At 62.5% G+C, this 56,489-nt stretch carries 50 protein-coding genes and 6 pseudogenes (1 of these 56 running past the window's edge); 28 read left to right on the forward strand and 28 right to left on the reverse strand.

From position 1 onward, the window contains the following. Positions 1–662: 662 nt before the first annotated feature. Positions 663–1,694, reverse strand: a complete 1,032-nt coding sequence (locus FOZ70_RS34285; protein WP_258025811.1) for a substrate-binding domain-containing protein — start codon at positions 1,692–1,694, stop codon at positions 663–665. A 288-nt stretch (positions 1,695–1,982) separates the two neighbouring features. Here FOZ70_RS34285 and FOZ70_RS34290 point away from each other — a divergent pair, with 288 nt between their 5' ends. The 4 genes from FOZ70_RS34290 to FOZ70_RS34305 are packed head-to-tail and all read left to right on the forward strand — an operon-like array spanning position 1,983 to position 6,523. Then, the gene (locus FOZ70_RS34290) at positions 1,983–2,999 is read left to right on the forward strand and encodes a sugar ABC transporter substrate-binding protein (protein ID WP_059489418.1); all 1,017 of its coding nucleotides are present in this window, start codon (positions 1,983–1,985) and stop codon (positions 2,997–2,999) included. Continuing rightward, positions 2,996–4,546, forward strand: a complete 1,551-nt coding sequence (locus tag FOZ70_RS34295; RefSeq protein WP_219707678.1) for a sugar ABC transporter ATP-binding protein — start codon at positions 2,996–2,998, stop codon at positions 4,544–4,546. Before FOZ70_RS34290 ends, FOZ70_RS34295 begins: the two co-directional genes overlap by 4 nt. Further along, positions 4,543–5,571 (forward strand): ABC transporter permease, encoded by a 1,029-nt coding sequence (locus FOZ70_RS34300; RefSeq protein WP_219707679.1) that lies wholly within the window; start codon positions 4,543–4,545, stop codon positions 5,569–5,571. The genes FOZ70_RS34295 and FOZ70_RS34300 overlap by 4 nt, the downstream gene beginning before the upstream one ends. Beyond that, on the forward strand, positions 5,564–6,523 hold the full coding sequence (locus FOZ70_RS34305; protein ID WP_124627875.1) for an ABC transporter permease: 960 nt from the start codon (positions 5,564–5,566) through the stop codon (positions 6,521–6,523). Before FOZ70_RS34300 ends, FOZ70_RS34305 begins: the two co-directional genes overlap by 8 nt. Before the next feature lie 37 nt (positions 6,524–6,560). On the opposite strand, the gene FOZ70_RS34310 is transcribed toward FOZ70_RS34305, so the two are convergent. Both FOZ70_RS34310 and FOZ70_RS34315 read right to left on the reverse strand, forming a co-directional pair. Further along, positions 6,561–7,619 carry an ABC transporter permease gene (locus tag FOZ70_RS34310; RefSeq protein WP_021160262.1) on the reverse strand — a complete coding sequence of 353 codons (1,059 nt, stop codon included), beginning with the start codon at positions 7,617–7,619 and terminating at the stop codon, positions 6,561–6,563. Positions 7,620–7,628: 9 nt separating this feature from the next. Then, the gene (locus FOZ70_RS34315) at positions 7,629–9,152 is read right to left on the reverse strand and encodes a sugar ABC transporter ATP-binding protein (protein WP_219707680.1); all 1,524 of its coding nucleotides are present in this window, start codon (positions 9,150–9,152) and stop codon (positions 7,629–7,631) included. A gap of 673 nt (positions 9,153–9,825) precedes the next feature. On the opposite strand from FOZ70_RS34315, the gene FOZ70_RS34320 reads away from it, so the two are divergent. Further along, complete coding sequence (locus FOZ70_RS34320) at positions 9,826–11,133, forward strand: MFS transporter (protein WP_219707681.1); 1,308 nt, start codon at positions 9,826–9,828, stop codon at positions 11,131–11,133. A gap of 555 nt (positions 11,134–11,688) precedes the next feature. On the opposite strand, the gene FOZ70_RS34330 is transcribed toward FOZ70_RS34320, so the two are convergent. From FOZ70_RS34330 to FOZ70_RS34340, 3 genes and pseudogenes are all read right to left on the reverse strand, one after another. Beyond that, on the reverse strand, positions 11,689–12,069 hold the full coding sequence (locus FOZ70_RS34330) for a GNAT family N-acetyltransferase (RefSeq protein ID WP_124469054.1): 381 nt from the start codon (positions 12,067–12,069) through the stop codon (positions 11,689–11,691). 33 nt (positions 12,070–12,102) lie between these two features. Then, positions 12,103–13,214, reverse strand: a protein-coding gene (locus tag FOZ70_RS34335) for an IS3 family transposase (RefSeq protein ID WP_124469057.1) whose coding sequence is annotated in 2 segments (ribosomal slippage) — positions 12,103–12,965 and positions 12,965–13,214 — 1,113 coding nt in all. Because the reading frame shifts where the segments join, the coding sequence is not laid out codon by codon here. Positions 13,215–13,312: 98 nt separating this feature from the next. After that, a pseudogene (locus FOZ70_RS34340) lies at positions 13,313–13,507 on the reverse strand (hypothetical protein); the annotation flags it as partial. A gap of 94 nt (positions 13,508–13,601) precedes the next feature. Here FOZ70_RS34340 and FOZ70_RS34345 point away from each other — a divergent pair. The 5 genes and pseudogenes from FOZ70_RS34345 to FOZ70_RS34365 all read left to right on the forward strand — a co-directional run. Continuing rightward, positions 13,602–13,787 (forward strand): annotated as a pseudogene (locus FOZ70_RS34345) (integrase core domain-containing protein); the annotation flags it as partial. Positions 13,788–14,247: 460 nt separating this feature from the next. Further along, a complete protein-coding gene (locus FOZ70_RS34350) occupies positions 14,248–16,551 on the forward strand; it encodes a PEP/pyruvate-binding domain-containing protein (RefSeq protein ID WP_219707682.1) in 2,304 nt (767 codons plus the stop codon). Between the two features lie 55 nt (positions 16,552–16,606). Continuing rightward, positions 16,607–17,875 carry an ATP-grasp domain-containing protein gene (locus tag FOZ70_RS34355; RefSeq protein WP_219707683.1) on the forward strand — a complete coding sequence of 423 codons (1,269 nt, stop codon included), beginning with the start codon at positions 16,607–16,609 and terminating at the stop codon, positions 17,873–17,875. Further along, complete coding sequence (locus FOZ70_RS34360; RefSeq protein WP_048027589.1) at positions 17,860–18,870, forward strand: dipeptide epimerase; 1,011 nt, start codon at positions 17,860–17,862, stop codon at positions 18,868–18,870. Before FOZ70_RS34355 ends, FOZ70_RS34360 begins: the two co-directional genes overlap by 16 nt. Positions 18,871–18,966: 96 nt before the next feature. Further along, positions 18,967–20,130, forward strand: a complete 1,164-nt coding sequence (locus FOZ70_RS34365; RefSeq protein ID WP_175904132.1) for an MFS transporter — start codon at positions 18,967–18,969, stop codon at positions 20,128–20,130. A gap of 521 nt (positions 20,131–20,651) precedes the next feature. Here FOZ70_RS34365 and FOZ70_RS34370 read toward each other — a convergent pair. Continuing rightward, positions 20,652–20,876 (reverse strand): annotated as a pseudogene (locus FOZ70_RS34370) (PAAR domain-containing protein); the annotation flags it as partial. A gap of 163 nt (positions 20,877–21,039) precedes the next feature. After that, positions 21,040–21,187: pseudogene (locus FOZ70_RS34375) on the reverse strand (IS3 family transposase); the annotation flags it as partial. Positions 21,188–21,362: 175 nt separating this feature from the next. Between FOZ70_RS34375 and FOZ70_RS34380 the strand changes: the two are divergent. From FOZ70_RS34380 to FOZ70_RS34390, 3 genes are all read left to right on the forward strand, one after another. Continuing rightward, on the forward strand, positions 21,363–21,983 hold the full coding sequence (locus tag FOZ70_RS34380; protein ID WP_048027592.1) for an HAD family hydrolase: 621 nt from the start codon (positions 21,363–21,365) through the stop codon (positions 21,981–21,983). A gap of 255 nt (positions 21,984–22,238) precedes the next feature. Continuing rightward, a complete protein-coding gene (locus FOZ70_RS34385) occupies positions 22,239–22,571 on the forward strand; it encodes a hypothetical protein (RefSeq protein WP_059652134.1) in 333 nt (110 codons plus the stop codon). Between the two features lie 93 nt (positions 22,572–22,664). Next, positions 22,665–22,955 carry a hypothetical protein gene (locus FOZ70_RS34390; protein ID WP_081083989.1) on the forward strand — a complete coding sequence of 97 codons (291 nt, stop codon included), beginning with the start codon at positions 22,665–22,667 and terminating at the stop codon, positions 22,953–22,955. Positions 22,956–23,148: 193 nt separating this feature from the next. On the opposite strand, the gene FOZ70_RS34395 is transcribed toward FOZ70_RS34390, so the two are convergent. Continuing rightward, positions 23,149–23,550 (reverse strand): hypothetical protein, encoded by a 402-nt coding sequence (locus FOZ70_RS34395; RefSeq protein WP_111999324.1) that lies wholly within the window; start codon positions 23,548–23,550, stop codon positions 23,149–23,151. Between FOZ70_RS34395 and FOZ70_RS34400 the strand changes: the two genes are divergently transcribed. Continuing rightward, complete coding sequence (locus FOZ70_RS34400) at positions 23,533–24,774, forward strand: hypothetical protein (RefSeq protein WP_219707684.1); 1,242 nt, start codon at positions 23,533–23,535, stop codon at positions 24,772–24,774. The two genes, FOZ70_RS34395 and FOZ70_RS34400, sit on opposite strands and share 18 nt — an antisense overlap. Before the next feature lie 20 nt (positions 24,775–24,794). Here FOZ70_RS34400 and FOZ70_RS34405 read toward each other — a convergent pair whose 3' ends face one another. Next, positions 24,795–27,308: an EAL domain-containing protein gene (locus FOZ70_RS34405; protein WP_219707685.1), complete on the reverse strand. Its 2,514-nt coding sequence runs from the start codon at positions 27,306–27,308 to the stop codon at positions 24,795–24,797. Between the two features lie 275 nt (positions 27,309–27,583). On the opposite strand from FOZ70_RS34405, the gene FOZ70_RS34410 reads away from it, so the two are divergent. After that, complete coding sequence (locus tag FOZ70_RS34410) at positions 27,584–28,027, forward strand: hypothetical protein (RefSeq protein ID WP_219707686.1); 444 nt, start codon at positions 27,584–27,586, stop codon at positions 28,025–28,027. On the opposite strand, the gene FOZ70_RS34415 is transcribed toward FOZ70_RS34410, so the two are convergent. Then, complete coding sequence (locus FOZ70_RS34415; protein WP_042975541.1) at positions 27,994–29,160, reverse strand: porin; 1,167 nt, start codon at positions 29,158–29,160, stop codon at positions 27,994–27,996. The genes FOZ70_RS34410 and FOZ70_RS34415 overlap by 34 nt on opposite strands. Before the next feature lie 1,732 nt (positions 29,161–30,892). On the opposite strand from FOZ70_RS34415, the gene FOZ70_RS34420 reads away from it, so the two are divergent. Both FOZ70_RS34420 and FOZ70_RS34425 read left to right on the forward strand, forming a co-directional pair. Continuing rightward, entirely contained in the window at positions 30,893–31,108 is a 216-nt protein-coding gene (locus FOZ70_RS34420) for a hypothetical protein (protein ID WP_042975539.1), read from the forward strand. 145 nt (positions 31,109–31,253) lie between these two features. After that, positions 31,254–32,324 (forward strand): hypothetical protein, encoded by a 1,071-nt coding sequence (locus FOZ70_RS34425; protein WP_081072468.1) that lies wholly within the window; start codon positions 31,254–31,256, stop codon positions 32,322–32,324. A gap of 248 nt (positions 32,325–32,572) precedes the next feature. Here FOZ70_RS34425 and FOZ70_RS34430 read toward each other — a convergent pair whose 3' ends face one another. Both FOZ70_RS34430 and FOZ70_RS34435 read right to left on the reverse strand, forming a co-directional pair. Then, positions 32,573–32,995, reverse strand: a complete 423-nt coding sequence (locus FOZ70_RS34430; RefSeq protein WP_042975538.1) for a hypothetical protein — start codon at positions 32,993–32,995, stop codon at positions 32,573–32,575. A gap of 118 nt (positions 32,996–33,113) precedes the next feature. Next, positions 33,114–33,467, reverse strand: a complete 354-nt coding sequence (locus FOZ70_RS34435; protein ID WP_059585989.1) for a helix-turn-helix domain-containing protein — start codon at positions 33,465–33,467, stop codon at positions 33,114–33,116. A gap of 143 nt (positions 33,468–33,610) precedes the next feature. Between FOZ70_RS34435 and FOZ70_RS34440 the strand changes: the two genes are divergently transcribed. Further along, positions 33,611–34,639: an NADPH:quinone reductase gene (locus FOZ70_RS34440; RefSeq protein WP_219707687.1), complete on the forward strand. Its 1,029-nt coding sequence runs from the start codon at positions 33,611–33,613 to the stop codon at positions 34,637–34,639. A 141-nt stretch (positions 34,640–34,780) separates the two neighbouring features. Here FOZ70_RS34440 and FOZ70_RS34445 read toward each other — a convergent pair whose 3' ends face one another. The 3 genes from FOZ70_RS34445 to FOZ70_RS34455 all read right to left on the reverse strand — a co-directional run bounded on the left by FOZ70_RS34445 (position 34,781) and on the right by FOZ70_RS34455 (position 36,894). Then, positions 34,781–35,071, reverse strand: a complete 291-nt coding sequence (locus tag FOZ70_RS34445; RefSeq protein ID WP_219707688.1) for a DUF1330 domain-containing protein — start codon at positions 35,069–35,071, stop codon at positions 34,781–34,783. Between the two features lie 94 nt (positions 35,072–35,165). Further along, entirely contained in the window at positions 35,166–36,221 is a 1,056-nt protein-coding gene (locus FOZ70_RS34450; RefSeq protein WP_219707689.1) for an aldo/keto reductase, read from the reverse strand. A gap of 82 nt (positions 36,222–36,303) precedes the next feature. Continuing rightward, the gene (locus tag FOZ70_RS34455; RefSeq protein WP_219707690.1) at positions 36,304–36,894 is read right to left on the reverse strand and encodes a flavodoxin family protein; all 591 of its coding nucleotides are present in this window, start codon (positions 36,892–36,894) and stop codon (positions 36,304–36,306) included. Between the two features lie 118 nt (positions 36,895–37,012). Between FOZ70_RS34455 and FOZ70_RS34460 the strand changes: the two genes are divergently transcribed. Continuing rightward, positions 37,013–37,918, forward strand: coding sequence for a LysR family transcriptional regulator (locus FOZ70_RS34460; protein ID WP_219707691.1), 906 nt, complete (start codon positions 37,013–37,015; stop codon positions 37,916–37,918). A 741-nt stretch (positions 37,919–38,659) separates the two neighbouring features. On the opposite strand, the gene FOZ70_RS34465 is transcribed toward FOZ70_RS34460, so the two are convergent. Further along, positions 38,660–38,911 (reverse strand): hypothetical protein, encoded by a 252-nt coding sequence (locus FOZ70_RS34465; RefSeq protein ID WP_059492452.1) that lies wholly within the window; start codon positions 38,909–38,911, stop codon positions 38,660–38,662. A 934-nt stretch (positions 38,912–39,845) separates the two neighbouring features. On the opposite strand from FOZ70_RS34465, the gene FOZ70_RS38310 reads away from it, so the two are divergent. Both FOZ70_RS38310 and FOZ70_RS34470 read left to right on the forward strand, forming a co-directional pair. Further along, complete coding sequence (locus tag FOZ70_RS38310) at positions 39,846–39,968, forward strand: hypothetical protein (protein ID WP_258025817.1); 123 nt, start codon at positions 39,846–39,848, stop codon at positions 39,966–39,968. Continuing rightward, positions 39,955–40,077 (forward strand): annotated as a pseudogene (locus tag FOZ70_RS34470) (IS3 family transposase); the annotation flags it as partial. The gene FOZ70_RS38310 and the pseudogene FOZ70_RS34470, both read left to right, overlap by 14 nt. Before the next feature lie 267 nt (positions 40,078–40,344). Here the strand turns inward: FOZ70_RS34470 and FOZ70_RS34475 are convergent. Further along, positions 40,345–40,725: a helix-turn-helix domain-containing protein gene (locus FOZ70_RS34475; RefSeq protein ID WP_048027610.1), complete on the reverse strand. Its 381-nt coding sequence runs from the start codon at positions 40,723–40,725 to the stop codon at positions 40,345–40,347. Positions 40,726–40,806: 81 nt separating this feature from the next. Here FOZ70_RS34475 and FOZ70_RS34480 point away from each other — a divergent pair, with 81 nt between their 5' ends. Further along, positions 40,807–41,433 (forward strand): NAD(P)-binding domain-containing protein, encoded by a 627-nt coding sequence (locus FOZ70_RS34480; protein WP_219707692.1) that lies wholly within the window; start codon positions 40,807–40,809, stop codon positions 41,431–41,433. 224 nt (positions 41,434–41,657) lie between these two features. On the opposite strand, the gene FOZ70_RS34485 is transcribed toward FOZ70_RS34480, so the two are convergent. Next, complete coding sequence (locus FOZ70_RS34485; protein ID WP_219707693.1) at positions 41,658–42,542, reverse strand: LysR family transcriptional regulator; 885 nt, start codon at positions 42,540–42,542, stop codon at positions 41,658–41,660. Positions 42,543–42,648: 106 nt separating this feature from the next. Between FOZ70_RS34485 and FOZ70_RS34490 the strand changes: the two genes are divergently transcribed. After that, complete coding sequence (locus FOZ70_RS34490) at positions 42,649–43,257, forward strand: short chain dehydrogenase (protein ID WP_219707694.1); 609 nt, start codon at positions 42,649–42,651, stop codon at positions 43,255–43,257. A gap of 364 nt (positions 43,258–43,621) precedes the next feature. On the opposite strand, the gene FOZ70_RS34495 is transcribed toward FOZ70_RS34490, so the two are convergent. Next, entirely contained in the window at positions 43,622–44,545 is a 924-nt protein-coding gene (locus FOZ70_RS34495; protein WP_111998464.1) for a LysR family transcriptional regulator, read from the reverse strand. Positions 44,546–44,612: 67 nt separating this feature from the next. On the opposite strand from FOZ70_RS34495, the gene FOZ70_RS34500 reads away from it, so the two are divergent. Next, a complete protein-coding gene (locus FOZ70_RS34500; protein WP_059555102.1) occupies positions 44,613–45,230 on the forward strand; it encodes a LysE family transporter in 618 nt (205 codons plus the stop codon). A gap of 85 nt (positions 45,231–45,315) precedes the next feature. On the opposite strand, the gene FOZ70_RS34505 is transcribed toward FOZ70_RS34500, so the two are convergent. Beyond that, positions 45,316–45,948: an NAD(P)H-dependent oxidoreductase gene (locus tag FOZ70_RS34505; RefSeq protein WP_219707695.1), complete on the reverse strand. Its 633-nt coding sequence runs from the start codon at positions 45,946–45,948 to the stop codon at positions 45,316–45,318. A 132-nt stretch (positions 45,949–46,080) separates the two neighbouring features. On the opposite strand from FOZ70_RS34505, the gene FOZ70_RS34510 reads away from it, so the two are divergent. Next, the gene (locus FOZ70_RS34510; protein ID WP_219707696.1) at positions 46,081–46,959 is read left to right on the forward strand and encodes a LysR substrate-binding domain-containing protein; all 879 of its coding nucleotides are present in this window, start codon (positions 46,081–46,083) and stop codon (positions 46,957–46,959) included. A gap of 20 nt (positions 46,960–46,979) precedes the next feature. On the opposite strand, the gene FOZ70_RS34515 is transcribed toward FOZ70_RS34510, so the two are convergent. Next, entirely contained in the window at positions 46,980–48,455 is a 1,476-nt protein-coding gene (locus tag FOZ70_RS34515) for a coniferyl aldehyde dehydrogenase (RefSeq protein WP_060228512.1), read from the reverse strand. Positions 48,456–48,500: 45 nt separating this feature from the next. Between FOZ70_RS34515 and FOZ70_RS34520 the strand changes: the two genes are divergently transcribed. Then, positions 48,501–49,232 (forward strand): TetR/AcrR family transcriptional regulator, encoded by a 732-nt coding sequence (locus tag FOZ70_RS34520; protein WP_258025809.1) that lies wholly within the window; start codon positions 48,501–48,503, stop codon positions 49,230–49,232. Between the two features lie 3 nt (positions 49,233–49,235). On the opposite strand, the gene FOZ70_RS34525 is transcribed toward FOZ70_RS34520, so the two are convergent. The 3 genes from FOZ70_RS34525 to FOZ70_RS34535 form a co-directional block, all read right to left on the reverse strand. Then, the gene (locus tag FOZ70_RS34525) at positions 49,236–49,745 is read right to left on the reverse strand and encodes a MerR family transcriptional regulator (protein ID WP_219707697.1); all 510 of its coding nucleotides are present in this window, start codon (positions 49,743–49,745) and stop codon (positions 49,236–49,238) included. Between the two features lie 135 nt (positions 49,746–49,880). Continuing rightward, positions 49,881–51,125 carry a saccharopine dehydrogenase NADP-binding domain-containing protein gene (locus tag FOZ70_RS34530; protein WP_219707698.1) on the reverse strand — a complete coding sequence of 415 codons (1,245 nt, stop codon included), beginning with the start codon at positions 51,123–51,125 and terminating at the stop codon, positions 49,881–49,883. A 57-nt stretch (positions 51,126–51,182) separates the two neighbouring features. Further along, positions 51,183–52,100 carry an acetoacetate decarboxylase family protein gene (locus FOZ70_RS34535; RefSeq protein ID WP_219707699.1) on the reverse strand — a complete coding sequence of 306 codons (918 nt, stop codon included), beginning with the start codon at positions 52,098–52,100 and terminating at the stop codon, positions 51,183–51,185. A 151-nt stretch (positions 52,101–52,251) separates the two neighbouring features. On the opposite strand from FOZ70_RS34535, the pseudogene FOZ70_RS34540 reads away from it, so the two are divergent. Next, positions 52,252–52,575 (forward strand): annotated as a pseudogene (locus FOZ70_RS34540) (alpha/beta hydrolase); the annotation flags it as partial. 24 nt (positions 52,576–52,599) lie between these two features. Here FOZ70_RS34540 and FOZ70_RS34545 read toward each other — a convergent pair. Beyond that, positions 52,600–53,319, reverse strand: a complete 720-nt coding sequence (locus FOZ70_RS34545) for a glutathione S-transferase family protein (protein WP_060228520.1) — start codon at positions 53,317–53,319, stop codon at positions 52,600–52,602. Positions 53,320–53,491: 172 nt separating this feature from the next. Here FOZ70_RS34545 and FOZ70_RS34550 point away from each other — a divergent pair, with 172 nt between their 5' ends. Beyond that, entirely contained in the window at positions 53,492–54,472 is a 981-nt protein-coding gene (locus tag FOZ70_RS34550; protein ID WP_059710095.1) for a WYL domain-containing protein, read from the forward strand. A 186-nt stretch (positions 54,473–54,658) separates the two neighbouring features. Here the strand turns inward: FOZ70_RS34550 and FOZ70_RS34555 are convergent, their stop codons facing one another. Together FOZ70_RS34555 and FOZ70_RS34560 are read right to left on the reverse strand one after the other, a co-directional pair. Beyond that, a complete protein-coding gene (locus FOZ70_RS34555) occupies positions 54,659–55,303 on the reverse strand; it encodes an HD domain-containing protein (RefSeq protein WP_059555115.1) in 645 nt (214 codons plus the stop codon). Between the two features lie 199 nt (positions 55,304–55,502). Next, positions 55,503–56,489 carry the 3' portion of an SfnB family sulfur acquisition oxidoreductase gene (locus FOZ70_RS34560; RefSeq protein ID WP_219707700.1) on the reverse strand. It continues 252 nt past the right edge of the window, so 987 of the gene's 1,239 nt are visible here — the last part of the coding sequence; its start codon lies off the right edge, out of view; the stop codon is at positions 55,503–55,505.

Below are 56,489 nucleotides of genomic sequence, written 5' to 3' on the forward strand. Positions count from 1 at the left end.
CTCGCGCCGTCGTGGACGATCATGCAGACGTCTGCAATCTGACGGATATCCCGCATCCGATGCGAGCCGAACAGCACGGCAAGTCCAGTTTCGGCGATCAGCCTGCTAATGGCTGCGTTTATCAAAACCTGACTCGCGTGACCGACCCAATGGCTTGAACGACCGGCTAAACCCGACACGAAGCGGACGTTCGCCGAATCGGTGCCACGCTTAACGTGCAGTTCCTTGGCACAAGCAAACCACGTTAAGCGTGGCACCGATTCGGCGAACGTCCGCTTCGTGTCGGGTTTAGCCGGTCGTTCAAGCCATTGGGTCGGTCACGCGAGTCAGGTTTTGATAAACGCAGCCATTAGCAGGCTGATCGCCGAAACTGGACTTGCCGTGCTGTTCGGCTCGCATCGGATGCGGGATATCCGTCAGATTGCAGACGTCTGCATGATCGTCCACGACGGCGCGAGTGATCGGCCTCCCCGTCGATCGCGTTCATTCGCCCGCGTATCTGCCGTCCGGGCTGCCGGCTTCGTTCGCGGAGATCGTCAGCATCACCTGCATCAGCCATGCAAAAGCAACGGCGGGTCTGCGTCTGCCCGGAAAGGCGCCCGGGCATCGAAGCCCGCCAGTGCTACGTACGGTCACGTACCGTAGGCAAAAGCGACCGCGCGTTAATCCGTCGCCGGAATCCACGAGGCCGTCGCCGCTTCGCTTGCGCGGAACGCGGGAAACTTCGCGCCGAGCTCCGCGATCGTGCGGATGTCGTTCTTCACGAGATCATCGCGCGTGATCAGCGTCGGCTTCACGACGATCCGCCGGCCCGGATCCTGCCCCGCGACGAGCAGCGCGGCGGCCCGCACCGATACCGCGCCGACGACTGCGGGATTCGTGGCGGCCGTCGCGACCCATGCACTGCCGGGCGCGCGGATCGCCTCGATATCGGCAGTCGAAATGTCGGCGCTATAGATGCGCAACTTCGACGCCAGCTTCGCCTCGTCGGCCGCGAGCTTCGCCCCGCGCGCGAATTCGTCGTAAGGCGCGAACACCACGCGGATGTCGGGATGCGCGCGATAGGCGGCCGCGGCCTGGTTCGCGACCGATTGCGCGATCGGATTGTCGACGGTGCCCCAGCGCGCCTGCTCGCGCACCTTCGGATGCGCGCGCTTGAAGTCCCGCCACGCGGCGTCGCGCCGGTCGAGCGGCGCGAACCCGGCGACATACACGTAGCCGGCCGAGAACGCATCGCCGTTGTCCTTCACCGCCTGGTCGAGCAGCAGGTTCGCGAGGTCGCGATCGCTCTGCTCGATCTGCGGCACCTTCGGGTTAGCGAGGTCGACATCGAACGCGACGACCTTGATGCCCTTGTCCAGCGCGCGCTGCACGACGTCCTTCAGCGATTCGGGAAGCCCGTGGTTGACGATGATCGCCGACACGCCGACGCTGATCGCCTGCTGGATCTGCTCGCGCTGCTCGGTTGCGTCCTGGCGACCTTCGTAGATGCGCAGGTCGATACCGAGCGCCTTCGCCTGCTTCTGCGCGCCGGCCTCGTATGCCTGGAAGAAATCGCCGGTCGACAGGTAGTTGACGAGCGCGACCTTCACTCCGCCCTTGTCGAACGGCGCGGGTGCGCCTTTGAGCGGGCCGGCATGCGATACGGGCACGGTCAACGCGGCAACGGACAGGAGCGCGAGCGCGCGGATCATCCGGACGGGGCGGGACGAACGGCGAAACGGGAATCGCATGCGGATCTTCCTTGGCTGGTGTCGGTATCCGGAAAATCTATCAGCGCGGCGAACCGGTTCAAACCGAGCGATTCGGCAATCGATATTCCTTCGGATGGCAAATCGTTGAAGCCGACCGCGCCGCACCCGGCACAAGCATTCGAGCGCGCGCGTGATATGCGTAGCAGGAATCGATGGTTAGCGTGCGGGCGCGTTGTCATTAGAGTCGCAAAGTTCAGCCTCCTCTTTTTTTCAGCGCCCATCGACGCCATGACCCGTCCCGCCCGAACCCGTCGCACCGTTGCCGCCGCCCTGCTGACGCTCGCCGCCGTCGCCGCGCTCTCCCCTGCCCGCGCGCAAGGCGATGCGGCGACAGGTAACGCCGCCGTGCCGTCGCTGAAAGGCAAGCGCATCGGCATCACGGCGATCGGCACCGATCATTACTGGGACCTGAAGGCATACCAGGGTGCGATCGACGAAGTGAAGCGGCTCGGCGGGACGCCGATCGCACTCGACGCCGGTCGCAACGACAACCGCCAGATCGCGCAGATCCAGACGCTGATCGCGCAGAAGCCCGATGCGATCATCGAGCAGCTCGGCACGGCGAGCGTGCTCGAACCATGGCTGCAAAAGATCCGGCAGGCCGGCATTCCGCTGTTCACGATCGACACGGCCTCGCCGTCGAGCCTCAACGTCACGACCTCGGACAACTTCTTCATCGGCGAACAACTCGCGCTGAAGCTCGTCAACGACATCCACGGCGAAGGCAACATTCTCGTGTTCAACGGCTTCTACGGCGTGCCGGTGTGCGCGATCCGCTATGACCAGTTGAAGGCGGTGCTCAAGTACTACCCGAAGGTGAAGATCCTGCAGCCCGAGTTGCGCGACGTGATTCCGAACACCGTGCAGAGCGCGTACGCGCAGGTCAGCCAGCTGCTCGCGAAATACCCGAAGGGGCAGATCGCCGCGATCTGGGCCGCGTGGGACGTGCCGCAAGTCGGCGCGACGCAGGCCGTCGACGCCGCGCGCCGCAGCGAGATCAGGACCTACGCGGTGGACGGCAGCCCCGATGTCGTCGCGCTCGTGAAAGACCCGAAATCGAGCGCGGCGGCCGTGGTCGCGCAACAACCCGCGCTGATCGGCAAGACCGCGGTCGACAACGTCGCGCGCTACCTGGCCGGCGAGCGCACGCTGCCGCCCTATACGTATGTCCCGTCGCTGCTCGTCACGAAGGACAACGCCGGCTCGGCCCAGCAGACGCTCGGGCAGGCCGCCGCCCCGAAATGAGCGCCGACACGCGCCCGCCCGCGCTGGCGCTGCGCGGGATCGTCAAACATTTCGACGGCGTGCCGGCGCTGCGCGGCGCGTCGCTCGACGTCGCGCGCGGCACCGTGCACGGGCTGATCGGGCAGAACGGCGCCGGCAAGTCGACGCTGATCCGGATTCTCGCCGGCATCGACACGGCCGATGCCGGTACGATCGCGATCGACGGTGCGGCACAGGCACTCGCACACCGCGCGCCGCCGGAGGGCATCGCGTTCATTCACCAGGAGCGTCTGCTGCCGGCGACGTTCACGGTCGCCGAGGCGCTGCAGTTCGGCAACGAACCGGCCTATGGCGCGGGGCCGCTCGGGCTGCTGGCGGCACGCCGGATGCGACGCGATGCCAGCGACGCGCTGCACGCGCATTTCGGCCTCGACCTGCCGCCGAACCGCCTGATTGCCGAGTTGAGCGTCGCCGAGCGGCAGATCGTGCAGATCACGCGCGCGCTGATGCGCGACCCGCGCATCCTCGTGCTCGACGAACCGACCGCCGCGCTCGTCAGCAGCGAGGTCGACCGCCTGCTGCAGACACTCGACCGGCTGCGGCGCCGCGGGCTGACGATCCTCTACGTGTCGCACTACCTGAACGAGATCGCGTCGATCTGCGATCGCGTCACCGTGCTGCGCGACGGCACCGACGTCGCGCACGTCGACGCACGGACCACGCCGACCGAGGCGCTCGTCGCGGCGATGATCGGCACCGGGATCGCCGCACGATCGCAAGCGCCGGTGCGCGTGCCCGGCCCGTCCGCGCTGCGGGTCGCCGGCCTCGCGGCGCCCGGCCGGTTCGACGACGTGTCGTTCGAGGTCCGGCGCAGCGAAATCGTCGGTGTCACGGGGCTGCTCGGTTCCGGCGGAAAGCAGGTCGTGCGCAGCCTGTTCGGTCTCGAACGCGGCGTGCGCGGCACGGTCACGCTCGACGGCCGCGTGACACGGCTGCGCAGCCCGCGCGACGCGGTGCGTCGCGGCATCGCGTTCGTACCGGAAGACCGCCGCTCGCACGGCATCGCACCGAGCCTGTCCGTGCGCGAGAACATCACGCTCGCGAGCCTTGCGCGCTTCACCCGATTCGGTCTGGTCGCGCGGCGCCGCGAGGACGACGCGGTGCAACGGCTGATCGCCGCGCTCGACGTGCGGGCGCCCGGCCCGGACGCGCCGGTGCGCCAGCTGTCCGGCGGCAACCAGCAGAAAGTCGCGCTCGCGAAATGGCTGAGCCGTGGCGCAGATCGCACGTCGCCGGTGTATCTGTTCGACGAGCCGACGGTGGGCGTCGATATCGGCGCCAAAGCGGAAATCTACCGGCTGCTCGATCGCCTCGCACGCGACGGCGCGGCGATCCTGTTGTTCTCGAGCGACCTGATCGAGCTGCTGGACGTCACCGATCGCGTGCTCGTGATGGCACGCGGCCGGATCGTGCGCGACGTCGCGACCCGCGACGCCACGCGCCACGATCTGCTCGCGTGGGCGACCGGCGCACGCGGCCACACGCCGCGGCAGGAGGTCGCCGCATGAACCGGATCCTCGATCGCGCGCTGCCCGGAGCAGCGTTCGCGCGGCTGCCGGGCACGTTCGGCGCGCAATTCTGGCTGCGCTGGGGCGCGGCACTGGCGTTCGCCGTCGTGTGTGCGGTGTTTGCCGCGAGTTCGCCGCTCTTTCTGACCGTCGCAAACCTCGCGAACGTGCTGCAGCAGTCGGCCGTGGTCGGCATCCTCGGGTTCGGGTTGACGGCCGTACTGATCGGCGGCGGCCCCGATCCGATCCGCGGCGGTCTCGACCTGTCGGTCGCGGCGAACATGGGTCTCTGCGCAGCCGTTCAGGCCGTCGCGCTGCGCGACGGGGCGCCGGACGGCGCGGCGCTTGCGCTGATGCTGGCCACCGGCGCGGCGGTCGGCGCGCTCAACGCGTTCGCGGTGATCGCGCTGCGCATCGTCCCGCTGCTGGCCACGCTGACGACGATGAATCTGTGCGCCGGCTTCGAACTGGTGCTGACGCAGAACACGTCGGTCGCGGCGGCGAGCCCGGTGCTCGCCTTTCTGATCGACAGCGGCCCGTTCGACGTACCGCATCTCGCGCCCGCGTTGCTGATCGTCGCGTTGCTGTCTGGCGTGCTGCTGCACCGAACCCGCTTCGGCCTGCGGCTCGCCGCGACCGGTGCGCATCGCGATGCCGCCCGCGCGGCCGGGCTGCGCGTGAACGCGTATGTCGCGGCCAGCTACGTGCTGAGCGGCGTCTCCGCCGCGCTGGCCGCGCTGGCGTCGAGTGCCTTGCTGAGCGGCAGCTCGCCCGGCGCCGGCGAAAACCTGCTGGCCGTCGTCGCGGTCGCGCTGCTCGGCGTCGTGTTCTCGCGGCGGCTCGTGCCGACGATACCGGGCACGCTGCTCGCCGCGCTGTTCGTCGGCACCGTCGGCAACGGCTTCCAGCTCGACAACGTGTCGAGCTACTGGGTCAACGGCGTCGAAGGCGCGCTGATCCTGTTCGTCGTCGCGACGACCGCGCTGATTCGGCGCCGCCATACGGAACACCATGCCCATGATTGAACGGATCGGCCGCCTGCAGCGGTTCTCGCTCGTGGCGGCACTGCTCGCGGTGATCGCCTTCTTCGCCGTGTTCGCACCGGGGTTCATGCGGCCCGCCAATCTCGCCGACGTGCTGGTGAACAACTTCGCGCTGCTTGCGATCGCCGCGCTCGGGATGACGCTCGCGCTGTCGATCGGCGCGGTCGACCTGTCGCTGGGCACCGCGATCGACGTCGCGAGCCTTGTTTTCGTGCAGCTGGTCGCGCACCAGGTGGGCGTGCTGCCGGCCCTGCTCGGCGGCCTCGGTGCGGCGGTGCTGGTCGGCACGTTCAACGGCGCGCTGGTCGCCGGGCTCGGGATCGCACCGTTTCTCGCGACGCTCGGCACGCTGTTCATCGGCCAGACCGTCCAGCAGCTCGCCACCGGCGGCGGCCAGCCCGTCTACCTGCTGAACGTGGCGCTGCCGCCGTTGTTCGGCGCGCTCGCGCACGGTACGCTCGCGGGCGTGCCGGTGCCGCTGTGGTGCGTCGTCGTGCTCGCCGCGGCCGTGCATGTCGTGCTCGCGCATTCGACGTTCGGGCGCTACAGCGCCGCGCTCGGCGCGCAACCGGGCGTCGCGCGCCATTCGGGGCTGCCGGTCGCGGCGACCGTCGTGGCGACGTTCGTCGCGAGCGCGCTCGTCTACGGCGTGGTCGGCCTGCTGCTGTCGTCGACGGTCAAGGCCTATGTGCCGCAGGCCGGCAACGGCTTCCTGCTGAACGCGATCGGCGCGACCTTCATCGGCACGACGCTGTCGCCGACACGCCGTCCCGGCGTCGCCGGCACCCTGCTCGGCGTGCTGCTGATCAGCCTCGTCGCCAACGGGCTGTTGCTGATCGGCTGGAACTTCTACTGGCAGCAGGTCGCCACCGGCGCGCTGATCCTCGCGGTGCTCGCGCTGAGTTTCATGGGGCGGCGTGTGCGCGCCGCGTGAGCCGCCCCACGCCGTGCCCCCGCCCCCTACGCCGCGCTCAGGCGCGGGCGTCCGCGCGCCGGCCGATGCCGAACGTGAACGCCAGCGCGAGCACCAGCAGCGCCCCTTTCACGAAATCCTGCAGGTAATACGGCGCATTCAGCATCGTCAGGCCGTTGAGCAGCACCCCGACGAACACGGCCCCGACCACGGTGCCGAACACGTTCGGCCGTTTCGCGCCCCACACCGCGTACCCGACCAGCGCGGCGGCCACCGCGTCGAGCAGCAGCGAGTGCCCGGCGCTGACGTCGCCGCGCCCGACGCGGGCAGAGATCAGCACGCCCCCCAATGCCGCGATTGCGCCCGATACGACATACGCCGCGACCCGGTAGCGCGCCGCCGGCGCACCGGCCAGCCGCGCGGCCGTCTCGTTGCCGCCGATCGCATAGATCACGCGGCCCCAGCGTGTCGCTTCCATCGCGACGCAAGCCAGCACCGTCACCGCCGCCAGTATCAGAACCGGCAACGGCACCACGTCGAACACGCGCAGGCGCCCGAGCGCGAGAAACGCGTCGGGAAACATGCCGCTCGCTTCCGTGCCGTCGGGCAGCACCGAACCGGTCGCGAGCGAACGCCCGCCGGTCGGAATCAACTGCAGGCCCGCGAGCAGGAACAGCGTGCCGAGCGTCGCAAGCTGGTCCGGCACGCGCAAGCGCGTGATCAGCACACCGTTGAACAGGCCGGCTGCCACACCGAGCGCCACGCAGGCCGCCACCGCCGCGAGCGCGCTGCCGTGCCAGACCACCAGCACGTAGCTCGCCGCCATCTGCGCGGATGCGGCGATGCTGCCCACCGACAAGTCGAAGCCGCCCGCCGCGAGCGTGATCGTCACACCGATCCCGAGCAGCGCGACGATCGACACCGCCTGCAGGATGCTGAACAGGTTGTCCACGTTCAGGAACGCGGGCTCGTTGACGGTAAAGACGACCACCAGCGCGGCGAGCACGAGCAGGATGCCGGTGCGTTCGAGGCCGGCGCGCAGGCGGGCCGACGCGGACAGCGCCGGCCTGGTGGACGGCGCATCGGGTGCAACGGCGGGCGTGGCGGATTTCAGCATCGTTATGGGTCAGTCCGACGGATGGGAGGATGAATGATCGAGCGTCGCGCGATCGAACCGGACGACTCGATCGGCGACTTCGACCGCTTCCTCGAGATCGCTGACGAACACGAGCGTCGCGCGTTCGTGCGCATGGCGCCGCAACATGTCGACGATATCGGCGCGCGCACCGGCGTCGATGCCCTGGAACGGTTCGTCGAGCAGCAGCAGCCGCGCGGGTTCCGCGTGCCAGCGGGCGAGCACGACCTTCTGCTGGTTGCCACCGGACAGCCGCACGAGACGGTCGTCGGGCCCCGTGCAGCGAATCCCGAAGCGCGCGATCGCGGCGGCGGCCGCCGTGCGCTCGCGCGCGGCGCGCACCGCGCCGCCGCCGAACCAGCGCGACAGGAACGGGAAGCTGATGGTGCCCGCGATCGACGCAAACGGTACGCTGTCGGGAAACAGCGACGTGCGCCAGCGGTCCTCGCCGGCGAGGAACACGCCGGCGCGAATCGCGTCGGCAGGTGAACGCGGGTGCCACGGCCTGCCGTCGAGCGTCATCGCGCCCTGCGCCGCGCGCACGGCGCCGAAGATCGTGTTTGCGAGGCGCGACTTGCCGCCGCCGACGGGCCCCGCGATCGCGACGATCTCGCCGCGCCGCACGTCGAGATCGAACGGCGCGCTGGCCTGCGTCAGGCGCAACCCGCGCACGCTCAGGCCGCCGTCGCCGGGCCGCGCGATCGGCGCCGGGCCCAGCGCACGCGCCTTCGGCAACGGCCGCCCGACCATCGTTTCGACCGCCGCGTCGAAATCGACCGGAGCGGCGAGATCGGCGACGATCCGTCCGTCGCGCACGATCGCGACGCGATCGGCGATACGGCGCAGGTCGCCGAGCCGGTGCGACACCAGCAGGACCGCGACGCCTTCGTCACGCAATGTAACGAGCAGCGCGAACAGGCGCTCGGCCTCCGGCGCCGACAGGCTCGCGGTCGGTTCGTCGAGGATCAGCAGGCCCGGCTGCCCGGCAAGTGCTCGCGCGAGCGTCACGCGCTGCTGGTCCGCCAGCGAAAGCGACGCGAGCGGCGCCGCCAGGTCGGCGTCGAGCCCGACGCGTTCGGCGAGCGGCCGTGCGGCATCGCGCCGGGCGGCCGGCGGCACGCGCCACGGCGATGCCGGATCGCACAGCCGGTCGAGCAGCAGGTTGTCGGCGATCGACAGCGCCGGCACCACTGCGTCGGCAACCGACTGATGCACGGTCGCGATGCCGAGTTGCTTCGCCGCGTGCGGCGAAGCGGGCCGGTAAGGCGTGCCGCGCAGCGTCAGCGTGCCGCCGTCGTGACGGATCACGCCGCTCAGGATCTTGACGAACGTCGATTTGCCCGCGCCGTTGGCCCCCATCAGCGCGACGACCTCGCCGGCGCCGATCGACAGGTCGAGCGATGCGAGCGCGGTCGTCGCGCCGAAGCGCTTCGACACGCCGATGGCCGTCAGGACGGGCTGCCGCGCGACGCGATGCCGTCGATCAATTCGGGAATTTGATGAAGTCGTCGTCAATGGCGTGTCGAAAAGATGTGCCTCTCGGCGAGCGGCGCCATGTGCGCAACGCCACCCGGTCACCGGAAACGTGCGACGGGACGCTTTGCGCAGGGCAATCCCGCTTGGGCGGGGACAGCGTGCCGCGGCTTATCGGCTTCGGCTTCCACGTCGATCCACGTTGAGCATGACTGCGCCGCGCAGGCATCGACGCCGATTCGGCCAATCTAGCGTGCCGCACGACGTACCCGCAAACAACGATTTCTGTCATCGATATGACGTGGGCGAGAATCCCGAATTCGCACCTTGTCACGCCCCTTGCGCTGCCGGGGATGTGCGAACCGCTGCGTGACGCGCACCAATATTTTTTTTGTTTACCAGACTTTGTTTACCTGAAAACATAGCCCCGCAGTTCGCGCGATTCGCAAAGAGTCTGGACATGTACGGATACGCGTATCGCCGGCCCGGCATCGACCTGAAGACGCGGCACCCCGTCACGCTTGGAGTAATCAGTGCGATGAGCGGCTGCGAGAATCCATTGCGTTTCCAGCCTGGCGCTGCCTCTGCATCCCGGCATATCGGCCGAGCAGATCCGCGAGGTATTCATTGCAAGGTTTTGCCGGGAATGCGCGGGCGTTCAATGCGGCAGCCATTTTCAAATCCGTCGCCGACACGTTTCAGAATAACGAATAGCATGATGCCCTCGACCCGGTGGCAACTGATCGTGACGTATGTGTGCGCCGACGCAGCCGTGACGGTTTCGTCTCGCATCCTGCAGTTCTATGCCACCTGGCTTTTGCTCAAGGGTCTCGCGAACCCGTCGGCGCTCACGCTGACGCTGGTCGCAACGTGGGCGACGACCCTGCTGACCCTTCCGTTCACCGGCATCGTCGCCGACCGGGTCCGCAAAAGTACGGTTTTGCTGGGCGCATCGCTGCTTGCCCTTGCGTCGGTGATACCGGTCGTCGTCGTCGCACTTGCGCTTCACGGCACCAACACGAACTGGCTTATCGTCGTCATCGTCGTCGCAAGCGTGACTTCGAGTGTCGCCGTGGCGGCCCTCATGCCGCTGAGCACACCGCTCATACCTGAAATTTCGCCGGATGCCGACGAGGTTCGTCGAGGTCTGCGCCTGAAGGCATCGGCTTTCATCCTGAATATCCTGTTCGGCCCGACGCTGGCAGGTTTCATGATCGGGGCATTCGGCGGCGAGTCCGCGCTATGGGTGAGTGTCGCAAGCAGTTGTCTCGGCGTCGTAGCGGCGCTCGCCTTCCACATGTCGTTCAGCGCGGGGCAATTGGTGCACGCGCGCTCCGGCGAAGCGCCGTCGTTTTTCCAGGATCTGCGCCGCGGGATGCAGCGGGTGCTCGGTATTCGCGCCGAGCGGGCGATCGCGACAGCGTCGCTGCTTGCCAACATGCTGTTCGTCCCGTTCGTTTTCTTCCTGTTGCCGGCCAAGGTTCTCGCGGAGGGAGGCTCGATGCTGAACGTCGCCGGCATTGAACTGTCATTAGGTGCGGGCGTATTGGCGGCTTCGGCCTTGCTGATCCGGCAGGCACGACGCATTGTTTCCGATCACGCCATTTCGATCGTCGGCATTGCAATGATCGGCGCCTCCATCTTCGCGTTCGGTTGCTCGCACATGCTCGCCGTCTGGTGCATGCTCGGTTTCGCATTGGGTACCGGATTGACGATGTTCAACGTCACCGTCAATTCGAAACGGGCAATGGCCATTCCAGCCGGGCATCGTGCCGGCATGGAATCGAGCCTGATGTTTCTTTGCACGGCCGCCGCTCCATTGGGTATCTGGATGTCGGGCGCGGCGCTGAAAGCCTTGTCGCCAAACGCAGTCATCATCTACGGCAGCGAACTTTTCGTACTTGCGCTCCTTTGCATTGCCTTTTCCAGGCCGTTGAGGCTCATGCTCAATTCCGACGATGGCGGCTTGCCCCACTATCTCCAGACCAACCGGGAACTGTTCGACCTTCAATCGCCGTCGTGACCTGTCCATTCCTGCCAGTGCCGGGTGAGGCTTCGTCACTGTCGACGGGGTTCGAGTCCCGGCTGAAGTTCGCGTATGACGATCAGCTCGAATAACGCTCAACGCATGCGCCAGAGCTGTTTCCCCACAGGGTTCGCGCATACTTCGCGGCCTCGCAGCCAGGCGCATCAGTTCACAAATCAAAATCAATGTGCCAATATGACCGGCATGGAACTCCGTAACGTCCCGAACCAATCTCGTCATCATCACGGCCGTCACTCGATGCGCCGTGGTTCGTTACATCCATAGCAGGACATCCGGGATTGCAGTTCCCCCTTCCTGTACAAACGACCAAGGCGCCTACGGCGCCTTTTTTATTTTTTACCCCGAGGAGAACGCTCATGACCATGATCAAGCTCGACATGTAAGTAGCGTTCCTGCAGGTTCTCGCACAGATACTTGGACAACGTGCTTTTGCCCGAGCTACTTGGCCCGTTAAGTACAACGATGGCTCCCGGAGGGGGGAGCGTTTCGGTGATCGGCATCACGGAGCCCGTTCTAAGCCCGAAGGGGCGACTAGCTGATTGATAGGCGATATTGCGTCAGTCCCGGACGATCAATGCGTTCCTTGATCGCAAAGCCATGGCGCTCGTAGAACGGAATATTGCGCGACTCAGCGGTTTCCAAGGAAATCGTCCCAGATGGTTCGATCTCGCGAAGATGCGCCAAGGTCGCATTTAGGAGCGTCGACCCGATCCCTTCGCCTTGTAGCATCGGGGACACACCGATGAACTCAATCCAGCTTGAGTTTGCAACAGAGGAGTTCGAGCCAGAACTCTCGCGAAGCAGATCGATTCTTCGCAAGGATAGTTCGCCACAGGTGCTTGCGATCTGATGTCCCAGCTCGGCAAAGTTGCCGGATGATTCTGCGCGGGACGCCGGCGCAAAGTAGCTCACGGCAACTGACCTGCCTGATTTCTTCGGACCATGTCAATCTTGGAGAACGGCCTCGGTTGCTTCAGTTGAACAATACCGCTGCTTGAACTCGTCGGGCGTCAGATAGGCCAGACTCGAATGCGGTCGGATGGCATTGTAGTGACGCCGCCACTGCTCGATCACAACCTTCGCTTCCGTGCGCGTTCGAAACCATTCAAGGCTCAAGCATTCATCTCGGAACTTGCCGTTGAAGCTCTCGTCCGCGCCGTTCTGCCAAGGCTTGCCGGGATCGCTAAGCGCCAAGTCCATGCCGTTCTGTGCCGCCCACTTCAGGATGGCCCGCGATACGAACTCTGGGCCGTTGTCCGAACGCAAGTAACGAGGCGCACCATGAAGGCTGACCAGTTGGGACAGGACTTCGATGACCCGTCCGGAACGAATCGATCCGGCCACATCGATTGCCAGGCATTCACGCGTGTACTCATCGATCACCGTCAGACACTTCAACTGCTGGCCGTTGGCGCACGCGTCGAATACGAAGTCGTACGCCCAGACGTGTCGTGCCGCCGTCGCCGGCTGCGGTCGAGGGCGATGGACCGACACGCGTCGACGGGGTCGCTTGCGCGGCACCTGCAACCCGGCAAGACGCCACAGCCGCCAAGCCCGGTCGGCGCTCATCGGGTGACCTTGCCGCTCCAGAACGATCTGGATGCGGCGGTAACCATAACGCGGATATTGCGCCGACAGAATGCTCATCGCTGCCAGCACCGGCGCGTCCCGCACGGCCAGCGTCGATTCGTAATGCAGCGCCGATCGGGCGACCGACATCAGCGCGCACGCACGTCGCTCCGACAGGCCCCGTGCTTTCACGTAGGTGACCTGCTGGCGTCGGGCGGGCGCGCTCACCACTTTTTTGCGTTGATCTCTTTCATCACGTCCAGCTCGAGATCGCGCTCGGCCAGCATCTTCTTCAGCCGCGCATTCTCTTGCTCGAGCTGCTTGAGCCGCTTCACGTCGGCAGCCTCCAGCCCGCCGAAATGTTGTCGCCAGTTGTAAATGGTTTGCTCGCTGACCCCGTGCTTCTTCGCAACTTCCGCGACCGGCGCCTTGTCCGCCTCGCGCAGGATGGTGACCATCTGTTCTTCGGTAAACCGGCTCTTCTTCATGACTTCCTTTTCTCCGTTGGAAGCCATTCTCTCAAGTTTCAACTGGTCCAAAAATTCCAGGGCAGGTCAGTCCCAGAGCGTTACCACGACCGGCTTCGTTAGGTGCGCCGACTGGTTGGCGAGATGAGATTGTCGGTCGCGATACTCGGCAGGAGCCGCTTCGCGTAGAGCGCCACGGGAAAATTGAAGGTACCGCGCAAGTTGATGCCTTCTATATGAGTGGGGGCGATTCGCCGGAGCTGCTCGGTTGCGATTGGATGACCTCGACTTACTTCGATATTTTCCAGGGCGCGTTATCAGAATGCGAAGGAAGACATTCTAGCTGAGCCGATATCGGTCACTCAGACTTCCTGATTGACAAGGAACCTCATCAAAAGACCGCTTGCGTTGAACCAGCATGCGTTTGTCAATCTCGACGACGCACGCAAGCGAATTGAAGCGTGGCGCACTGACTACAACTCGTTGCGCCCGCATAGTGCCTTGGGGAACGTGGCGCCGGACCAATTCCGGCAACTGCATCAACCGGGAACCGGCGAGTCCACTAAATTGCGAATGGTGTACTCGGCGAGGTAAGGTCACCGAAACACTAACACTCAATTGTGTCCAGAATTCCTAGAGCAGTTCAATATTGACGAGTTTGTTCGAGCGCGTGTCGGGAGATGCAGGAGCAAGTCCGCAGAGCCCCCCTTCCTGGGAAGTATTTCATTTTAATTCCACTTTTCTTTCGCAATAATTATGTAATAAATATGTTTGAAAAAAATAATATACGACCGCCAAATAAAAAATTCCCAGAATTGGGATATTGCGAAGGAATTTCCACTTGGGTATGATGAATCGCATGACACTTTTGTGACAGTTACACAGATCGATGCATTTATGTAGATTGTTTATGTGATCGTTGTCGAATTTTTTGTCATGAAGCCCCGCTATTTTTGGGTGGTGCTCGCTCGCGCTCGCGTTTATGTGCGACCGGACATTGTTCGCTCATTTTGATGACGGCCAGAAATTTCCTGAGAGATTAGACGTTACAAAAATGAAAAACCCGGCTTTTGCGTTCGGAAGCAAGGCTTCCACGTTGGCGACTCTTGCCAACCTCATCACTCATGGTCGTGTTTTGGACCAATGCGCATTTACCGTCCACGATTGGCGAGAAAATGCGGATGCTGTCGAGAAAGAAATTGTGCGTCGCTTCGGTTGCATTCCACTTATCGTTCGCTCCAGTGCATTGTCTGAAGACACCGGGACTTCGTCAAACGCAGGGAAATACTTATCGGTAGGTAACGCTGTTGGGCTCACGTCTGTCAGAGATGCGATCGAGCGAGTCATCAAGTCTTACGGATCCGCGCTTGATCATGATGAAGTGTTTGTTCAACCAATGTTGAACTGTGTTCGGAGATCGGGCGTTGCCATGACGCGAGACCCCGAAACTGGGGCGCCATACACTGTAATCAATTACTCGGAGAGTAGCGACACCGCAGCTGTTACATCCGGGGCAGGTGAAGTTCGAACCGTCATCGTGCATTCTGGTAGTCAAGCACGCCTCTCATCGCCGGTGGCCGCGATCCTACCACTTCTCGATGAACTGATCGAGATCACAAATAATGATGCGCTTGACGTTGAGTTCGCGATGGATGAAGCAGGAGTCGTGCTCCTGCAGGTCCGGCCGATGACGACCGTAAAATCCAGCCCGGCGCCGCGACTCCATGCCGCCTACATTCTCGAACAAATCAATTCGACCTTGCCGACGGTTAGCGCACGAAAGCACAACACGTTCAGCGTGATGTCGGACTGGAATCCGGCTGAAATGATCGGCATCAAGCCTCGATCGCTTGCATATTCTCTTTACCGCGAACTGATCACGCGGATGAACTGGGCCTCTGCTCGCTTTCGGTATGGGTATCGTGATCTTCGGCATCGCGAATTGATGATCTGTCTCGGTGGTAGTCCCTATATCGACGTGGCGTCTAGTGTCGAATCATTCATTCCAGCCGGCGTTCCAGCGGACGTTGCGCATCGCATCGTTGAACACTGTTCCCGATACGTCTCGGATCACCCGGCTTTGCACGACAAGCTCGAGTTTGCGGTTATCCCTACCTGTTACGTTCCGCACCTCAACGTCGACTTTTCCTCCTATCCCCACTTGGCCGACGCGCTGTCCCACATCGAACGAAAGGTATATCTCGACCAACTTAAGTCGCTGACCGAGCAGATCGTAGCACCAGGCAGCGTGTTTTATCGCGATCTCGATCTTTTGCCACTGCACGCCCGAAAACTTGCACGTTACAAAGCAGATCGAAGCGACACCGCTATCTCATTCTGGCAGTGCATCTCCGACGCAAGCGTGGTCGCCGAGACATTTTCCGGTCTCGCTCGAGCAGCATTCATCGCGACTGCATTGTTGAAGGACCTCGAACATGCCGACGAGCGACTTACTGGGTTGACTGATCAAGTGACGGCTAGCGTTCGTACGATAGGCAAGCAAATCGCGGATGACTATACAGACCTGGAACTTCATGCGTTCTTGGAGCAACACGGACACGTCCGCCCCGGCACCTACGACGTCACTATCGAGCGTTACGATGAAGCTCCGGATCGATACTTCAAGCGGACGGAGGCGCGAAAGGACCCAAGCAGTCCCATCGCCGACGTAAGTCAATTCATCTCAAACATTACTACGCAGCTCCGCGCTTGCGAGTTGGGCTTCGACGCATTTCAACTGATCACTTTCGCGAAAGCCGCCATTCACGCGAGAGAACAGTCGAAGTATGTCTACGCCGGCTTAGTCTCTGAAGCGCTTTCCCGCCTCACTGAATGGGGTGCTGCCCGTGGGATAAACCGCAACTGCCTGAGTCATCTATCCCTCAATGATCTCCGTGTCGCAATGGAATCGTACGGCCGAGACGTCGACCTTCTGGCCAAGGGGCGGAAAAACGAGGATGTATGGGCGAGGGATTTGAGCGTGCGAACGCCCGCCGTGTTCAACCATTCCGACAATTTCTTCGCATTCGAGATAAGCGGAACGAAGCCAAACTACATCACCAGCAAGACAATCTCGGCCGCACCTATCGTGCTTACCGGCAGCGAATCAACAGACGCAGACCTGAACGGAAAGATCGTGCTCATAGAGAGTGCCGATCCAGGTTACGATTGGATTTTCACCCACCCGATTGACGGTTTTGTCACAGCATTCGGTGGAGAAAACTCCCATATGAGTATCCGCGCTCGTGAATTCGGCATCCCCGCCGCTATTGGGGTCGGCCCGGAGGTATTCCGAGCGCTGGCGCGTGCGAGCAATATCATACTGAGCTGCAAAGACCAGCGAATTCATTCTGCTTGACGAGAAGAAGCGCCCGATAAGCCCTACCAAAAAAATTAAATAAATCAGCAATCCTATGGAAAAGATATTTATTCTGATCGAGAGCAGCTCGACCGGCACTGGTCTCGCGATGATCAAGAAGCTCTGCGAACTAGGGTACTCACCGTGGGTGATCAGCAATAATCCGGGTCGATTCGACTTTCCCGATATCCCTCAGCTTCGGCTTCTTCATGTCGACACGAACGACGAAAGCCGATTGATCGAGTTTCTTCTTCAGCATGAGCGGCGCGATGAGTTCGTCGGCGTGTCAACCGTATACGATTTCTACGTTCCTGCGGTGGCCGCAGTTGCACGTGCACTGGCTCTGCCCGGCCCGCATGTCGACTCCGCGAGAAGAGCGAGACATAAACATAATCAGCGAACCGTCTTCGCTCATCACGGCCTTCCCCAGCCGAAGTTTGCCGTCTGTAGTACGGTGGATGAAGCACTTTCTGCTTCACGAGAAATCGGATATCCGCTTGTCTGCAAGCCCGTCAGCGGTGCTGGTAGCGTGGGTGTCAAGTACATCACGTCTGACGACGAACTGAATGTACACGCTGGAACCTGGCTGTCCCGTACAGAGACCCATAGAGGCGTACCGATCCAACAAAAGGTCCTGCTCGAGGAGTTCGTCTGTGCCCCCGAAGTATCGGTTGAAGTCTTCGATGGCATGGCCGTGGCGGTCTGCGATAAATTCGTTAGCCCATTACCGGTTTTCCTTGAAGTTGGACACGAAGTGCCATCCGCCCTTCCAAGCGATCTTGCGCAATCGGCATGCAAACTCGCGGAAGACGCCGTCAAGGCGCTCGGTTTGGATTGGGGGTGCTGCCACGTGGAGCTCCATGTGACCCGCGATGGCCTCTCCGTGATCGAAGTGAATCAGCGGATCGCTGGTGATCTGATTCCCCTGTTGGTAGAAGAAGCCACTGGTGTTGACTTACTGTCGGCGGCAATTCTCAAGGCGGTCGGAGTAACTCCAAGTCTGAACGGAACGCGCAACCGAGTCAGCCGTATTGCATTCCTCGTTTCGGGTGAAATACCGTCCGCGATACGCGATACCTTCGAGACGATAGTTTCTGAAGGTGGTGCGCTGGATGCGCACCTTGGGATGGATCACGGTAAAGGCCTCCACTATGGCGACTCTCGCGATCGTATTGGTCATCTTATTGTGAGCGGGCCTAGTCGGTCGTCCGTCCGAGATAACCTCAACAAACTGCTTGTGAAGTTGTCCGGGAAAGAGCGTGTCTTAGCCTCCCCATCCCATAGCGACCAACCTCGGTACGCATCTGCATGCAACGTCAGCTGAGCACACTCTCCGGACATATCAACCTGACGACCATGGTTGAGCGCTGGGACCTGAAAATCCCATTTGTCACCGCGCGCGGCTCTCGCACTGAGGTGGAAGTGATAGTTGTCGAGATCGCGGCCGATGGACATACCGGCCGCGGCGAAGCAACCCCGAGCCGGAGCCTCGGTGAAAGCGCCAGCTCGTGTCTCGGTGAGATTGCAAAGGCCTTTGGTACCGGGGTGTTGACGGCCACCGACGTTGGGTGCCGCGTCGCGATGATGCCGTCGGGCGCAGCGCGAAGCGCGCTCGATAGCGCGATCTGGGACCTTGCTGCAAAACATTGTGGGACCCGTGCGTGGACTATGGCGTCAATGCAAACACCGACTACAAGGAAGACGATCCAAACAATCAGTGCTGGACCGCCCGACGAGATGGTGAGCCAAGCGCTGATGTTCGGCTCAGCCGAAGTGCTGAAGTTAAAGCTGAATGGGAGAGATGATGATCGAAAAGTTCGTGCGGTAAGACTCGCCCTACCGAACGCACGGCTTATTGTCGATGCCAACGAGTCGTGGACGATGAATCAACTCGCGACGTGGTCCGTGACGATGAGGGAGCTCGGGGTTGAGCTGATAGAGCAGCCCCTTCCCGCAGGATCGGATACTGCGCTATCGCACTTCAATCGCATCGTGCCGATCTGCGCTGACGAAAGTTTTACGGACCCGAATGACCTCTCGGCTATCGCCTCGCGTTATGACTTCGTCAACATCAAACTCGACAAGCTCGGGGGGCTTTCGTCCGCACTGGTAGCGGCAACGATCGCAGAGTCGCACGGTCTTGGGATCATGCTCGGATGCATGATTGGCACGTCACTCGGCATGGCACCATCAACGATGTTGTTCGATCGGGCCACGTACATCGATGTCGACGGACCGTCATTCCTCGCATCGGATCGCGAGCCGACTCTCTGGTGCGATGGCGTGGTATCCGCCCCGCGTCCGGCGCTCTGGGGCTGATCCGCATTTCGCCATACCACCACCTGAACTTACTGTCATCACCGCATCAATATGGACCCGCAACACCTGCAATCCCGATTTGCCGTTCGAGCGAACTTGACGTCGATTTTTCTTTTCGCCCTTGGAAATTATGTCTTGATCCCGTATTACGCCGTGTACACAAGCAAGAACCTCGGCTACGGAGTCGCATTTGCCGGCATACTTGTTTCGGTGAGAATGTTTTCCCAACGTGGCCTTACGCTATTCGGCGGAGTGCTAACTGATTATTTTGGGGCCCAGCTCATTAGTCAAGTCGGAATACTGCTCAGAGCAACTTCATTCCTGATTCTGTTCTTCGACCGCAGCCCGTCAAGCTTCGTAATCTCCGCCTTTGCAAATGGGACGAGTAGCTCCCTATTTAATATGGCTATTCGAAAGATGCTGTTTTTCGCCGTGCGAGAAGACGATTCACGTCTGACAGCAGTCATCAGCCTGCGAAGCGCGTTGCTCAATCTTGGGGCCGCAATTGGCCCACTTCTCGGCACATTCTTTCTGTACTGGGATTTCAGTTTGACGTGCCTTTGCGTAACCGTGATGTTCGTCGGCTTAGGTACAATTGTATGGGTTGCAAACCGAACGTTCGAAGCCGCGCGAATCTCTACAATCCGTCCGGCGGACTTTCTTCGAGTCATCCGACTTCCCGGCATTCAGCGGGTCATGTTGCTGCAGTTCATTTATTTCTATTTCTATTCTAATCTTGAATATTTACTTCCGATCTTCAGTACGGAGCAAGGTCATCAGGGATTGGTCGGAATACTTTTCACGACCAATGCGGTTGTTGTTGCTGGCGTGCAATTCACAAGCGCCCGTCGCATCGCCAATGCGGGCGTCAACCTTGGATTCTGGTGCTTCCTCGCGTTCTTTCTCCTACTTGGCTCGATTGCATACTTTTCTCCGGGCGTTGGCGTGTCAGTGCTCCTCGTGTTGGCCGTAGCACTATTCACTATCGCGGAAATTGTCGTCTCCTTCAGAGTCGAATACCTGTCGACAAAGCTCGGCGACAAATCGCTCGGCGGAACAACGTACGGATTGGTTTCGGTCGTCGGTGCAATTGGCATGTTGGCCGCCAACGCGCTGAACGAGCAACTATATCGGTGGCTTGGCCCGGCTAGCACGTGGAGTATCAATGCCCTGCTTGTTGTGGCTGCAATCGCCTATCTGTGGCGGATAAGGACTCCTTTGTTAGATCGCTTGCCGTCACCAGCAAAAGCTACTCCCTAGAGCACAGCGAACTCACGTCAAGCGATCATTTACTGTTCGCTCGTTGGCGCCAGCACAGTGTGACCCTGCCTCGATTCCACGTACAGCAGGAAGTTTGATAACTTTTCGCCCGTGAGCGGCTATTCGCATCGTAGCGGCTGGACGATCGGTGTCTGCCGCGTGCGCGATAAGTGGACAGTCGAGCTGTGGGATGGAACGTCTCTCATGCCGTCGTCGACTCGCCGGTTGCGGCGGTCAGGCTTCATCGCGAGTTGGTGACGGAATCTGAGCAGGCAGCTCTCCTGATCTCGAAGGGCAGCACGAGTTGTCGAGCTGACCCGGCCAAGCGATCGGTACGGCCGGCCCGGCCTGCGCCGCAATCCCCGCCGTAGGTGAGATCGTGCAAGCGTTGCGACGTCTGGCCACCCGACCCGAGCTGGCCGCGCGGCAGTCGCAAGATGACGATCTTGTGCGCGTGCGTCGCGCACAAGATCGCCCCAACTACGCGGCTCTTTCAGATAAGACAAGAAATGAGCTGACAAACCGCATGTCGCCTGATGCCCGTGCCGGGCAATCGGAATACCGTCATCCGTCATGGGCGCATCGTCTTCCTCGATGAAGTTCGGCGACACCTCGGGATGCTGCGGGCACGAAACACGATCGCCTTTGCGAGCGACAAAGCGGCCATCGAAACGCATTGTGCTGGAACCTGTTTCGACCTTGCCGCCATGGTCGGTCTCGTCACCGATGCGATTCAAGTTCATCATGATTTATGCCGTGACAATGCGCCCATAATTGAATTGCCTTGATTGACCAGGCTCAGGCTGCTGTCGATCCAGAACGGGCCTCGGCCTCGAGGTCGCTTTCCGCGCGTCTTGCTGGAGCGCTGGTTGCTACTTCGTGATCCGATGCATTTCCCGTCGGCGTACGGCGCCGCCCTCGGCTCCAGTTTCCCGGCGTCGCCACCGGCGCGCCCAGCCGCCGGGCCGCTTCGTGTTGCCCTAGTCTCCGCAAGTTTCACCGCCTCGGACTTGAATTCTTCCGTGTACTGCCTTCTCGGCACTCCAGTTTCCGGCATCCCATCCTCCGTACATGCATCAAACTACTCAACTTTATGCTGTACGTGAAACTTGGGCAGGATCATTCGACAGCATCGTAGAGATCGCAGACAATCTCTGGGATATGCAGGGCTGGCCTTGGCCGGTGCTACGAAACCGTGAAGCAAATTTCTCTTTCCGCGAAGGACTCCAGGTGTGATAAAAGCCATTTTTTTTGATTACGACGGGGTGCTGACGACTGATAGAACGGGTTCGCTCACTACGAACAGATATCTGAGTACAGTAACCGGTGTTGAGTATGAGACTGTTCGCAAGGCATTCGCAAAACACAACCCAGACCTGCTTGTCGGAAAGGTCACACATGCCGAAATCTGGGATGCAGTTTGCGCGGAGATACGTTGCAAAGTCGATTTTTCATTGCTCGAAGAGGCATTTCAAAGCACGCCGAAAAATGACGCAATGTTTGCTCTGGCGCGCAGCCTGAAGCCCGAGTATTCCCTCGGCATCATCACGGACAACAAGCGGGATCGGATCGATTCACTGAAGAAATCGCAAGGTCTCGATGTCCTGTTCAACCCGATAATTGTGTCAGCCGAGTTCGGCTCGGGAAAGGACGGTTCTGCTGTTTTTGAACATGCTTTACGATGTGTCGGAATAAGGCCTGACGAGAGTATCTTCATCGACAACAATCGAGGGAATCTGATTGCACCAAGAGCGCTCGGCATGGGCACGGTCTTCCATGACGATGAAAAAAACGATGTCGAGAAACTGATCGCAACCCTCAGGAACGAGTTCCACGTCTTGGAACGGTCGTGAGACGCAGCGCCATTTCGTGAGGCGCGAAGGAGCGTCCGAATGGCCGCTGTTTGGCGAGCTGATGGGCCGTTGAGGGTCGGCAACCGTCGGCCGCATCCGTCGGTTGGCGGCCAGGAGCAGCCACTCGCCACGCTCACTGAGATTGCCCGATCTGGCAGGAGCGGGTTCAACGGAGGCCGGCGGCCCTACTAGTCGGTAGTAGGGTAGGATGGCCGAGAGTCGCACCTCATCCCTACCTTTGAAAGGGAGCATCATGTGAGCGCAGCGGATAGATCTGAAATCCTTCGGCTGGTTGACGGCGGCCATGCGTTGGACCTTGTGGACTTGCTTCTTGGCGACTCCTCGTACCGGGTTTCCCCGACGATAGAATATTTTCCGAGCGACGATGCGCGCAACGCTTACGTAATGACGATTGAGCACCTTCGTTTCGTGAGCGCCCATGGCAAGCAAGACGGTTTCGTCAAGGTTGGCCAGCGTGTGTATTTCGCTTACCCGGAATATTTTCGCAACTGGCTGGACTGGGGAACCCCGGGCTTGACACAAGAAGACCTGCTCAACTATTTGAGAGGGAAAAGCATTACCAGCTAGCGCAGTCTGCTGCCGGCCAAGTGCGGTCACTGATATGCTTCTCAGACAAGAAACTCGTACTGGGATTCTGGAAAACTCGGAGAACAATAGAGCATGCCCGATTTGGAGGTCGCGGAGATCTATTACGAGAACGGTGACATCAAATATCGTTACTCTCGGTACCTCAATTCCGACGGCAGTCGGTGGATTAGGCATGGCCTCTTTGTCGCATATAGCGAGAATGGCACCGTAGTTTCCGAGGGAAACTATGATCACGGCGTCGAACATGGTCCATGGAAGGACTTCCATCCTAACGGCAGCCTTGCTGCGTCCGGTAACTATGATCGGGGAACCGAGGTTGGAGTCTGGGAGTATTGGAATGCAGATGGTCAGCCCAAGACATAGCGCAAGCCTGCCCGGCAGCAACGGCCGTTGTGGGTGGTGGATTCAACCGGATGCAGTCCGTTCGACGCCGGCATCCGACAACGGCTCGCCGTCGGGCTGCAGTCGGCCACTTTCAGACATCCGGCATCACCACCTAGATCGTCATCAATCGGGCTTCGGTCAGCTTCTCGAATAGTTGGCGCGATCGCTCCGATCAAGATGCCACCAAGGTGCCATCGTCGCCAACCCATATCACTGCGGGGATGCTGTAGAAGTAATCGAGCAGTAACAGATCGTGCTCATGGTATGCAGCCTCCGGCCACCTGTCTCGGAGGTAGGAGATGATCTCGTCAGGCGAAGCGTGCCACTGCGCTTGTTGATCGTTGATCGTGAATCGAGGATTCGGATGTTCGGGCGAGACATAGCAATCCGCTCCCGGGGCAATGAACTTGATCCTTCCCGTCCGAAGCAGATGCTCGACGACTCGAAAGAATGCATCTCTATGGCTATGGAAGGCCATACCCGGTGAATTGCCGCCGATCGCGCTGAAAAGACCCGTAATCCAAAGGCCAAACGAATCTTCCACGATTTTGTCGATTTGAGCGGAGTCATCCATGACAAAGCGGGCTCGAAAGAAAGCTCGATAGGGGAAGGTAAATCAAAGGCAAAGTGTAATGTTGAATGCCTGCTTCCGGCAAACCGGACCGTCTCTTCAGGTTCGACCACGGTCAACCAGCTCCGACCAGCCGCCCACGACCAATCGCTCGACGCCACGTGCCAGTCTGTTGATAATCAGGACATGATCCGCCGACGCAAGGCGTCGGTGGTTAACCAAACAATCGCGATCGACACGTCTTTTGCGCATTTCTTGCCGGAGTTCTTTGTGTACATCGATGTACCCCGCGGTCTCGTGTTCTTTGACCCAACTGACGCTTTCCTTCCCGAGCCGGCGTTAGTGCGATACGACCGTGATTCGAAAACGATTACATCGGTTGCCGGCGCGCAGACGGACGATACGGTATGTGATGTATCGCGCGACGGCCGTCGTCTTGCATTGGCATCGGCGTCGTGGATAGTCGCACGCAATACCAACCGTAGCCGCTTGACCGTGGTTGCCGATGGCACCGTCCTGCATCAGACCGACAGGTTTCTGTCGTTCTGGACGCGCCTGGATCCTTCCGGGCGCTATGCGCTGGTAAGCGTCTTCAAGAGCAATGACAAAGGCCGTCCGGTGGTGATCGATCTGGACACCGGCGAGCTTGGCGATCCTGTCGCGCGCGATTTCGATGCACGTTTCGGCGACGTGGATCCGGTCGACGGACTCCTGTGGGCTCCAGACAAACGAACCAGGAATTCGGTGCTGACCGTGAATTGCCGCAGCGGCGAGATCAACACGGTCAATCTCCCGGCGGGCGGCAAGGTCAAGCGCCTGCGCTTTGCGCGCGATGGGTCAGTCATGTTCGTCGCGAGCGATACCAATCAATTGCTGTGCTGTGACCGGAATGGCTCGGTGGTATGGTCGCGCGATATTGGCGAATTTGGCGAGATTCGCTCGGCCAACATCCTGTTCAACGAGAGTGGCAGCCATTTGTGCTTACCCTTGCCGGAAACGGCACGCTGCAATTGGGGCGAGGATCTGGTGATCGACGCACATACCGGCGCGGTCGAACATGCCATTCAACGTCACCGTGGGCCGCCCGCGGCACTGGCAGCAGATTGGTTCGGCGACCGGCTGCTGACGCATGGCGGTGAAATCATCGATTTTTATACCGGCAAGGTGACGGACATGCTGTCGGTCAAAAGCGGCAGTAGCGCGATCGCGGGGAACCTCGGCGGCTGACATATTGACACCCGACCGCCTCACTCGGTCAGCAATTCAACACCGCGACGCAACGAGATCCCGGCCAGCTGTTCAGCAGGCTGCGGCCGCGCGAACAGAAATCCCTGCACCTGGTGGCAACCGATTTCCTGCAGGAACGCCAGCTGCTTCTCCGTCTCGACGCCCTCCATCACGACATCGAGCCCCAGCGCGCGCCCCATCGCAACGATCGCGCGCACGATTGCATCATCCGTGCTGCCCGAACCGCAGTCCGTCAGGAACGACCGATCGATCTTCAGCGTATCGACGGGCAGATCCTTCAGGTACACCAGCGACGAATAGCCCGTACCGAAATCGTCGATCGCCAGGCTGATCCCCCGTGTCGCCAGTTCGCGCAGCAGGATGCCGATTTCCTCGCGGGTGTTCATCGCCATGCTTTCGAGCAACTCGAGCTGCAGGCATTCGGCCGGCAGCGCGGTTTCGCTGAGGATGGTCGTCAGGTCGCTGAGGAAATGGTCGGTAAAGCACTGCCGCGCCGACACGTTCACCGACACCCGCCCGAACTCGAAACCCTCGTCGAGCCAGCGGCGCGCCTGCCGGCAGGCTTCGCGCAGCACCCACCGGCCGATCGGGACGATCAGCGCCGACCGCTCCGCCAGCCCGATGAAGTCGCCCGGCGGCACCAGGCCCTTGCGCGGATGCAGCCAGCGCAGCAGCGCCTCCACGCCGACGATCCGGCCGCTGGCCAGATCGTATTGCGGCTGGTAGAACAGCCGGAATTCGTTCTGCTCGAGCGCGCGGTGCAGCTCGCCGAGCGTCTCCAGCTGCTCCATCGCCGACGATGTCATCTTGCTCTCGAAGAACTGGAACACGTTCCTGCCTCGACTCTTCGCGCCGTACATCGCCTGGTCCGCGAGCAGGATCAGGTGCTCCGCCTCGGTGCCGTCGTCCGGATAGATGCTGATGCCGATGCTCGGCGTCACGAATATCTCGCGACCGCCGACATCGATCGCCCGCGCCACTTCGTCCAGCAGCTTGCGTGCAACGCGCCCGACGTCGCGGACATCGTCGAATTCCTCGAGCACGAGCGCGAATTCGTCACCGCCCATGCGCGCCACCGTGTCGTTCGAGCGCACCGACGCGACGATGCGCTCCGCAACCTGCTTCAGCACCTCGTCGCCGGCGTTGTGGCCGAGCGTGTCGTTGACCAGCTTGAAGCGGTCGAGATCGAGGTACATCACCGCGACCTTGTGACCGAGCCGCTTCGCGCGAGCGATCGCGTGCACGAGCCGCTCCTCGAACAGCGCCCGGTTCGCGAGATCGGTGAGCACGTCGTGCGTGGCGAGATAACCCAGCCGCTCCTCCGCCTGACGCCGCTGCGTGATGTCGGAGAAGATCGCCGCATAGTGCGAGATCTCGTCGTCGTTGTCGCGAATGCTGGTGATCGTCAGGTATTCCAGAAACAGCTCGCCGGTCTTGCGGCGATTCCAGATTTCGCCTTGCCAGTGGCCATCGGTCGTCAGCGAATGCCACAGCTGCTTGTAGAAATCCGGCGTCTGGCGCCCGGAACTCAGCAGGCCCGGGTTGCGCCCGATCACTTCGTCCGCGGTGTACCCGGTCAGGCGCGTGAAGGCCTGGTTGACGCGCTCGATCCTCGCGTGCCGATCGGTGACCATGATGCCTTCGAGCGCCGATTCGAACACCCGATCCGCCATGCGCAGGTTGAAGCGCGCGAGACCCAGCGCTTCGTCGCGCTCGCGCACGGCGCTGCGCAACTCATTCGCGTATTCATGCTCGATGCTCTGCAGCACGTCCGCGAAACAGAGCAGCCCGGTCAGCCTGCCCGCCTCGTCCCGAATGCCGACGTGCCGCATATTGTGCTCGGTCATGAAGCGCTGTGCTGTATACAAGCTCTGCTTTGCGCTCAGCATCTGCAGCGGCTTGCTCGCGTAGGCCCCGACCGCGCCCTGGGACGCGCCTTCCGCCAGGAGCCGGACGATGTCCCGCTCAGTCAGGATGCCGTGCTCACCGTCGTCGTAGCCGACCAGGATCGCGTCGAGTCGTTGCGTGCGCATCCGTGCGATGACGTCGTGCACCGCGACCTGCTCGGACACCACGACGGGCGGATGGATGCGAATCGATTCGATCGGCTTCAGGTGCAGGAAGAACTCCGGCCCCTGGTTCACGACGACGTCGGTCTGCGTCAGCACGCCGATCGGGGCGCTATCGCGGACCACCACGAAGTGCCGGACGCCCGACTGCTTGAACTTCATCGCGGCCTCGCCCAGCGGCGTGTTGGCCTCGAGCGTCAGCACCGGATGGCTCATTACCTCGCTGACCGGCCGATCGAGCCCGTGCGGATCGTCGCCGGCCGACAGTGCATCGCGCTCGGTCCAGATCCCGACGACCTGTTCATCCTCCATCACGACGATCGAACTGCAACGCTCGATGAACATGCGTCGCGCGACCTCCCGCACCGGCGTGGCCGGTGTGCAGGACAGAATCTGACGCGCGACGAGGCGCGCAATCGGAACATCGTAGCTGCTCGGATACATTCTCTAACCAAGACGTAAAGCCCTCGCCGGCGCGCTTCGATCCGGCAACCTTCAGGCTCGCCCGCGGCGACAGGCACGGTGCGATATCGCTTGCCTCGAATGGTTGCGTACTCATCGAACTCGCAGACGGGGCATTGACCCATCGCGTGAGGCGTCGCGGCGGCGGGCGTGACACATGGGCCGCGACGTCGCATTTGACGATCCCTTGTCCGGCGGGTTCAGACGCCGGAGCGCCGCCCACTCGGAGGCAGCCGCCCTGAGTTAACGACAGATTCGTGGAAGAGTTGAGTGCCGTGACGACATTCGTGCTGCGCGCCGGCAAGTCGAGAGGCTGCGCGATCGATGAGCCGTCAATGCGGCCGAGACACCGCCGGCTTCAGCAGGCCTTTTTGCTACACGCGGGCGACAAGGCGTCGCATGGACCGGCGGCGACGCTCATGGAGGAATGGAAGCCGGTCGCGGCTGCCGTGAAGTCCGGGCAATTCGTCGAACGAGACTCGAGATCGGGCGGCCAGCTGCGCCCCGGCCGCTTGCGGCCCGTTTGCGGCCCCGCTTGCAGCCGTCTGACACGAGCGCTCGAATCGTTAACGATCCGAGCGCTCATGGTCATGTGGAACCACCAGAATGCTGCCAGCCCGGCGTATTGCACCCACTACTCCGGGCTTCCGGGCCTGCAATTTGAGGATCAGAAGCTATGGTGCATGCCGATGTTGACTTGAACCTGGTTACCGCCCGACGAGGTGTTGCCAAAGTCGGCAGCCGAAGCCTGAGCGCCCTGGGCATGGACGTAGGCACCGACGGCGTAAACCGACGTGCGCTTCGACAGCGCGTACATGGCACCGAGCGACGCCTGGTTGATCGAAGCCATCGTGCGGCCTTCGGCAGCCTGGCTGGGCGTGGCTGCGGAACCGTAGACATACGTGTACCCGGTGGCCAGCGACAATGCCGGGGTGACCTGGTACTGCAGGAGCGCACCCAGCACGTTGAAGTGGATCGACGGCTGGCCGTTGTTGCCCTGGTACTGCGCGTTCGAGTACCGCAAGCCCGCCGTGTACGGACCGATCTGGTATTGGGTAGCGACCTGGGCGATGCCCGCGCTCTTGAACGCATTGCCACCGTTATAACCCGAGCTCGGATAGCCCAGCGCGGTACCGAAACCCGGCTGTGCCGTGGCGTTCTGCCACCCGTTCTCACCCTGGTTGGTCGCGCGGAAGTAACCGCCGGCGACGGTCAGGCCGCCTTGAGCGTAGTTCGCCGCCACCGACCACGACTGCCCCGAACCCATCGCACCGGCGACACCGCCGAACGAGTACGCGCCTTCAGCCTGGAAGCCGTTGATGACCGGCGAAATGTACTTCACGGCGCTGTTCTGGTTCGTCGTGTTGTCGTTGTTGTCGACGTCGCCCGGCGTCGAGAACGTCGATGCTGAAATGGCGTCGCCCGTCAGGCCCTGCACCATTTCCGTCACGGCGTCGAGCTGGCGCCCCATGCGCAGGGTACCGTACCGATCGGAAGCAATGCCGACGTAGGCCTGGCGGTTGAACAGCGAACGCGTGGAACCAATCGGCCCCTGGCCGTTTATGCCGCCTGTACCGATGTTGAAACCGTTTTCGATCTTGAATACCGCCTTGAGGCCGCCGCCGAGGTCTTCGTCCCCCTTGAGGCCCCACTTGTTCGAACCTACGGCGCCCCCGTCGAGGCCGAACCGCTTGTGGCCATTGATGTTCGAGGTGTAGCCGATACCCGAATCGAGCATGCCGTACAGGGTGACCGACGACTGCGCCATTGCTGCCGAAGATGCGGCGAATGCGGCAACAGCGATAACGCTGACGTTGATGTTTTTGTTTTTCATCTGTATTTCACAGTCAGGAGTGGTTGTGGGATTGTTTGAAACGGGTTGTGTCGTATTCGCATGCGGATGACGGCGCACGGCCTGCGCGTCGTCTCGGCCGCAACGGCCAGCGTCATATTCGACAGATCGGCATAATCAAATCAATCATTTCGTCATCCTCAAAATTGCATGCGGAGAGGTACCACGCATCTCGACCTGTCCGGCACGCTTTCGATCAGAACAATCGCGGCATCCCGATCTGGATCAAAGCCGCTTCCTTGCTTCCGTTGTCGCTCCGGCCCTACGGCACCGTGAATCGAGAATGTGCCGGGTCGCCTGTTTGCCGCATCGATACCTTGCCTTCCAGCTCCGGCGAAACTTCACCGTCGATCACGCGAAGAAACTTGCCCCCTGCGCGGCGATTTCCGGGTGCGCCTTGACCACGAGCGCGCACTAGAGGATTCATTCGAACTGACATCGTCCCGCCGTATTCATGATCCGGCGAACCGATGTACCGAGTCCGCGAAGCCGGACAACTCGAGCCGATCATCGCGCTCAGCCGAACTTTCCCCGATGGCATTTCGGAGCAGTCCGGCGTCGTCACGTCCAGCGCCCGTGCAATGCCCGCGATGACGAAACCGGACCACGCTCCACCTGCTACAAAAGACCGTCTGGAAGTACCGGCCGCCATTGCAGGCTGCTTGAGCGTCCGGCTCAACCGCTGGCGAAGTACGCGAACCTATTCGCCGGGCACCAACGTGGCCGGATCGCGCTTAGCGAGTGCGAAAGACCATATCAGGAACATAATTTTGCGTCAAAAATTGTTTGATATAAGTTAATCTGGTTTGATGGCGTTGCGCCATGCCGGACTTACCCTTATAGAACAGGCCGAGGACACCGCGTCAGCAAGATCCGCGCCGTGACGTTGATTCACGATCAGACGAAAACCCGGTGTCGAACGGGAGCGCTTATGCGCTGACGGCAGACGCTCCCTATCCAATGTCGGGCCGGGGCCAAAATGGCAGCGGGAAGCGAGGTATCCTGGCTCGCATCGCAGGGCACCAACCCGTTGAGACAGACGCTGCACGCCGTTCTCTCGAAGTGCTCGCTGCCATCGAGGTTTCCGTCGCTTCCGCATCCGCTGCTCGGGCCGTGATGATTCCGTGACCGCGTGTGACTCCTTTCGAGAAATGCGCCTGGCTGCTTCCGGTACCTGAATGAATTCATGCCCCGTTCGACTCCGTGAACACGTACCGTCCGACATCGAGCGATTTTGCGAATTGCAGATGAGCTCGCAAGTGGCCCGTCATGTGTCGTGGCTCCCGCGCACGAGAGCGCAATGTGAACATGCGTTGGCAGACGCGATCGCACAGCAACGATCCGCGACTCGGTTTCGCCTGATAGCCACGACAGGTGACCGATACGCCTTCGAAATCCACAAGGAAGAAGTCAATCGCCACAGCGTGAGATTGCGAACCTCTTGGGGACTTCGTAACCGCCAATCACGTGGCATCCGTGCTTACGTTGAAATATCAAATATTTCCACAGTCGATTGATATTGATGCCGCGTGCAATGAATCTATTAAATCCTACCCGGCATTCAAGGGTGGATTTTTTATTTCCAAACTTTGCTAATTGAATACCCCCCGAAAAGAGCCGGTATAATTTTTCCAAGCCATGACAACACTCTTATCAAAGCAGCGATCTTCTCTGTACACATGGTCCACTTCACATTTGGTCTTTTGAGGGCGACATGGATGGAATAACCAAGGCACTTGTACTGGCCGTGAGGTACATCGATCAGCGGAGTAACTTGCACGCCGAGGACGACGACGTCAACGCGCTTGAGGAGATCGCAGCGGCACTTGCAGTTGCATCGACAACAGAGCAGGATGCCTTTGCCAGGATGGCAACGTCGCTTGGCTTCCCTGAGCTAGTGGAGCAACTCGGCCTGGATTCGCCGCGATGACCGCCTTGCAAGCCCGGCATTTCATCTGAGTCAACGTCAAGGGCTGCGTGGTGCAGCGCATCGGGCGGCAGCCGGCCAATAAGCGACAGTCGACCATTGTGTCAAGATTGATAACACTGCGAACCATTCCAACAAAGGCAAAACAATGATGACTTCCGGCGACGGCCTGACCAGTCCCGCGCGGCTCCTGCGACTCGCCTCATGGGTAATCGCGATCATCTTCGCCGTCTTTCTGAACATGCTCGGCAGCCTCGTGATCCGCGACATGGCGTTTGCCCCGACGGGCGGCCCACCCGCCATCGAGCAATTCGCCGATGCGCCGACGAAAGCGCGGCTGGACGCAGCGCGACGCAATCTGCAGGCGCAGCACAACGCGCTTGCCGACAAGGCCGACACCATGGAGGTCGCGCGCGGCCGCGCCGCGAAGGAGTATGCGGCCGAAAAAGAAAGCTTCCGCAACTGGCTGGCAACGCGCTCGGTGACCGGCGACAGTGCGAGGGACCCCGACATTCTGGCGAGAACTCGCAAACTGGATTCGCTCCAGGCCGTGGTGGTCAACTGGCAGCATCAGATCGATGCGATCAACGACCAGCAACGGGCGCTGGCATCGCAGCAGACTCAAGTGGACACGCAGATCGCCGAAGCGGACGCGGCAGCCGAACGGCGCTTCGACGAAGCGACACGGCACTACGAGCTGCAAGTATTCGGGCTGCGGCTTGCGCTGACGCTGCCGATACTTCTGGTTGCGATCTGGTTGTTCATACGCTATCGCAAGATGCGCTACTGGCCTTTCGTGTACGGTTTTGGCCTGTTTGCACTGAGCGCGTTCTTCATCGAACTGGTTCCGTACTTGCCGAATTTCGGCGGTTATGTCCGGGTCCTGGTGGGCATTGCGCTCACGGTGTTCGCCGGCCTTTACATGATGAAGGCCTTTCAGCGCTATGCCGAACGCAAGCGGCTCGAATTGCAGCAGGATCAGGGAGAACGCGCGCGCACGATCGGCTACGAAAAAGCCGTTCGTTCGCTCGAAAAGAAGCGCTGTCCGTCATGCGACAAACAATGGAATCTCGGCGGCGACGACTCCACATTCTGCGTGCATTGCGGATTACGACTCTTCAATGTCTGCGAATGCGGCGGCCGGAATTTCTTCTTCTTCCCGCATTGCCATCAATGCGGTGCGGCTCAGGGAAATGAGGTGCCGGCGTCGTCCGACTGACAGTCGGCGTGTTTTCAACACGCACCATTGTCGATAGCCTTTAGCGGATCGGGTCAGGTCAGGTCAGTCGGGGATTGTAGAAGCAGGCAGTGACCGGGTTCGGAGGCGGATTCAATCGGCCGTTCGGCACGAGCCACTCGATCGTTCACAATCCTCGGCCCGTCGCCCCCGGCGCGTTGAATCCGCAACCATCCGCGAACGCCGCCGATGCCGTCACGCGAGCGTTTCAGCAACAGCTTCGCCCGGCTTCACTGCCATTCACCGGGATGACAGACCACCCAACCCGGATGATAGCTGTCCATGTCCGTGTGCCCCCAGCACCAGCCGTGCTGGCGAATGGTTTTCATCATCAGCTCGCGTTGTGCGCACGCACTGCCCGGAGCATATTGCCCGTCAGGCAAGAGTTTCGGTGCCGCGCCGTTCCTGCATTGGCCATCGACCACTTCTTCCTGACGCATCAACGCCTGGACAGCGGGTGGAACGGTGCGGGCCAGCGTGTCCTTGTATTCGATGCAGGCGGCCGCCTTGGGGTCGTTGGACTTGCCGGCACATCGGGACTGGAGCTTGTCGATGTTTCTCGACACTTCTGGCGGATACGTTTCGGCGTGCGCCGCGGCAATACATCCCGCCAGCAACAGGCAGGCGGCGGCAAGAGATCTGAACAAAATCATTTCGTGAAGGACACGATGCGTCGGATAGCCCAGGAACCGGCGAATTATGGCACGTGTGCGTTTTCAACGACTCGCCGGGCAACGGTGTCCGGACATCCCCCTCGACGCAACGGGACACTCACGAACACGGCCGGCGCCCCGCGGATTGCTCCAGTCGCGCGAGGTAAGCATCGCCCCATTGCTTCATCGCGTCGAGCACCGGGGCGAGCGTTCTGCCGAATTCGGTCAACGTGTATTCGACGCGGGGCGGAACCTCGGCGAAAACCGTACGGGTCACGATGCCATCCGATTCGAGCTCGCGAAGCTGCAACGTCAACGAGCGCTGGGTCACCGCTCCGATCAAGCCGCGCAACTCGCCGAACCTTTTGGTACCGCCCAGCAGATAGTGCACGATCAGCGGCTTCCATTTCCCTCCCGCGACATCGACCGTCGCGGCGACCGAGCACGGATACGTGCTAACCGAAGATGTCATGCCGGCTCCCAATAGGATAATTTCTTTCCCTATATATCAAAGACGTGCCTTCTTGTGCAAAAGCGGCCGACCGCCGATAGTCGCGGCATCGTTACATCGGCCGCCGATAACCGGCGACCGGACTCATTCAAGGGACCAGATCGATGAAGGCCGCTTATTACGAACGTCAGGGCAACGCTTCGGAAGTGTTGAGGCTCGGAGATTTTCCGGTTCCGCAACCGGGTCCGGGCGAAGTCCGGGTGCGCATCCACGCATCGGGCCTGAATCCCAGCGATATCAAGGCGCGTACCGGCTTCTCCGGCCCTTCCGCATTCCCGATGGTCATTCCGCATCAAGACGGCGCGGGGGTGATCGACGCGGTCGGTGCCAGCGTTGCGCCGACACGGACAGGCGAACGGGTGTGGCTGTTCGAAGCGCAATATCGCCGCCCCTTCGGCACGGCCGCGGAATATGCGGTCGTGCCGGAAGCACAGGCCGTTCCCTTGCCCGACAACGTTTCGTTCGAGGTCGGCGCCTGCCTGGGCATTCCGGCACTCACGGCCCATCGCTGCCTCTTCTCCGACGGCGACATCAAGGGTCGCGCGATACTCGTCCAGGGCGGCGCGGGAGCAGTCGGAACCGCGGCAATCCTGCTCGCAAAATGGGCTGGCGCGTGGGTCGCGACGACCGTTTCAACGCCCGGGCAGGCGGACGCCGCACGGCGTGCGGGTGCCGACCTCGTCATCAATCGACGGCTGCAGGATGTGGTCGCGATCGTGAAGTCGGCAACACGGCAGCGGGGAGTCGATCGTATCGTGGAAGTCAGTCTGCAAGACAACCTCGACATCGATATGCGTTGCCTCGCCAACGGCGGCATCATCAGTTCGTACGCCGTAGGATCCGCTGCCGATCAGGTGCCGCTTCCCCTGCTCGACGCCATGATCGCCGGCTGCTCATTCCGGTTCGTCTACATTTACACCGTCCCGGCGGCCGCCAAGTCCGCAGCCGTTTCAGCGATCAGCCAATGCCTCGCGGACGGCGCCTATGCGCCGACCATAGGCATGCAAGTCGCGCTCGACGCCATCGTCGAAGCCCACGAGGCGCAAGAATCTGGCCAGGTTATCGGCAAGATCATCGTCAGGCCGTCGCTCGTCCGGTCGCATGGGCCGGGGGACATTCAACCGAATGATTGATCACCGCGAGGACGTGTCGGCAAACCAGCGTCCCCGCATTCGCAAGCCGGGCACCTCCGGCGAAGGACGGCCGCGATTCATGAGCCCCCTGCCGCGAAATCGAACCGAAGACGCTCATGTTCGAATGTGTCGTGATCAGGGTCATGAAGCCCCCTCGAGAATGACGAAGGTACCGGTTGCCGCCCCGGCGCGGAGTGCCTTGGCCGTCTGGTATTCGGGGCTCTCATAGAAACGCCTGGCCTCGGCGAACGAATCGAACTCGAGTACCACGTGCCGCTCATGGGCCTCGCCTTCGAGGTTTTCATACTGCCCCCAGGCCGCAATGACCTTGGGGCCGAAAGTCTTGATTGCATCACCCGCGGCTTCTGCATAAGCAGCATAGGCGACGGGGTCCGAAACGCTGACATGTGCGACTAGATAACCTTTTGGCATGTCGATCTCTCTTGGGTAGCGGGAACACGCAATTCAATGCGGGGGGCGATCTTCAACGACTTGCTTCGACCGGATTGAGGTGCATTAGCCGGTTCTATTCCGACGCGACGCGCCGGAAAGGTTGAGGGCGCCTGCCAGCCTCCTGACGCTCGATCATCCAGCCGGGATAGCAGGCCGGCAAAGCACTCACGGCATCGAGACGCGCAAGCTCGGCCTCGGTCAGGACGACATCGACCGCGCCGAGATTGTCTTCAAGCTGTTCGATCCGTTTGGCGCCGACAATCACGCTCGTGACGTGCGGCCTCGCAAGCAGCCACGCGAGCGCGATCCGCGCGACCGAGACATCGTGCACATCGGCGATGGCGCGCATCTCTGCCACGCACGGCCAGGCTCGCTCAGGATCGACCGGCGGAAAATCGAAATGGGTGCGCCGCGAACCGCTGTCGGTCGACGCACCGGGACCGAACTTCCCCGACAGCAACCCGCCGGCGAGGGGCGACCAGACGAGCAGCCCCATCTGCTCCTCGACGACGAGCGGCACCAATTCGCGCTCGACGTCACGTCCGGCGATCGAATAGTAGGCCTGGAGCGTCTCGAAGCGCGTCGCGCGAAGCGCCTCACTCAGCCCGAGCGCCTTGCCGATCTTGCCCGCGCGCCAATTCGACACGCCGACATATCGCACCAGCCCCTGTCGCGTGAGATCGTCGAGGGCGCGCAGCGTCTCTTCGATCGGCGTGACAGGATCGTTGGCGTGAATCTGGTACAGGTCGATATGGTCGACCTGAAGCCGTTCCAGGCTTCTCTGCACGGAATCCATGATGTGGCCGCGCGACGCACCCTGTTCGTTGGGCTTCCGGCCCATCACGCCGGCCGTCTTGGTCGCGAGCACGATCTCGCTGCGCGGCACGCCGATGTCCCGGAGGGCCTGCCCGACGATGCGTTCAGACTGGCCAAAGGAGTAAATGTCGGCGGTATCGATGAAATTGATTCCGTCGGCAAGCGCGCGGGCGATCAGCTGGTTCGCCTCGTCCTGTTCGACGGCGCCGATCGCCTTCCACATGCCGGCGTCGGCGTTGCCGCCCAGCGTCATCGTGCCGAGGCACAACTCGGAAACGTACAGGCCGGTGCGGCCCAGTTGCTTGTATTTCATCACCCTTCCCTTCAAACGTGGCTGAATGGCATGCGGCGGCGTCCGTTCCGTTGCGTCACGTCCCGTCGCGCATGCCGGGATTTCAGTTGCCTCGAGGTGTTCCGGACCGGAACTGTCCGGCGATCGTCGCGACGCGCATGCCATGGCGGCGTGCCGTCTCGAGGTCGCCTGGCGACATTTCCTCGGGTGACGCATCGGCAGGCGTTTGCGCCATCGGCCCGATATAGGCGCCCATGCGATTCAGGTCGTCACGCATCGAGGCTTTCACGTTCGCCGGCTTGATGTCCATGCTGACCCAGATGCCGCCGTGCTGCCCGGCCAGCAGGAAGAAGTATTCGAGCGTGTTGAGCTTGTCGCCGTTGATGCTGGCGCTGTTGGTGAAGCCGCCAAAGATCTTGTTCCGCCATCCGCCTTCGAACCAGACCTTCGAGGATGCGTCGGCAAACTTCTTGAACTGCCAGCTCGGGCCGCCCATGTAGGTCGGCGAGCCGAACAGGATCGCGTCCGCGCCGGCGAGCGTTTCCCAGGCATCCGCTGGAATGTTTCCCTCGCTGTCGATCGCGACGAGCACGGCGCGGGCGCCTTCGGCGACAGCGCTTGCCATGCGCTCGGCATGCCCGTAGCCGGAGTGGAATACGACGACTGTGTTGACCGGAGCGGCGTGTGGTGTCATGGGTGCTTCCTTTCGTTCGGGTTGTCCGCGGTGGACAACATGGAAAGCCACTCTACCGAGCCGCAACTGAGTTATAAACGATGACAAATTGAACGTTCTGTTACTCGCTGGGTGAACAATGCAAAACCTCGACGCGCTTTTGATCTTTGCCCGTGTCGCCGAAATGACGAGCTTCACGCGCGCGGCCGAAAGCCTCGGTATTCAGAAGGGACGTGTGTCGATGGTGATCCGTGAGCTGGAGCGGGATGTGGGCGTTGCACTCCTGCACCGGACCACGAGGCGCGTTCAGCTGACTGAAGACGGGCGCGCCTTTTATTCACGCGCGCGCGACTTGCTGGCCGAAGTACAGGAGTTGCAATCGATGTTCTCCGGCAACGGCGCACCGTTGCGGGGAAGGCTGCGCGTCGACATGCCCACCGAGCTCGCACGCAGCGTCGTGATTCCCGCACTCCCGCCACTGATGGCGGCGCATCCGGAACTGGAACTGGAACTTTCGAGCACCGATCGGCGTGTCGATCTCGTCCAGGAAGGATTCGATTGCGTGATCCGGCTCGGGCCGATCGTCGACGAGACGCTGATTGCCCGACCGCTGGGAAAGCTGCGGATGACCAATGCGGCGAGCCCGAGCTATCTGGCGCGGTACGGCACACCGCACACGCTCGATGACCTGCGCACGCAGGGACACCGGATGATCCACTACACGCTGACACTCGGTGCCAGGCACGCCGGATGGGAATACCCGGACGGCGACGGCTATGCGTCGCTTCCGCTGCCGAGCGCGATGCAGGTCAACAGTGTGCAGACCTATCATGCAGCCGGGCTGGCAGGCCTTGGGTTGATCCAGGCGGGATATCCGACGCTTGCGCATTACATCGAAAGCGGCGCGCTGGTGGAGGTGCTACCCGACTTGCGGCCCGAGCCGCTCGCCGCGTCGCTTGTCGTGGCTCATCGGCGCAATCTGTCGCCCCGCGTCCGGGCCTTCATGGACTGGATCGAGGGGGTGTTGGAGCCTTATCTTGATTGAGCGGCGGGTGTGGTGGTTTATGTCCAGCGCGGGTCGTTCGGTCATTCGGTCATTCGGCGACACCTTCGTCGATCAGGCCTTGAATCGCGCTGGCGCTCGTACGTTCGTCGAAGGTTGCTTACTGGAACGCAAGTCGAATGGTCGCGGCGGATCGCAATGGCTTGCCGCTCGCATCATGGTATTGAGGCCGGGGTCAAGCGCGTTCGGTCCAGGACGCCCAACGCGGGGCAGTCGCCGAAAATTGCCCGTTTCGGCTACGTGGACGATTGGTCGTCGTGCGGCTCGTAGAGGTTTATGAACACCGAGTTCGGTATCGACCATGCAGTACCCGTGGAATCCGTCACGATCCAATCGCCCTCCCTGACTTTTCGCCAACCGTCCGGTGTCAGCATTCGCCAACCACCGTCTGTTCGTTCGATGTGAGGATGCTGGCACGGGTCAACAACCTGCTCCGCGTCAACGACGGAATTTTTCTTTCGAAACTTCATCTCTTGCTCCAACGATTGATTCAATCTCTCGCCTTCAAGAACACGAACACGGCTTTGCGACTGTGACACTCCGGACCAAAATCAAGGGAAGCAGTCAAAACACGACCAGCCGCAGCATCCCGATCACAGCGGTTGCCACCATTTACGGAATCATTTTTTTGTTCGCATTGCTAACACATACGTTGTGTGACTTCGTCATCGAATCGCTTTCTCGTTCAATAGCTTCCAGATGCGTAGCCGGCCGCCGCCGGATTCAGCGGCTGACGCTGCAATAGATCAGCGAGCGAAGACGCTGGCTGTCGACCTGATACAGCGGATGGCGCTCCGGGTCCAACACCATGTCGGCGTCGGCCAGCAACGCACGCCACATTGCAAGCACTGCCACGGCACCGCTGAGTGCCAGAGTACGCGTCTCGGGACTCCCGTCGGTGCCGACATCGGTCAGATGTCGACGGATCTCGCGTTCGGCGCAGGCAGTCAACATTTGATACGTCAGGGTCCGCATGGAATGTCGAGTCGATCAATAAGAAAGCGCCGTCAAACACGTTACGGCCCGGTACGCGACGCGAGCCGAGCCGCGCCGATTGCAATGTCGAGTTGTCCTGATTCAGGTGGCAGCCACGACACCCCTGCCATCCACCGAGCAACACCTGATCGCGATACTTCACGGACAACGCCGTGTCTGTCGCCCGTCGCGGTATCGCGGTTGCCAGCAGCGTTTCGAGTGAAGCGCGGCGGCGGCTGATCGCGACGCGCCGATCGTCTCATGTGAAAACAGGCGCCCACGTAGTTATCGGTGGATATGATGAACTCCCGGGTAATGCACATTAAATAATGAAGTACCGCCGAGACCGCATTTCGACGTTGGAACAGAGATTGTGAGATGCAGGACATTGATCGCCGCAAACGCATGACCATTAGTGAGCATCAGCGGATGTGTCGGCACATCAAAAAAAGACCAGATACCGGGCCAATACGATATTGACTAATTGACTCCGAACCACGCACCGATTCCAATCCCTTCGCGGACCTCGAAACGTCAGCCATTGCAAGACTTCACCTGGTGCAATATCACGTGCACCCGATGAAGCCGTCCCGGCTCGCGCGTACGCCCCCGTGCGTTTCAATCATCACACATCCACAAGCTGACAACGCCCACTCCCTTCGCCAATGCCTGAAAATTTCGCTGATCATCGAACATACAGCGTCTCGTTCTCCATATTTTTCTGCATGGTACAACAAACCGAAGCCGACTGAACTCATTTTTCATGTTCCAGTTATCTAGTTATAAATATAAGTCTATTTAATATATTAACGCTAATTCACATATGACTCCCTTTCCCGCCCACTCTTCGTGCCGATCCGCCCTGGAAACCCTTGACGCAAATGAGCGTCAGTGTTTCGGAGGCAATTTTCCCAACAGGAACGGAAGGTTGGCGATGAAGCACAAGCAGTACTCGGTGGGGCAGATCGTGGCCGCGCTCAGCGGACTGAGTTGGGCATGCCAGTGGCGGATCTGGTTCGGCAACGGGAAATATCAGAGCAGACGTGTTCAAGCGTGAAGGTTGGCGCGTGAGTCGGAACCGGGCCTATCGACGCTATGCGGAAGAACAACTGCAACCGCGCTCGAAGCTGCCGACGCGCCGCAAGGTGATCGTGTCGCACCGTGAGCCCTGACGGCCGTGGACATCGTCAGCCGTGCGGCGCTGGCCATGTAGGTCTACCGCTACCAGGCGCAGATCGACTTCGACCGGAAATATTGCGCGAGCCGCCCGCGCCGGCGCCGAATCGCGCCAGTGTCTGCCGGAACGAATCGACCACTTTTTTCGTTCTGCACCATACCTCGATAGTGTCACCCTGATGCCGTCTCGAGTGACCGCGCGAACTACGAGCATACCGGCACATAAAAGGCCTGAACCCAACCCGAATCCCCTCCCTCTACTCCGCATGCTCACGATCGAACGCACGATTACTCGCCTCGATCGCCGCGAGCGCATTCTCCGCCCACGCCTTGAGATCAATGACGAGCGGAAGCAGCGTACCGGCCAGAGAACTCAGCGCGTACTCCACACGCAGCGGCAGTTCGTCATAGACATTGCGCACCACCAGTCCGTCGCGCTCCATCGCGCGCAGCGTCTGGGTCAGCATCTTCTGCGACACACCTTCCAGGCGGCGCTTGATGTCGCCAAAACGCATCGGCCCGTCCTTCATCGCGACCATGGCCAGCACGGTCCACTTCTGCCCGATACGCGCGAGCACCGCGCGTGACGGACAGACTTTCAGGAACGCATCGGGCGGCAACTCGATCTTCTTCGTCATGGTTACTCTCAGGTACCTAATTGATTGCAGAAACCGGAATTGAAAGAATGATGCCACCCAATCAATCGTGAGGTACATGCCATGAAGATCGCATTCCTGGGCGGTGGAAACTTTGGCGGGAATCTGGCCGAATTGCTGGTCACGACGGGACATGATTTGGTGGTCGGCTTGCGCAATCCCGCGAGGGCGCGTCCGGGCGCCCGGTACCGAGTCGTGTCGCTGGAAGAGGCTGCGGCGCATGGTGATGTTGTCGTCATCGCCGTCCTCTATCAGGCGTGCGCCGAGGTACTTCCCTCCCTTGCACATCAGCTGGCCGGCAAGGTCGTTGTTGACGCAACGAATGCGCTGAAGGACGACTGGTCGCCACTTCCGCTGGGGGCCGACGGATCGGCAGCCGAGGCGATCGGCCACTTGCTGCCGGGCGCGCGTCTGGTGAAGTGCTTCAACACGGTGTTCGCCGACATCATGACGCCGGATCGCATCGATCGGGGCGGCCATCCCGTTACGGCATTCATCGCGGGCAACGACGTCCAGGCCAACACGACGGTCGCCGGGATCGCGGAAAGTGCGGGGTTCGCGCCCGTCGTGACCGGCCCCTTGAACAACGCCCGTTATCTCGAGGCCATGGCACACCTCAATATTCAGATCGCCGTAGGTCGGGGCGGCGGAACGAATGCCGGCTTCGTGTACCACCGCGCGCTCGCTTAGAAACCTGGGCGTTCAACCTCGACGCGGTCGCCAATGGAATCCCGGCCGCGCAGAAATGGCGCGGCGCCAGCGGGCTGGCGATCGCTTCGGCTCTCAAGTGCCACGCACTCGCGACGCGTCGCCTGCTTCCCGTTGGTTCAGTTGACACATAGACACCAGCAACGCGTCGCTTCCTGTCGGCATTCGCTTCGCCACGACTCCCCGATCGCTACCTGCGTTCGACTTCAGCGCCCCGTACCATGCTCGATCAAATGCTCGACGAAACGAGTCAGCTTCGGCAATGGCCGCCGATCGTGCCGATACACGACATGAACCGGGTGCGGCGCCGGCAAGTACGCTTGCAGCACCGGCACCAGCGCGCCACTCGCCAGATCGTGCGCCACCAGAACTTCAGGCTGCAGCAACAATCCCGCGCCCGCGATGGCCGCCATGCGCAGCCCGTTCCCGTCGTCGCACGTGAAGACCGGATCCTGCGAAACCTGTGGCCCGTCCCACCCGCCGAGCTTCCACCCGTTACGGCCGTTCCACACGGAGTGAGACAGGCAGTGATGCACACCCAGATCCTGCGGCGTCTCCGGACATCCATGCCGCGCGAGGTAACCGGGCGATGCGCAAATCACCATGCGATACATGGTCAACGGCTTTGCGATCAGATCGACGTCACCGAGTTCGCCAATTCGAACGGCGAGATCGAAACCCTCGTCCACCAGGTCGACGACGCGATTGCTCAACGCCAATTCGATGCGCACGAGCGGATGCATCTGCTGGAACGTCGCGGCCAGCGGCGCGACGACGCATGCGCCGAAGGTAATCGGCGCGCTGATCCGCAACGTGCCGGACGGCGACGCACGCAATCGCTCGACCGACGTCTCGGCGATCCGCACCTGTTCAAGCGCGCGCTTGGCGTCTTCGTAGAACACGCGCCCCGCATCCGTCAGGCTCTGCCGTCGCGTGGTGCGCTCCAGCATGCGCGCGCCGAGGCGCTCTTCAAGTTCGCGCACGTACTTGCCCACCATGACCGCCGACATGCCAAGCCGCTGCGCCGCCTCGGTGAAGTTGCCCCCTTCCACGACAGCAACGAAGGTTTCCATTGAACGCAGCTTGTCCATATTGCGAACCAGCGATTAGTAGTGTCGGAAATTAGAGCACATTTATCTCAATATTGGTTCGAAGAACAATGGCTGCTCCAACCTGAAACCGAAAAGGAGTGGTTCCATGAAGATCGTTGTAATCGGCGCCGGCGGAGACGTCGGTCGTGCCGTGGCAGATGAGCTTGCGCGTGACGGGAGACACGAAGTCGTTCGCGTGGGTCGCACTTCCGGCGACCATCAGGTCGACATCACCCGTGACGAGAGCGTGAGTGCGCTGTTCGAGAAGATCGGGCAAGTCGACGCAATCGTCGCCGCCGCGGGCAATGTCATCCTTGCCCCGATCGAGAAGATGACGGCGGCCGATTTCCACCGGGGATTGCAGGACAAGCTGCTGAGCCAGGTGCGTGTCGCACTGGTGGGCCAGCACTATCTGGTCGACGGCGGGTCGATCACGCTGACCTCGGGCATCGCGGTCGACGATCCGATTGCGCAAGGCGCCCATGCCGCCGCATCGAATGCCGGGATTGAAGGATTCGTGCGCGGGGCCGCGTGCGATTTTCCGCGCGGCATCCGGATCAACGTCGTGAGCCCGACGGTGCTGACGGAATCCATGGATCGGTTCGGTCCGTTCTTTCCCGGCTGCGAGAGCGTGCCGGCGTCACGTGTGGCCATGGCCTATCGACGCAGCGTGGAAGGCGTGCATAGCGGTCGCGTCTATCGGGTCGGTCATTGACGTTGAGGGCTCGCCCCGCGAGCCCGAATTCCTCGCGCCCCTGCCTGCCCCAGATTCCGCCACGCCATCACCGCACCGGCCACCAGCAACAGAACCGAAACGATCAACGCCCGCGCCATCCCGTGAACGAACGTCGCGCCGTCTGCCGCCCGAACGGATCTCTGGCTGGTCGTGCATGCCGACCTCAGACATGCGCCGACGATTCGCGCGGCAATCGAATTCATCGTGGACGTGACGGGAAGGACGTTCGCGCCGGACGCCCGACCGTAGCGACTGCGACTACGGTCGCCCGATCGCGCTGGCCGAGCCGGCCGTCAGCACGCCGCTCATCGTCAACAGCCCGTCGACAGCATCCGCGCGCCGATCAGGCCACCGCCCTCAACCACGCAAGCACATCCGCCTGCGCACGGCCTGCCACCACCGGCTCCGGCGTCAACAGGCAGTAGTGCGAACCATCCTCGACGAACCCCATCGGCGCGACCAGCACACCGCTTTCGATATCGTCGCGAACGAGATGCCACGGGCCGATGGCGACACCCAGCCCCGCAACCGCCGCCTGCAGGCTGAAGTAGAAATGGTCGAACACCTGCCCGCGCCCGCGCACGGCCGGCTGATGCGCGGCAACCGCCCATTCCTTCCACGCGTCCGGCCGTGTCCGCGTGTGCAACTGCGGAACGTCCGTCTTCAACGAGCGACCACCGCGACGAGCGGAAAACCATGCATCGACCTTGTCCGGCCGGCACACCGGCCCCACCCGCTCCGCGAACAGACGCTCCGCGTGGTAACCCGCCGGCCACGCAAAGTCGTTGCGTCGAATCGCCATGTCGATGCCGCTGTCGAATGAAAACGGGCCACCCGCGGCCGCCAGGTGAACGTCGACGCCCGCATGTCGCGCCTGAAAATCCGGCCAGCGCGGAATCAGCCAGCGCATCAGCAGCGTCGGCTCGCACGACAGGACCCAGCGCCGCGCCCGGGCGGCCTCGGTGCGCAATTCCTGCGCGGCGTGACGCATCAGCCCCAGACCGTCGTGAACCGCCTGCGCCAGCTTGCGGCCCGCGTCGGTCAGGAACACGCGCCGGCTGCGCCGCTGGAACAGCGCCACGCCCAGGTCGTCCTCGAGCAGCCGCACCGCGCGGCTGACCGCGCCGTGGGTCAGGCACAGCTCGTCGGCGGCACGGCTGAAATTTTCGTGACGTGCCGCCGCCTCGAAGCAACGCAGCGCCATCAGCGAAGGCAGGTTCGCGCGCATCGGTTGTGAATCCAACTCACCATTCTGGTCAGAAATCATCGCTATTCCGGATGAAACATGACCCATAAGATTGCGCCATCAAACCATCAATCGCAAGGACAGGACGATGACCGAACTGATAGTCGTAGTCACCATCACGCTGCTGGCCGTGATCAGCCCGGGCCCGGACTTCGCGATGGTCACGCGCAACAGCCTGATGCTGTCGCGCCGCTCGGGCGTGCTCACCGCGCTGGGTATCGGGCTGGGCGTGACGGTTCACGTGAGCTACACGCTGCTGGGCGTCGGCCTGCTGATCCGGCAATCGTTGTGGCTCTTCAATGCCGTCAAGCTGATCGGCGCGATCTACCTGGTCTACCTCGGCGTGAAGATGCTCATGGCGAAGGCCGGCAGCGGGCAGACCGACGCGCCGGCCGCACCGCTGTCGGACCTGGCCGCGCTGCGCACCGGCTTCCTGACCAATGCGCTGAACCCCAAGACCACGGTGTTCATCGTCAGCCTGTTCATGCAGGCCGTGCGGCCCGACACACCGCTGATCGTGCAGATCGGCTACGGTGCATTCATCGCGCTGGCGCACGCCGGCTGGTTCAGTCTGGTGGCCGTGTGCTTCTCCGCGACGGCCGTCCGCGATCGCCTGCTGTCGCTGCGGCACTGGATTGACCGCACCTTCGGATGCCTGCTCGTCGGCTTCGGCGTCGCGCTCGCCATCGCGCGCGGCGGGCGCTGATCCGGGCGTCCACGCCGCACGCCGACACAAGCGCCGGGTGCACACCGCCCACGCACCGACGCACCGGATACGCTGCGCGGCAGCGTCAGAACCCGCGCGCGATCGATCGGGCTTCGTCGATCGCGCGGCTGCGATCGACCTTTCCGTCGGAACCGAACAACGTACGCTCGACGACGATGCCCGTGACGTCCGTCACGCCCACGAACCTGAGCCAGGTTTCCATGTACGGGCGCTGAAGATCGAACTCGGCGGCCGGCGTAAACGAACCCGGCGACTGATAACCGAGCCCGCGCGCATAGACCACGGCCGCCTTTTTCCCGGCCAGCTTGCCCGTGAAACCCGCGTCGTCGAACGTGAACAGCACGTCCTTCTGCGAGATCGCGTCGATCAGGTGCTTGAGCTTGTACGGAATACTGAAGTTCCACAGCGGCACGCCGAACAGGAACTTGTCCGCTGCGTGGAACGGCGCTGCGAGCTGCTCGATCCGCTGCCATGCCGCCGCCTGCGACGGTGTCAACGCGGTGCCGCTCAGCCCCGCATATTTCGCGGCCAGCGCGTCTTCGTCGAATTCGGGCATCGCCAGATCCCACACGTCGAGCTTCCGTATTTCATGATCGGGGTGCGCGTGCCGGTACGCGTCGAGAAACGCATTGCACACGTCGATGGATGCGGAATATGCCTTGTTGGGTGAGCCTTCGATATAGAGCACGCACGTCATGGAGCCGGTCCTTGCCAGGAGTGACGGCGACGCGCCGGATGCGCGGTCGCCCACTACGGTTCGCAGCGTATCGAGCCCGCTTATAATTTGGAAACGATATTAATTGATTGAATTAACCCGGATTTGTGATCAATGGAGAATCCTCTCGACACGGCGCTGCTTCAGACGTTCGTCGCCGTCGCCGACGTGCGGAGTTTCACCGGCGCCGGTCGCAGGCTGAATCTCAGCCAGTCCGCGGTCAGCGCCCAGATCGTTCGTCTCGAAGAACAGGTCGGCCAGGCGCTGCTCGTGCGCAATACGCGCAGCGTCACGCTCACCGCGCATGGCCAGACGCTGCTCGGTTACGCGCGCGCGATGCTCAATCTGAGCGGGGAAGCGAGGGCGCGGCTGGGAGCCGGCGACGCAGCCGATACCCGGCTGCGCATCGGCGCATCGGAGGATTTCGCGGAAGGCTGGCTGCCGGACGTGATGCGCCGCCACTCGGCCACGCGGCGCGGCTTGCGGCTGGACCTGACGGTCGACATCGGCGACAGCCTGTTTCGGCGGCATGCCAGCGGCGAATTCGATCTCGTGATCGGCAGCCGGTGCACGCACACGGATCAGGGCGCGACGTTGTGGCAAGAGCCGCTCGTCTGGGCATTTGCGCGCCACGAGCGGTTGCCGGAAGGCGAGGTGCCGCTCGCGTGCTTCCCCGATCCTTGCCCGTACCGGGGCGCCGCCCTCAAGGCGCTCGCGCTGGCCGACCTGCGCTACCGGATCGCGTGCGAAAGCCCGAGCGTCAGCGGTATCCGGACATGCGTGCGCGCCGGCATCGCCATCGCGCCGGTGCCGCGCAGCGCGATCGACGGCACGCTCCGGGAGCTCGGCGTGGCCGACGGCTTGCCGGAACTGCCGGAAGTCGAATTCGTGCTGATGCATGACGCGCGGATGCCGGCCGCGGTCGAATTCGCGGCGACGATCTTCAACGAAGCCGCCGTTCGCACGGGAGCGGGCAAGCGCACTACACCCTAGCAGGCATCGTGCGGCGCCGTTCAGCGCTTGGCGCTCAATCCCGCGCGCACGCCCACCGGTTCCCGGCTGCGCCCCAGTAACGCCGCCAGCGAGAGATCCGCGAGCTTGCCGAACGGCGCGCGCAGCAGGCTCGGCAGGTTCCAGCGCCCCTGCACGAACACGCCCTTCGCGTGGCTCATCGCGCGGAATCCCTCGATGCCGTGATACGCGCCCATCCCGCTCGGACCGACGCCGCCGAACGGCAGGTCTTCCTGCGCGACATGCAGGAGCGTGTTGTTGATGCCGACATTGCCCGACGTGGTGCGCTTGAGCAGCGACTCGCAGTCGCCGTCCTGGGCACCGAAGTAATACAGCACGAGCGGACGCGGACGCGCATTCACGTAGTCGACGACTTCGTCGATCGTGCGATACGTGCGCACCGCCAGGATCGGCCCGAAGATTTCTTCCTGCATGACGGCCGTATCGTCGCCGGCGCCGACGATCAGCGTGGGCGCGAGCGTCCGCTTGCGGGTCGCCGCCTGCTGCGGGCTCACGCCCGCCTCGATCACGCGCGCACCCTTGCCGCGCGCCTCGTCGACGAGCCCCTTCAGCCGGTCGTAATGCCGGTCGCTGACGATCGACGTGTAATCCGGGCTCGTCGGCCCGTCCGGATAGAAGCGCGCGACGGCCGCATCGTATTGCGTGACGAACGCGTCCAGGTCGTCTTCATGCACCAGCGCATAGTCGGGCGCCACGCAGGTCTGTCCGCCATTCGACAGCTTGCCGAACACGATGCTCGACATCGTCCGGCCATCGACATGCCCCCGCGCGACGATCGCCGGGCTCTTGCCGCCGAGTTCGAGCGTCACCGGCACCAGGTTCTCGCTGGCCGCCTTCATGACCTTGCGGCCCACCTGCGTGCTGCCGGTAAACAGCAGATGGTCGAACGGCAGGCCGCTGAAGGCCGCACCGACTTCCGGGCCGCCGAGCACAACCGCGACTTCTTCGCTCGGGAAGGTCTCCGCGAGCATCCGGCGCATCACCTCGCTGGTGCGCGGCGTCAGTTCCGACGGCTTGAGCATCGCGCGATTGCCCGCGGCCAGCGCGGTCGCCAGCGGAATGAAGGTGAGCGAGAACGGGTAATTCCACGGCGCCATCACGCCGATCACGCCGAGCGGCTGGTACTCCACGTGAGCCTGCCCGGCCCGATAGAGAATTCCGACGTGCCGGCGCTGCGGCTTCGTGAAGCGGCGCAGGTTGCGCGTCAGGTAGTCGATCGCCTGGATCACGCCGACCAGTTCCATGATCGCAGTCTCGTGCCGCGAGCGATTCCCGAAATCGGCGCTGATCGCCTCCTCCACTTCGCGGCGATACGCGAGCACCACGGCGCGCAACCGCGCGAGCCTGGCCTTGCGCTGCTGCAAGGTCGGCGGCCCCTCGCTGACGAACGCGTTGCGCTGACGGGCCAGCAGCACCGCCGGGTCGAAGCTCGAGATGGATTCTGCGGAAACGGCCATGGTGCACCTCACGAGGTTGCGTGGATGTAGACACTGTCAACTTGCATGCGGCGGATCATAGGCCCACAATGTTTTCCCTGTCAACATAGGAGCAATACGATGTCGTCGGATGAGGATGCGGACGCCGGGCAAAAGACTTATCACCACGGGGATCTGCGTCGCGCGATCATAGAAACGGCGCTCGACACGCTGCAGGAGCAGCAGGGCTGGCAGTTCACGCTGCGCGAAATCGCGCGGCGCGCGAACGTCAGCCACTCCGCGCCGTACCGGCATTTCCCGGACAAGGCCGCGTTGCTGCATGAGCTCGCACTGATCGGCTTCGATCGCCTGCGCGACGAGCTCGCCGCGTCCATCGATCCCGCGGCGAGCGCACCGGACGTGCTGCTGGCGCTCGCGTATGCCCATCTCGCATTCGGGCAGCGCAACCCGGATCTCTATCGACTGATGTTTGCCGCGGATGCCGGGGAGCCCTCGGACATCCATCTCGATCCACGCGTGCAGGCGCCTTTTCTGCTGGTCGTCGACATTCTGGAACACGGCCAGCGCGCCGGCACGATCCGCGCGCGCCCGGCGCTCGGCCAGGCGACCGCCTGCTGGGCGCATCTGCATGGCCTGACGATGCTGGCGATCGACAGGCGGCTGGTGCGCGAAAAGGTCGGCGATCACGCGATCGAAGATGCGCTGACAACCTTGCTGGACGGACTCGTACTGCCCGCCAGCCCTGCGCGGGAAGCGAAGACGAAAACAAAAGCAAAAGCAAAAGCGAAAGGGTCTTGACCTTCAACTTTGCTTAAAGGTTATGGTTTGCCTCGGCAGCGTATCGAAGCCATCGGTATGTGTACTGCCATCCGACAATCCGGCGGCGGCCTCGCCGCCCTCCGCCGCATTCCCCGGCGGGACCCGCGACAGCAATCGTTTCGCATGGGTCGCACAATCGACCGACGCCGGTTTCGCCGCGATTTCGGCGATCAGCGACAAGACCTGCGCCTTGCTGCGCGCCAGCCGCGCCTCCAGTGCCTCGATGTCCCGCACCTTGCGGTGCAGCGCGTCCAGCAACGCATCGCATGGCCACTGCGCGAGGCCGGCCGGAATCAGCGTGCGAATCTCGTCGAGGCTGAAATCCGCCTTCTGCGCGGCCGTAATCAGGTCGAGCACCGTCACCGCTTCCTGCGGATAGGAGCGATAGCCGTTCGCTTCGCGCGCGACGAGCGTCAACAGACCGATGCGCTCGTAGAAGCGGATGCGCGAAGGAGTGAGGCCGGTGCGTTCCGCCAGTTCCCCGATCTTCATGTTCCGATACTCCTTCGCCGGATCGCATCCGGCCATCCGGCCATCCGTCCCGTCGGGGCTGCAGGTTGTCTCCTGAAATTGATTCGCTATCCGATCTTTATCGGCTTCCTGTCGCAGCGCCGACGGCGCGCACGATCAAATCACGTCGAAACGCAGCCCCGCGTGGCGAACCAGGCGTTCGATGTAGCGCTCGTCGAACATCGTCGCGGGCGTCCAGAAGCCGCCGCCGCGGCCGGTCTTGACGCCGTCTCCGTTGTAATCCAGTGCGAGACCGATCGCGGCCTGGCCGAGCATCTTGCCGGTAGAGCCATAACCCGGATCGCGGTCGCCGGTGACTTTCACGCGCAAGGTCCGCCCGTCGTCGGCGCGACCGAAGAAACGCAAATCGTAGCGGCCGGCCAGCTGGGCGGCCGCACTCGGCCCCTCGCCGGGCTTCGGCAGCAGAAAACGCTCCATCAGGCCGCGCACCGGTTTGATGAGGACACCGACCATGAACGCGCCGAGGCCGGCCACCATCGTCATCGCCGTCAGGCGGCCCTTGAGGCCCGTGCCGGTGATCACCGCTTCGTCGTAGGTGAAGCGGCTGCCGTATGCGTTGCCGGCCAGCGCATTGGAGCGGTGCACGACACGCTCGTTGATCGCCGCCATCACGAATGGCGCGATCCATGCGTCGAAGTCGCGATCGAACGCCGCGGACCGCACCGCATGCTGGCGTACCGTGAAGCCGTGCCCCTTCGGGCACAGCGAATAAGGATCGAGCAGCTCCCTGCGCAACGCGGGATCGGCGGCCGCTTCGCGGACGACGTTGATCACGCTCGCCACCGTGCCGCCCGACGCGCCGCCCTTCAGCGTCCTGACGCGCATCTTCACCTGCGCGGCCGGCACGCCCCACCGCTGCCGCGCCTGCTGCTGCAGGAAGAACACGCCCATGTCCGACGGCACCGAATCGAAGCCGCAGCAATGGACGATGCGCGCGCCGGATTGCCGCGCCGCCGGTTCGTACTTGTCGATCATCCGTTTGATCCACTGCGTTTCGCCGGTGAGGTCGCAGTAGTCGGTGCCGGTTTCCGCGCAGACCCTGACCAGCGGCTCCCCGTAAAGCGCATAGGGGCCGACGGTGGACACGACCACGCGCGTCTGCGCGCAGAGCGCTCGAAGCTGCGCTTCGTCGGCCGCATCGGCAACGATGATCGGCACCGACTGCCCCGCCGCACCCAGCGTATCCCTGACCTGCCTGAGTTTCGCTTCGGAGCGGCCGGCGATGGCCCAGCGCAGCGTCTCGCCGGAGCCCGACAGGTACTCGGACAGGTAGCGGGCCAGGATCTGCCCGACGAAACTGGTGGCGCCAAATACGACGAGATCGTGGGTCGGCTGGGTCATCGGCGGCTCCTCATGGGTGATTGCTTCGACGCGGGGGTGCCGCGAACGGACGTGGCGTCAGCGTTGCTCTCCGGGTGCATCGAAGGCCTTCAACCGGGTCGGCAGGTTCAGGACCAGTTGCGCGTCCTTCACCACGTCGAGACGCAGGATGGTGGACGCGCCCAGCCCGTCGAGCAGCTGGCTCAACGGGCCGCCGTGCCGCACGAGCTCGACGTTGCGCGGCAACAGGCGCTGGGCGAACGATAGCGCATTCGTCTGCACCGATGTCTGGTGCCATTCGCCGTCGATGCGATTGATCATCGTCGTCGAGCCCATGTGCGACTGCGATGCGACGTGGGTCAGTTCCGGCAGCGGCGCGCTCAGGCTCAGGTCCGGCCGGCCGCCCGGGCCGGCGATGCGGGCGCGGGCGGTGGCGCCGAGGTCCACGTCGATGTCGGCGAGCCACTTCGGCAACTGATAACCGTGCACGCCGCGCACTCGCGCGATTTCCGTGGTGACCGGCAGCGCGAGCACGTGCGCGAAGAAGCTCCGGCGCCGCATCGAATCGATCAGCTCGCGCGCGTGCGACCCTGTCGCGCCGGGCCGGCGGATGACCACCGCGACGGACACTTCGTCATACGGATCGTTGTCGCACACCGAATACGAGAAGAAGGTCAGCGCGACCAGCCCGTACCCGGGCAACGCACGCAGCGGTTCGAGCGGCACCGGCAGCGTGGTCCGCAGGCGTTCGAGCGGCGCAAGGAACAGCAGCTGGATGCTGCTGGAACGGTAGTAGAAATTCGGCGCCCAGGTCGGGCCGACCCGCGAAGCAACCTGACGCTTCGGAATCCGACGGAAAAAATCGATGTTCCCCGCGGCGGGATCGCGCGCCACCTCGTCGAGGTCGGGATTCATCCGGAACCGGTCGTAGTACCCGCCTTCGGGCACGTCGACCGTATGCGGCCCGAATTCGACCTGTGTCAACCGCCTGTCCATGTTCGTCGCCTCTCGTCGATGATCGACCGTGGCAGGCAACACCCGAAGCCTGCTGACTCACCGCCGTCAGCAAGCACTCTAGGATTGAAGTCGACTTTAAGGTCAAGGACCGAAATAGAGGGGCACGTCGGATCGCGTCGGGACAATCGCCCCGTTCCACGGCTACAACCGCAACGGCGCCAGACCGTCGCAAGGCGTCATCCAGAACGGGTGGCGGCAGGGCATGATGGGCAGCACGAAGGCCCACTACGACGGCATCGTCGCGTTCTCGCAGACCGATTTCACCGAAGACCTGAAAAGCACCACGATTCCCGTTCTCGCGATGCATGGCGACGACGACCCGATCGTCCCGTATGCCGATTCCGGTCTCCTGTCGGCGAAGCTGGCGAGGCGCGGCACGCTGAAGACGCACCAGGGCTTCCCGCACGGCATGCCCACGTCCAACGCCGACCTGCTCGCGCTCATCCGCGGCTGAACACGGAAAGCGCAGACGCGGCCTTCAGCGGCAATCGTCGCCGAAGGCCGTCTCCCCGCGCCTGTCCGCTCCCGACGGCAGCGAGTCGTGCCCGCGAAGAAAATCGGGAACCGCTTCTCCGATCGAGGCGAGATACCCGGCCATCGCGCCGGCGACCTTGCGCACGGCGGGACGTGCGGTCATCCGCTCACGCCACGCGAGCAGGCGCGGCGTTTCGTCCGTCATCGGTGCGCCCTTGCGCGCACCGAACAACTGCGCCATGTAGAACGCGATGTCGGCGTACGAATACGCGCCGGCCAGACACTCGCGATCCGCCAGCTCGCGCTCCATGCGCCGATAGTATCGGGCCGCTTCGTCACGCGCGGCCCGCGCGGCCGGATCGTCCGGCGTCGCTTCCAGCCCCATCAGCCGGACGACGTGCGGAAAGTAGATTTCGTCGCTGCCGTGTTCGAGCTGGCGCGCGATCGCGCGCGCCGCCGGATGCGCCGGCCACAGCGCGGGAGCGGGCTTCAGATCCTCGAAGTACTCGAAGATCTGCGTGGAATCGAAGAGTTCCAGATCGCCGTCGATCAGCACCGGCACCTGGCGCTTCGGGTTGATGCGCACGACATCCGGATGTTTGGGGTCGTAGCCGCGACGCTGGCTGAAGGGCGCCATCACCAGCTCGAAGTCGATGCCCTTCTCGTGTGCCGCAATCTCGACCTTCGCTCCAAACATGCTCAGCGGCCCGGAAATTATCTTCATGGTTCGCACTCCAGTGAGGTCAGGCGCTACCCGCGTCAAACACCGGGCGGCGGTACCCGCATGCTCGCGTCCAAGCCGGAACCCGGTGTCGATCAAGCGGATCGGGAATACGACACAGCATAAGTCCGATAACATGACACCTCATGTCAGGTATTCGAGGTAACGTGCGCTCATGAAAGCAAGCCGCCTGTTGTCGATCATGATGATGCTGCAAGCGCGCGGCCGGATGACGGCACCGGCGCTGGCCGCCGCACTGGAAGTGTCCGAGCGCACGATCCTGCGCGATATCGACCAGCTTTCCACGGCCGGCGTGCCGATCTGGGGCGATCGCGGCCGCAACGGCGGCTTTCAGTTGAGCGAAGGCTGGCGCACCGACCTCACGGGGCTCACCGACCACGAGGCGCACGCGCTGATTCTGGCGGGCCTGCCCGGGCCCGCGCGAGAACTGGGACTCGACGGCCTGGCGGCCTCCGCCCGGCTGAAGATGATGGCCAGCCTGCCGCCCGGTTCGCGCGAGCACGCCGATCGTGTCGCCAGCCGGCTGCACGTCGACACCGTGGATTGGTACCGGGCGCAGGAAACACCGGCATTCCTGCGCGAAGTCGCCGATGCGGTGTGGGGTTCGTACCGTATCGACGTGAAGTACCAGAGCTGGCGCGGCACGTCACGCCGCGCGCTCGAGCCGCTCGGCCTCGTGCTCAAGGGCGGCGCCTGGTACCTGATTGCCAGGATGGTCGGCAAGCCCGGCGCACTCACGTTCCGGCTCGCGAACATCCTCGAACTCCATGCATCGCGCCGCCGCTTCAGGCGCCCGGCGCGATTCGATCTGGCGACGCACTGGCGCGACGCGATGACCCGGTACGAAACCGATCTCCATCGGCTGACCGCCCATGTCGCGGTGTCGCCGCGCGGCGAAACCTGGCTCGCCAACGCGCGAATCAGGACCGCGCCGGTCTTGCAGCATGCGGGCAGTGCGGAGGTACCGCCGGGATGGAAGGAGTATCTGATGCCGATCGAATCGATCGAGCACGGCGCGCGGACGCTACTGGGGTACGGCGCACACGTGAAAATCCTGGGGCCGCAGGCGCTCAAGGATCAGTTCATCGACGCGCTATCGCAGGTGAAAGCGCTTTATCAGGCGGGGGGCGATTGAAGCATGGGCTTCGATTGCAGGGCAGCCGTTGCGCGATGCGGAAGAGTCGCCGATCGTTCTTCGATGCATATCGGATCCCAACGGTAGCGGAAGGGTTTCATCGTGAAATCGTTCGCACAATGAAATGAAATGAATCGTCATTCCCGATTCCGGCCAACTGCTCATCCGAAGGCTTCGTCGACGAAATCAGATCTCGTCGGCGAACTCGTCGAGAAAGCGCTGCAACCGGTCGCGACGAACGATCGCCATCCGGGTACCGGTGACGGTCTGGAAACCAGTTGAAAGCCTCAGCAGTTTCGTGCGGAAGTGATCGATCGCGAAACGCGTGTCGTCGAGTTCCCGTTCCGATGCGTGTGGATCGGCCGGGTCGTACAGCGCGCTGCCCATCCGGCCCGCGACATAAAAGCACCGCGCGACGCCTACCATCCCGATCGCATCGAGCCGGTCGGCGTCCTGCAACACCTTTGCTTCGAGCGTCGTCGGCGCGATACAGGCCGAGAAACTGTGCGCCTCGACCGCGTGAGCAACGGCGTCGATCTTCGCGTCAGGCCAATCCAGCGACTTCAGCACCTGCCGGGCCTTTTGCGCCGACAGCCGCGATGCCTGCGCGCGAAGCGGAGAATCCTTCTCCACCGCCACGCAGTCGTGCAGCAATGTCGCGGCGAACAGCACCTCGGCATCGCCGCCCTCCTTCGCGTGGATCGCGGCCGCGTTCTTCCATACGCGTTGCAGATGCGAAGTGTCGTGGGAACCGTCGCCGTCGGCGCCGCTCCAGTGAGCCAGCAGGGCCTTGGCCAGATCCTGAAAGGGTGTGAACGCAGGGAGGGTCATGAGGGGCGGCAGTCGAGGTCGGGATGCCGATTATCGCCGCAAGTGCCGCACGGCACACGATCGGCAGCCCGATCCGCCCTTGACCCCGGCGACTGCGCTTCGAACGCAGTGCCGGGTTCGCCGCACGATCGTGCGAATGCATCAGACCGCGGCGGTTCACTCGGTCATCGCCGGGCGAAAAGCCACGATCGCAACGGATTCAATTCCACGCATGGCGCGCCGGGCGCACGCCGTTCAGGTAGTAGTTGCCGACGAGGTGATATTTCCAGCGCACCGGATCGTGCAGCGTATGCGTGCGTGCATTGCGCCAGTGCCGGTCGAGGTTGTGCTCGGAAAGCGTCGCCCGCGTGCCGGCCAGTTCGAACAGCTTCTCGCCCGCGAGCAGCGCGATCTCCGTCGTCAGCACCTTTGCCTCGCCCACCGCCACCGACGCGCGCGCGACGTCGTCCTCGGTCACGTCGCCGCGCGCCGCGATCTCGTCGAGCGTGCGCGCCGCGCGCTCGAGCAACGCCTCCGCCGCATGCAGCTGAATGTGCAGATGGCCGATCTCGCGGATCGTCAACGGATCGTCCACCGCACGCTCGACGCCGCTGTCGACCCACGGCCGCGTGCGTGTGCGCACGAACGCCAGCGTATCGTCGAGCGCGGCCCGGGCGATGCCCGCGTCGATCGCGGCCTGGATGATCTGCGACAGCGGGCCGTTCAGCGTCGGCAGGTCCGACACGCGTTGCGCCGGCAGCACGTGAGACGCAGGCACGCGCACGTTGTCGAGCACGACCGTGCCGCTCGCGGTGGTCCGCTGCCCGAATCCCGACCAGTCGTCGATCACGGTCAGCCCCGGCGCCGGCTGGCGGATGTATGCGAGCCACGCGCGGCGCTCGTCGTCGAGGCCGAGCACCGGCACGTAATGCGCGAACAGCGCCCCGGTCGAATAGAACTTGGTGCCGTCGACGACGTAATCGTCGCCGTCCCGGCGCACGCGCGTCTTCAGGTCGAGCACGTGTTTCGTGCCCTTCTCCGAAAAACCGTTGCCGAACCGCTTCCCGCTCAGCACTTCGGAGAAGAACAGGCGCTTCTGCGCGTCGGTACCGGTCAGCGCGATCACGTCGACCAGCCCGAAATGATTCTGCGGCAACTGCCCGAGCGACGGATCGGCCGCGGCGACGATCTTCACCACCTCCGTCAG

Origin of the sequence: Burkholderia sp. COPS, from assembly GCF_019425585.1 — a bacterium.
Classification (GTDB): Bacteria; Pseudomonadota; Gammaproteobacteria; order Burkholderiales; family Burkholderiaceae; genus Burkholderia; species Burkholderia cepacia.

Coding starts and splice junctions, on each gene's coding strand:
- FOZ70_RS34285 (WP_258025811.1), bottom strand. CDS start 1,694: ATGATCCGCGCGCTCGCGCTCCTGTCCGTTGCCGCGTTGACCGTGCCC.
- FOZ70_RS34550 (WP_059710095.1), top strand. CDS start 53,492: ATGAAAGCAAGCCGCCTGTTGTCGATCATGATGATGCTGCAAGCGCGC.
- FOZ70_RS34350 (WP_219707682.1), top strand. CDS start 14,248: ATGAAAAACCCGGCTTTTGCGTTCGGAAGCAAGGCTTCCACGTTGGCG.
- FOZ70_RS34445 (WP_219707688.1), bottom strand. CDS start 35,071: ATGCCAAAAGGTTATCTAGTCGCACATGTCAGCGTTTCGGACCCCGTC.
- FOZ70_RS34300 (WP_219707679.1), top strand. CDS start 4,543: ATGAACCGGATCCTCGATCGCGCGCTGCCCGGAGCAGCGTTCGCGCGG.
- FOZ70_RS34430 (WP_042975538.1), bottom strand. CDS start 32,995: ATGATTTTGTTCAGATCTCTTGCCGCCGCCTGCCTGTTGCTGGCGGGA.
- FOZ70_RS34420 (WP_042975539.1), top strand. CDS start 30,893: ATGGATGGAATAACCAAGGCACTTGTACTGGCCGTGAGGTACATCGAT.
- FOZ70_RS34405 (WP_219707685.1), bottom strand. CDS start 27,308: ATGTATCCGAGCAGCTACGATGTTCCGATTGCGCGCCTCGTCGCGCGT.
- FOZ70_RS34475 (WP_048027610.1), bottom strand. CDS start 40,725: ATGACGAAGAAGATCGAGTTGCCGCCCGATGCGTTCCTGAAAGTCTGT.
- FOZ70_RS34440 (WP_219707687.1), top strand. CDS start 33,611: ATGAAGGCCGCTTATTACGAACGTCAGGGCAACGCTTCGGAAGTGTTG.
- FOZ70_RS34525 (WP_219707697.1), bottom strand. CDS start 49,745: ATGAAGATCGGGGAACTGGCGGAACGCACCGGCCTCACTCCTTCGCGC.
- FOZ70_RS34360 (WP_048027589.1), top strand. CDS start 17,860: ATGCAACGTCAGCTGAGCACACTCTCCGGACATATCAACCTGACGACC.
- FOZ70_RS34480 (WP_219707692.1), top strand. CDS start 40,807: ATGAAGATCGCATTCCTGGGCGGTGGAAACTTTGGCGGGAATCTGGCC.
- FOZ70_RS34495 (WP_111998464.1), bottom strand. CDS start 44,545: ATGATTTCTGACCAGAATGGTGAGTTGGATTCACAACCGATGCGCGCG.
- FOZ70_RS34555 (WP_059555115.1), bottom strand. CDS start 55,303: ATGACCCTCCCTGCGTTCACACCCTTTCAGGATCTGGCCAAGGCCCTG.
- FOZ70_RS34520 (WP_258025809.1), top strand. CDS start 48,501: ATGCGGCGGATCATAGGCCCACAATGTTTTCCCTGTCAACATAGGAGC.
- FOZ70_RS34415 (WP_042975541.1), bottom strand. CDS start 29,160: ATGAAAAACAAAAACATCAACGTCAGCGTTATCGCTGTTGCCGCATTC.
- FOZ70_RS34460 (WP_219707691.1), top strand. CDS start 37,013: ATGCAAAACCTCGACGCGCTTTTGATCTTTGCCCGTGTCGCCGAAATG.
- FOZ70_RS34390 (WP_081083989.1), top strand. CDS start 22,665: ATGCCCGATTTGGAGGTCGCGGAGATCTATTACGAGAACGGTGACATC.
- FOZ70_RS34485 (WP_219707693.1), bottom strand. CDS start 42,542: ATGGACAAGCTGCGTTCAATGGAAACCTTCGTTGCTGTCGTGGAAGGG.
- FOZ70_RS34450 (WP_219707689.1), bottom strand. CDS start 36,221: ATGAAATACAAGCAACTGGGCCGCACCGGCCTGTACGTTTCCGAGTTG.
- FOZ70_RS38310 (WP_258025817.1), top strand. CDS start 39,846: ATGAAGCACAAGCAGTACTCGGTGGGGCAGATCGTGGCCGCGCTCAGC.
- FOZ70_RS34510 (WP_219707696.1), top strand. CDS start 46,081: ATGGAGAATCCTCTCGACACGGCGCTGCTTCAGACGTTCGTCGCCGTC.
- FOZ70_RS34535 (WP_219707699.1), bottom strand. CDS start 52,100: ATGGACAGGCGGTTGACACAGGTCGAATTCGGGCCGCATACGGTCGAC.
- FOZ70_RS34500 (WP_059555102.1), top strand. CDS start 44,613: ATGACCGAACTGATAGTCGTAGTCACCATCACGCTGCTGGCCGTGATC.
- FOZ70_RS34545 (WP_060228520.1), bottom strand. CDS start 53,319: ATGAAGATAATTTCCGGGCCGCTGAGCATGTTTGGAGCGAAGGTCGAG.
- FOZ70_RS34515 (WP_060228512.1), bottom strand. CDS start 48,455: ATGGCCGTTTCCGCAGAATCCATCTCGAGCTTCGACCCGGCGGTGCTG.
- FOZ70_RS34425 (WP_081072468.1), top strand. CDS start 31,254: ATGATGACTTCCGGCGACGGCCTGACCAGTCCCGCGCGGCTCCTGCGA.
- FOZ70_RS34530 (WP_219707698.1), bottom strand. CDS start 51,125: ATGACCCAGCCGACCCACGATCTCGTCGTATTTGGCGCCACCAGTTTC.
- FOZ70_RS34295 (WP_219707678.1), top strand. CDS start 2,996: ATGAGCGCCGACACGCGCCCGCCCGCGCTGGCGCTGCGCGGGATCGTC.
- FOZ70_RS34505 (WP_219707695.1), bottom strand. CDS start 45,948: ATGACGTGCGTGCTCTATATCGAAGGCTCACCCAACAAGGCATATTCC.
- FOZ70_RS34290 (WP_059489418.1), top strand. CDS start 1,983: ATGACCCGTCCCGCCCGAACCCGTCGCACCGTTGCCGCCGCCCTGCTG.
- FOZ70_RS34310 (WP_021160262.1), bottom strand. CDS start 7,619: ATGCTGAAATCCGCCACGCCCGCCGTTGCACCCGATGCGCCGTCCACC.
- FOZ70_RS34465 (WP_059492452.1), bottom strand. CDS start 38,911: ATGCGGACCCTGACGTATCAAATGTTGACTGCCTGCGCCGAACGCGAG.
- FOZ70_RS34305 (WP_124627875.1), top strand. CDS start 5,564: ATGATTGAACGGATCGGCCGCCTGCAGCGGTTCTCGCTCGTGGCGGCA.
- FOZ70_RS34320 (WP_219707681.1), top strand. CDS start 9,826: ATGATGCCCTCGACCCGGTGGCAACTGATCGTGACGTATGTGTGCGCC.
- FOZ70_RS34455 (WP_219707690.1), bottom strand. CDS start 36,894: ATGACACCACACGCCGCTCCGGTCAACACAGTCGTCGTATTCCACTCC.
- FOZ70_RS34490 (WP_219707694.1), top strand. CDS start 42,649: ATGAAGATCGTTGTAATCGGCGCCGGCGGAGACGTCGGTCGTGCCGTG.
- FOZ70_RS34355 (WP_219707683.1), top strand. CDS start 16,607: ATGGAAAAGATATTTATTCTGATCGAGAGCAGCTCGACCGGCACTGGT.
- FOZ70_RS34395 (WP_111999324.1), bottom strand. CDS start 23,550: ATGGATGACTCCGCTCAAATCGACAAAATCGTGGAAGATTCGTTTGGC.
- FOZ70_RS34435 (WP_059585989.1), bottom strand. CDS start 33,467: ATGACATCTTCGGTTAGCACGTATCCGTGCTCGGTCGCCGCGACGGTC.